Raw genomic sequence first — 55,506 nt, 5'->3', positions numbered from 1 at the left:
GAGGATCTGGGGGATTCTCGTTTGGCCCCCTCTCCCCTGGCGGGAGAGGGTTGGGGTGAGGGGGCGTGTGACCCACTCGGTCGCTTGCTGGATGCCTGGCCCTCCCATCGCGCGGCAGGTCGCTTACGGTCACCCCCTCTCAACCTCCCCCCTCAAGGGGGAGGAGCTGAGAGAGCAGGGCGGTCCTGTGAATTCTGCTCAAGCCCACTTTTGCACTGAGCGTCATCTCCCTACCCCAGAATTCGCGCCTCATTCCCCCGCAGCACCGTCCCACTCGCCGGGCTGTCGTTCAGGCTGCTCAGGAGCACGCGGCCCCGTGCCACCTCGCCCAGGTCGCGCTCCTCGCCGCCGAAGTTGAGGAGGACGGTCACGCGCTCGCCTCCCTGCGTGCGCTCGAAGGCGAAGACGTCCGCGTAGCCGGTGTCCAGCGAGCGGTAGTCGCCGCCGATCAGGACCGAATGCTCGCGGCGCAGTCGCGTCAGGGCCCGGAAGTAGTTCAGGTCGCTCGCGGGGTCGTCCTCCTGCGCCTGCACGTTCACCGTCTCGTGGTCGGCGGCGAGGGGGAGCCAGGGGGTCGCGCCCGCCGGGGCGAAGCCCGCGTTCGGGCCGGAATCCCACTGCATCGGCGTGCGCTCGGGGTCGCGGCTGGCGCTCGGCACGTCGGGCTGCTGGAGGCCCGCCGGGTCCACCATCTTCTCCAGAGGGACGGGCACGTTCTCCATGCCGATCTCGTCGCCGTAGTAGGCGGTCGGCGTGCCGCGCAGGGTCAGCAGCAGGGTCTGGGCGACCCGGTACTGCGCCGATCCCACCCGCGTCTTGAAGCGGTGCTGGTCGTGGTTGCCCAGGACCCAGTTCGGCCAGGTGTCCGCCATCCGGCACGCCGCGTCGTACAGGTCGGCGAAGGCGCGAATCTCGGCGGCGTCCCACCCCATCAGGATGAGGTGGAAGTTGAAGGGCAGATGCACCATCGGCGCGTCCCGCGTGCCCGCGAAGGGGAGCAGGCGGTCCACTGGGAGGTAGATCTCGCCCACCATCATGCGCTCGTGTTCTGGCGTCGAAAATTCATCCAGAACTTGCCGCAACTCGCGGATGTAGGCGTGCGTCTCGGGCTGGTCCTGCGTGTAGATGTGCAGGAGGCTGTTGTGCTCGACCTGACCGAGCTGCCACTCGGGGTTTTCCGGCTCGTCGAGGAAGCGCTCGTCCTCCGCGAGCAGCCAGATCACGTCCACCCGGAAGCCGTCCACCCCCCGCCGCATCCAGAAGCGCAGCACGTCCGCCATCGCCGCCCGCACCTCGGGGTTGCGCCAGTTGAGGTCGGGTTGAGAGGGCAGGAACTGGTGGAGGTAATACTGCCCGCTGGTCTCGTCGAGCGTCCACGCGCCGCCCCCGAAAAAGGACTTCCAGTTGTTCGGCGGGCCGCCGTCGGGTGCCGCGTCGCGCCAAACGTACCAGTCGCGCTTCGGGCTGTCCCGTCCGGTCAGGGCCTCCCGGAACCACTCATGGTCCGAGGACGTGTGGTTGGGCACGAAGTCGAGCATCACCCGCAGGCCCAGCCTCTTCGCCTCCGCCACGAGCGCGTCGAAGTCCCCCAGCGTGCCGAAGAGGGGGTCGATGTCCACGTAATCGGCCACGTCGTACCCGAAGTCGCGCATCGGGCTGGTGAAGATGGGGGAGAGCCACACCGCCTCCACCCCCAGCGAGGCCACGTACCCCAGCCGCGCCGTGATCCCGCGCAGGTCGCCCACGCCGTCGCCCGAGGCGTCCTGAAAGGAACGCGGGTAGATCTGGTAGATGATGCCGCTCTGCCACCACTGGAGCCTGCCCGAAAGAGGTTGCGTCACCCGCCGAGCGTAGCAGGAAAACGGGCGGGCTGAATCGATTTAGAGAGATGGGCGTCAGGGGCGAGTGAGGGTTGTAGCCTGATTTCATGGCCGAGCAGAAGCGTCATCGCCTCGACGAGACCGCACGAGACCTGGGACTCCCCTGCGAGTCATGGCATCAGGACTGGGGAATCGTGTACGCCGACCACACGCGCCTCCCCGAGTTCGGGGCGTATTACCAGGAACACTCCGCCGGGTTTGACAACGCCCAGTTGGACTCCGTTGGAAAATTCCTCCTGGCCTCCGTCAACGACGCCATCGTGGAAGGACATCCTCACGCCGCCCTCCTGCCCACGGTCTTTGATTTGCTCTGGGCCGACCGACACCATGACGTGACCCGGTGGCGGCCGGACTATTGGTCCGGTTTCCATCTGAACGAAGAAGCCATCGGGGCAGAAGAAGTCTTTCCCATTTCCCGTCCGCTGGAGCAATTGATAGAAAGAAGCCGAGGGCTGTAGGCGGTGCTGCTCCCCCTCAGTTCGCCGGGGTGTCGCTTCCCAGCCTCACCGTCACGTCCGCGCCGGGGACGCCCTCCACGTCGGAGAGCTGCCCGTGGCCCACGTCGCTCAGGACGGCGGCGGCGGCCCGGCCGGTGACCGTGGTGGGCACGTCGGCGCGTGGGCCGTCGGAAATCCGCACGTCCTGATAGCCCAACTCCTCCAGCCGGGCCTTGAGGCGGCGGGCGGAGCCGCCGGGGGCACCGACGTTGACGACGGCCACGGTGAGGCGGCGGGGATCGTTCGGGTCGCGGAAATGCTCGCGCACGATGGCTTGCAGGCCCGCGCGGTCGGGCAGCCAGGTTCCGCCGCCCCCGAAGTCGCCGGGAACGGTGTGCATGTTGATCTTCACGCCGCCCAGCGCCGAGCCGAGGAGGGCGCCGACCTCCGCCCGCGTGAGGTTGGACTTCGTGTTCGCGTCCAGCGCGGCGACCATGCCGGGCAGACGCCACCAGTGAACCGGATTTTTGACCTGCCCGGCCATCGCGCCCAGGTACGTCTGTTGCCGCGCCACCCGCCCGATGTCGCCGAGGCCGTCCTTGCGGAAGCGCAAGAAGCCCTCCGCCTGCTGGCCGCTGAGGTGCTGCCTCCCCGGGTGCAGGTCGATGTGGAGCCCTCCCGCCTTGTCGTCGTACTTCATGCGCTGGGGCACGTCGAGGGTCACGCCGCCCGCCGCGTCGGTGAGCGAGCGCACGGCGTGGAGCGAGAGCAGGGCGTACCCGTCCACCCGCACGCCCGTCAGGCTCTGCACCGCCTCCACTAGCATGTCGGGTCCGCCGTGGACGTTCGAACCGTTGATCTTGCCGAATCCCCAGCCGGGAATATTTATCCACGTGTCGCGCGGAATGGAGAGCAGGTTCGCCGTGCCGTCGGGGCGGAACTGCGCGAGCACGAGGGTGTCGGTCAGGCCGCTGTAGTCCTCGGGGGCCGCCGGGTAGGGCCACACCGGGCTGGGCGGGTAGTTCGGCGTGACCCCCGCGAGCAGCAGCGTGACCGGGCCCTCCGCCTTGCGGGGCATGGCCCCGTAACGGGCCAGGGCGGGGGCAGCGGGAGACAGCAGGGCGACGAGCCCCGCGAGGAGGAGCAGGAGGAGGAGGACGGGACGGCGGCGCACGGGGCGAGTCTAGCGGGCGGGGAGATGAGGGAACAATCAACTTTAGGTCTATGTTGACCGTCAGCTCGACCGGTCATCTTCACCTACGTGGAGAGCAACAGTTCGTAGGTCAACGAACATAGGAGGAACGCGCCGCTTCCATAAGTGTGGGGATACGTCATCCTGGCGCCGATCCGCGGAGTCCTGCACGGACCATTCCCACATCCGTGGAGCCACTTATCCCCTTTGCTCGCCCCGTGGTGAATGCTCGGACCATCCCCACACCCGTGGGGAACACCCCGACCACGCCGCGCTCATTGGTCACGTTCCCGGTCCATCCCCACACCCGTGGGGAACACAGCCGGACAGGTTGGCAAAGGCGATGTTCGGCCGGTCCATCCCCACACCCGTGGGGAACACCTGGAACTCGCCGACAGGTACGAGGGCCGGGTCGGTCCATCCCCACACCCGTGGGGAACACCCCCTGCACCCCGACGTGGCGCTGTTCGGGCGCGGTCCATCCCCACACCCGTGGGGAACACGTTTCCTGTAGAGATCGGTGTTATCAAAGGTTCGGTCCATCCCCACACCCGTGGGGAACACGAAACAATCCACCTGCCTGAGCGGGGCGGCCACGGTCCATCCCCACACCCGTGGGGAACACGCGCCGGGCGGGTGTCGGGCCTTCGGACTGCACGGTCCATCCCCACACCCGTGGGGAACACACCACACGCCTGGACCTTGGCTGCCCGTTCGGCGGTCCATCCCCACACCCGTGGGGAACACCGACTGATCGCCCCACCAGAGTCGAATCATGACGGTCCATCCCCACACCCGTGGGGAACACGTCCATGACGCGCCGGTCCACGTCGCACAGGGCGGTCCATCCCCACACCCGTGGGGAACACCGGCAAGCGGGGCAACCGTCAGGACGGTTACGCGGTCCATCCCCACACCCGTGGGGAACACCTGCACTACGGCTGGGCTTTCAGCTCGCACTACGGTCCATCCCCACACCCGTGGGGAACACGGACATGTCGCCACCAAACGGAACGAACGTGCGGTCCATCCCCACACCCGTGGGGAACACAGAGACAGGAACGCTAGTTATTCCGTGTTCTACGGTCCATCCCCACACCCGTGGGGAACACCATGTACGACGAGCGCAAACGGCTGATCGTGACGGTCCATCCCCACACCCGTGGGGAACACCGACTGATCGCCCCACCAGAGTCGAATCATGACGGTCCATCCCCACACCCGTGGGGAACACTGCGTTTGCGAGCCGCCACCTCAGTTCCAACGCGGTCCATCCCCACACCCGTGGGGAACACCCTGAAAGCCCGGATGCTGAAGGACTAGCCGCCGGTCCATCCCCACACCCGTGGGGAACACCAGCCCAGCAGCATGTCCCCAGCGAACCAGAGCGGTCCATCCCCACACCCGTGGGGAACACAGAGTGCCCGAGACGGCGGGCATGACTTGGGGCGGTCCATCCCCACACCCGTGGGGAACACCGCAGCCCCTCGTAGGTGGAGATGCCCGCCTCCGGTCCATCCCCACACCCGTGGGGAACACCAGCGGGCCTCCCGCTCCCCCGCCCCTGAAGCGGTCCATCCCCACACCCGTGGGGAACACGTGCGCCGCCGGGGCGGGGCCGCCGTCGCCCACGGTCCATCCCCACACCCGTGGGGAACACGGGTCGCAGTGCAGGTAGAGGCTGCCGGTGGGCGGTCCATCCCCACACCCGTGGGGAACACAAGTACGGCTCGAAGGCGTCGAAGAGGTCCCGCGGTCCATCCCCACACCCGTGGGGAACACGTGCCGGGAGACCCCTCTCCCGGCCCAGACACCGGTCCATCCCCACACCCGTGGGGAACACTACCTGGGGTTCACGAGCTGGACGGCCGAGAACGGTCCATCCCCACACCCGTGGGGAACACGGGCGATCAGGCACCATCTCGCTCCCCCCGCCCCGGTCCATCCCCACACCCGTGGGGAACACACCGGGCTCGTGCTCGTGCGCGCGCGCGTCACCGGTCCATCCCCACACCCGTGGGGAACACACGCACCCCGCGCCAACAGAGTGCGTCGGGAACGGTCCATCCCCACACCCGTGGGGAACACACTGCCCGTCGAGAAGTTCCCGAGGCTGAACGCGGTCCATCCCCACACCCGTGGGGAACACTGAGAACGGCGCTCACCGCGGGGCAGCAGAGGGGGTCCATCCCCACACCCGTGGGGAACACGCACCACCGGCACGGCCAGCAACAGCGGCTACGGTCCATCCCCACACCCGTGGGGAACACGCCGCAGATGACGTACGCAGACCCTGCGGGCGCGGTCCATCCCCACACCCGTGGGGAACACCGTTTGGACGCCAGGCAGAGCAGCGCGGGCGGCGGTCCATCCCCACACCCGTGGGGAACACGAGCCCGAGCAACACGAGAACAGTTCCCACATCGGTCCATCCCCACACCCGTGGGGAACACACCGAGGCCGCCGAAGCGTCCACACCGGTGGACGGTCCATCCCCACACCCGTGGGGAACACGCCGAACTACAGACACCCCCCACCACGGCAAACGGTCCATCCCCACACCCGTGGGGAACACCCCCTCACCCGAGGGGATGACCCCCAGAACACCGGTCCATCCCCACACCCGTGGGGAACACGCCTTCGACGAGAGATTCACCTCGGCAATGGCCGGTCCATCCCCACACCCGTGGGGAACACGGCAGGGTGGCCTGGAGGTTCTCGAAGCCACCCGGTCCATCCCCACACCCGTGGGGAACACAACACCGATGCACAGACGGGCATCGAGGACGGCGGTCCATCCCCACACCCGTGGGGAACACGTGGCCTCCCTGCGGGCGAGTTCGGCGAGCGCCGGTCCATCCCCACACCCGTGGGGAACACGTGCAGCGTGACCAGCGTCCCCTCATCCAGCGCGGTCCATCCCCACACCCGTGGGGAACACCGCCAGAAGTTGCGCGACATGGGGCCGGACGACGGTCCATCCCCACACCCGTGGGGAACACGACAGGGCCGCGAGCTGCGCGGCGTCCTGCCCCGGTCCATCCCCACACCCGTGGGGAACACGCCGGGCCACCGCCGATCATCGTCCTGAGGAGCGGTCCATCCCCACACCCGTGGGGAACACTGCAGCGCCCACGTAATCCATGCTCACACCCCCGGTCCATCCCCACACCCGTGGGGAACACGCCCCAGGTCAGGCGGTAGTCGATGGTCAGCTCGGTCCATCCCCACACCCGTGGGGAACACTCGCTCGTCCGGCGCGCCTCCACCGCCTGCCGCGGTCCATCCCCACACCCGTGGGGAACACCCGCTCACCCCGTCCCACTGCCGCACGTACACAGGTCCATCCCCACACCCGTGGGGAACACGGCGATGTCCACCGCCTCCTGGTCGATCTCGGCGGTCCATCCCCACACCCGTGGGGAACACGATGCCAGCGGCCTGGAGATCGTGCGCGACCTCGGTCCATCCCCACACCCGTGGGGAACACCCTTAGGGGCGCGAGAGGGTGGAGGAGGCGGGCGGTCCATCCCCACACCCGTGGGGAACACACGCACCCCGCGCCAACAGAGTGCGTCGGGAACGGTCCATCCCCACACCCGTGGGGAACACGAGCAGTTCGCCCATGAACAGGCTGTTCGTGAAGGTCCATCCCCACACCCGTGGGGAACACTTGCGCCCGCCCTGGATGCCGCGGTCGAGGACCGGTCCATCCCCACACCCGTGGGGAACACGGTGGTCGTCATGTGCGACCGGGCCCAGATCGCGGTCCATCCCCACACCCGTGGGGAACACTCCATGTCTGACCATCGGCGCCTCTGCGGCGCCGGTCCATCCCCACACCCGTGGGGAACACTCCCGGGTCGCCAGCACGGCCAGCACGTCCGCCGGTCCATCCCCACACCCGTGGGGAACACTAGATACCGTTCTCGGTCTGCGCGGTCTGCGCCGGTCCATCCCCACACCCGTGGGGAACACACCAAGGCTGCCCTCGCCGCACGCAAACCCACCGGTCCATCCCCACACCCGTGGGGAACACTGGGCCGGGAAGAGCCCCTTTCCTCCAGACGGCGGTCCATCCCCACACCCGTGGGGAACACGCGTTGTGGGCATTGTGCGGGTAGGCCAGCAGCGGTCCATCCCCACACCCGTGGGGAACACGGGTCGAGGGTGGGGTACCACCCCTGCGGGGCCGGTCCATCCCCACACCCGTGGGGAACACAACTCGACGCGGGAGAATAGGCCATGCCGACACGGTCCATCCCCACACCCGTGGGGAACACGTCCCGGTCACGTTGTCCACCAGGACCCAGCCCGGTCCATCCCCACACCCGTGGGGAACACAACAGCCGGAGGGGCGACAGGTAGACCCGGGTCGGTCCATCCCCACACCCGTGGGGAACACCGTGTCCTGATGCAAAACGGGGTGGCGCTGTCCGGTCCATCCCCACACCCGTGGGGAACACGCCTGGGTGTACGTCCAGCCGATGCGGCGCGACGGTCCATCCCCACACCCGTGGGGAACACGGCCCTCAAGGTGTTGCTGGCGAAGAGCAATCGGTCCATCCCCACACCCGTGGGGAACACATCCAGATGGTGCTGGAGGCCGGACAACAGGCCGGTCCATCCCCACACCCGTGGGGAACACCGGCACCAGGCGCGCGGCGCGTCCCAGATGGACGGTCCATCCCCACACCCGTGGGGAACACCAGTTCGGCACGCTGGCGGGCGCGCTGCTGGGCGGTCCATCCCCACACCCGTGGGGAACACCACTCCAGCAGGGCGCCCTTCGCGTTGTCCATCGGTCCATCCCCACACCCGTGGGGAACACGTCTCGACCGCTGCCCAGGCGGGGGACGAGCGCGGTCCATCCCCACACCCGTGGGGAACACCAACCCGGGCCGTCAGCCTGACCACCGCCCCGCGGTCCATCCCCACACCCGTGGGGAACACCGCTACCTCCCCGCCCGCGAGGTGGACCCCAACGGTCCATCCCCACACCCGTGGGGAACACGAGGCCCTCGCGGAGCAGGGTGAGGATCATGGCGGTCCATCCCCACACCCGTGGGGAACACCGGCGAAGGTTCAGGAGGGCGGGCTGGGCCTGAGGTCCATCCCCACACCCGTGGGGAACACCGAGTCCAGGCCCGTTGAAGAGGGCGGCGTGGCGGTCCATCCCCACACCCGTGGGGAACACGACGGTCAGGGAGTCCGAGGCGTCGAGGTTCGCGGTCCATCCCCACACCCGTGGGGAACACCCTGCCTGCGCGGCGCGGATCGCCTCAATGAGCGGTCCATCCCCACACCCGTGGGGAACACGCCGTCCTCTCCCACGTCGCTCCCGGTGAGGACGGTCCATCCCCACACCCGTGGGGAACACTCGGTTACGACCCACCGTAAGTTACGGTTCCCCGGTCCATCCCCACACCCGTGGGGAACACTTCATCATCCACGAGACCTCGGAGGCCGCCTGCGGTCCATCCCCACACCCGTGGGGAACACTTTGAGTTGGGGGTCAGGGCCATGAACATGGTCGGTCCATCCCCACACCCGTGGGGAACACCCATCGGGGGCCACTACGCCCGGATGAACGGCAGGTCCATCCCCACACCCGTGGGGAACACCGGTCCACCCGGACGAGGCAGTCACCCCACACCGGTCCATCCCCACACCCGTGGGGAACACACATTAAAGCCCCGATCCTGCAACGGCATGATCGGTCCATCCCCACACCCGTGGGGAACACATGATCTGGCGCCTCCCGTTCCGCTCGGCCACCGGTCCATCCCCACACCCGTGGGGAACACCAGGCGTGTAGTACACGGCGCCGTTGCCCGCGCGGTCCATCCCCACACCCGTGGGGAACACCGCCAGCGCGATGTTCGGGCTCAGGAGGGCCACGGTCCATCCCCACACCCGTGGGGAACACTTGATGCCCGAGCTGCGGTCCATCGCCCGCGACGGTCCATCCCCACACCCGTGGGGAACACTCTTCTCGCGGCAGCAGCAACTCGCCGCCCAACGGTCCATCCCCACACCCGTGGGGAACACATCCCGGAACAGGCAGAGGGTGGGAAGGCCGCCGGTCCATCCCCACACCCGTGGGGAACACCACCTCCCGCTGCCGCTCCAGCTCGCGCTTGACGGTCCATCCCCACACCCGTGGGGAACACAGATCAACGACTGGCGGAAGGAGTACCCGGAACGGTCCATCCCCACACCCGTGGGGAACACACTCTCAAAATACACCGTCTTCTCCGGCACGCCCCCCCACAAGCCCCTCAGCAAGGGTCCGATCCAGCTTACATTTTCATGCGGCGCGGGCACCATGCCCAATCCTTGATTCCCAAAGTTTAGACGCTGGCGGGCCGGGCGCTTCCTCAATTCGCCTGCCCCTCCATCTCCAGCCACCCCGGCAACTCGGCGGGACGGGCTTGCCCCCACAGGAAGGCGAACTCGCGGGCGTACCCCCGCGCGGCCTCCGGCGCGGTGGTGGCGACGGTGTACTCGTTCAGGCCGCGCGGGGTCCACGAGGAGTAGTGCAGGTTCTGGCTGCCCACCGTGAGCATCCGCCCGTCCACCAGCATGGTCTTGGCGTGCAGGCCGCCCCGGAACCAGCGGGCCTGGAGGCGGCCTTCCAGCCCACGCGCCCGCAGCTCGCGGCGCAGGGCGGCGAGGCCCACCCGGTTTTCCAGCCCCAGGAAGCCGTGCTCGTACAGCAGGGCGCGCAGGGTCACGCCCCGTTCGGCGGCGCGGACGAGGGCCCGCATCCACGGCAGGGCGTCACCTGGGGGACACAGCCGGGGGTTGAGCAGGGCGAGGTTGCACCGCACGTTCATGCTGAAGCTGACGTGCATGAGGTCCACGCTCTCCCGCGAGGCGTCCAGCAGCGCGACGAGGGCGTCGTCCGCCATCCCGAAGCCCTCGCGGCGGTAGAGGCTGAAGGCGCGCACGTCCCCGGCGCGGGTCAGCGGGAAACGGGCGGTGCCCTGCGGGTGGGTGGGCTCGCCCGGTCCCCCGCTCCGGCAGGAGGAGCGGACGCTCCGCGCCGTCACGCCCGGCGAGCACTCCAGCACGAGGCTGCGGGTCCACAGGTCGTCGAAGACGTTCAGGCCGTCGCGCGCCACCGGGCCGCGAAAGCGCAGGCCGAGGTCGCGCACGTCGCCGCCGTGGCCCCGCGTCGGCCCCGACGGCAGGTGGACCGGCCCCACGTTGAAGCCCGTCACAGTGAGGTCCGTCCCGTCCGTCACGAGCAGCTTGGCGTGGCTGTGAGGGAAAGTGCCCGCGTAGTTGGCGACCTCCACCCGCCAGCCCACCCGGTCGTCGCGCAGGGGCGCCCCCGCCGCGAGGAGGTCGCGCGTCGCCGCGTACACCTGCGAGCCCCACTCCAGGTTGGCCGCCTGCGGGAAGTTCCCCAGTGCCACCCGCACCGTCACCCCGCCCCGGTAGGCCGCCGGGTCCGCCCTCACCCGCCCGTACAGCCCGGCCACTCCGCGCGCCAGCACCGCGCCCGGCCCCTGCCGGGGGTCGTCCGCCCACTCCATCACCGCGTAGAGCACTTCCCTGCGCGCCCCCGCGATCTGCGCGGCGAGGCCGTCGAAGCCGCCGTGCGGGGTGGGCGGCTGCGCGCTGAAGGCCGGGTCGGGGTTCGGCGTGTGCAGGAAGCCCAGGAAGACGTTCCCGCACGAGAGGTCGGGCCGATTGCCCCGCGTGGTGACCCGCCACACGGCGAGTTCGAGGGAGTCCGTCGGTGCCGCGCAACTCAACCCGGAGGCGGCGGGCACGGCGAGGGGGTCGGCGCGCGCCGGGCGCGTCTGGACGAAGGTCACCGCGCGCTCGCCCAGGCCCCACACCCCCAGCAGCGCGAGCCCGAGGGCCGCGAGCGTGAGCTTGACCTGCCGCTCGTCCGCCGCGTCGTGCCGCGAGCTGTCCGCCGCCGCGTCGATCCCGGCCGCGACGGCGCTGTCCCCCACGACCTGCGAGGTGACCACGAAGACGGCGAGCACCCCCAGGAGCGCCCAGCCGCCCCCCGCGAGCACGTCGGGCACGCCCACCCAGCCCAGCAGCGCCCCGCCGAGCGCCCCCACCCCCCCGAAGCCGACGAGGCCCCCCAGGGCGGGCCGCCACGCCAGCCCCGCCCGCAGGGTGAGCAGCCCGAGCACCGCCCCCGAGATCAATCCGTAGAGCGCGCACAGCACGAGGGCGAGCAGGGCGAGCTGCGAGCCGCCCAGCGCGTCCCCGACCACCCCGCCCCGGTACACCCCCGCCAGCCCCATCAGCCCGCCGACCGGCACGACGAGCAGCCCCGCCGTCGCCCCCGCCGCCACGCCCGCCCGCGCCCGTGCCTGCCCCCGCGTGAGGCCCAGCCGGGCGAGCGGCAGCGCCCGCGCCGACAGCGCCCCCGCCAGCCCGAAACTCAGCACCACGCTCCCCAGCGCGGCGAGGGTGCCGACCACCGCCCGCACGTACGGCTGCCCCGGCGGCACGACCGCCAGCACCACGCTCACGGCCCCGCGCGCCAGCACGAGGGCGAGGAGGAAGCCCGCCACGGCCGAGAACGCCAGCCGCCCCAGGTGGGCGGGCGGGGAGTGGCGGGGCAACAGGCGCATGTGGGGTCTCAGGAGGGGAGGCGGGCCGGAGTCCTCAGCGCCGCGCCTCCACCCCCAGCCGCGCCGCCCCCAGGCTGGCGTAGCTTACCTCGTCCGCCGGGGGGTGGGTCAGCCCGGCGCGGGCGTCGCGCAGCAGCCGCTCCAGTGTCAGGGCAGGCGTCAGGGCCGCGCCCCCCGCCACCCGCACGGCGAGGTCGGTCGCACTGACGGCGGCGTTGGTCGCGTGCGCCTTCGCGGCGGCCAGGCCGGGCACCGCGTCCGCGCCGGGCTGACGGTCCCAGGCCCGGGCCGCCTCCAGCAGGAGGGCGCGGGCGGCCGAGAGGTCGGTGGCGATGCGTCCCACGTTCTCCTGCACCCGGGGCAGGGTGGCGATGGGGGCGCCCAGGGCGGTGGGCACCCTCTGGCGCGCGTAGTCCGTCAGGGCGTGCAGCGCCGCGAAGCCCACCCCCAGGTACGTCGCCGCAATGGCCGTCCAGAACCACGCGCTGGAGGCCGGGTGCGCCGGGCCGGGCGGGGCGAGGTGCTCGCCGGACACGGGCACCCCGTCGAACACCACATCGTGGCTCCCGGTGCCCCGCAGCGCGAGCGAGCCTTCCCAGGTGGCCTCGATCCGCACGCCGGGCGCGTCCATCGGCACGAGGACCCGGGCGACCGTCCCCTCCGGCGTGGCGGCGCTCACGACCGCGAGGCCCAGCGCCCGGGCCCCCGTCGCCCAGGTCTTGCGGCCCGTGAGGAGCCAGCCGCCCGGGCCGTCGGGGGTGACGGCGGTGCGCGGCAGGCCCCCGCGCGAGGGGCTGCCGAGTTCGGGCTCGCTCGCCAGGGCGTTCACGAGCTGGCCCTCCAGGCTCGCCCGCGCGAGGGCCGCCAGCATGGGCTCGGGCAACGTGCCCCCCTGAAAGGCCGAGCCCACCACGTGCGTGTGCATCGCCAGCACGAGCGCGAGCGCCGCGTTCGCCTCCCCGAGCCGCGTCTGCGCCGCCGCGTATTCCTCCAGGCCCGCGCCCAGCCCGCCGCGTTCCCGGGGCAAGGACAGCCGGGTATACCCGCTTCCCCGCAGGGCCGAGGCCGCCCCCGGGGTCACGTCCTGCGCGGCCTCGCACTCCGGGGCGTGCTCGCGGATGGCCCGCACGGCCCGGTCGGTCACGTCCGGCAGGGTGGGAGAGAGGGTCCCGGTCACCCGCGCAGGGTAGCGCCCCGCTCCCTCCCCCGCCTATGGGACCGGGGACAGTTCGGGCCGCCCGCCCCCGCCACATTTCGCACAAAACAGAATATAATCTCCATACTATGTCCAAGGACTCGCGCGACTCCGCCCGCAGCGTCATCCAGGCCCGCTTTCAGGACGCCGTGGACCGTGATGTCAGCGGTCTGGCGGCCCGGTACTGCCAGGAGCAGGACCTCCAGACGCCGGAGGGCTTCCCGGCCGAGCGGCTGTGCATCGGCAGCCACCCGGCGGTGACCCGGCTGGTGTGGCAGGACTTCTCCCCGAGCTGGGAGGAGGTCGTCTACGTCTACGACGGCACGGGCGCCGAGCAGGCCCGCTACCTGAACGCGAAGCTGAGCCTCACCGTCCTCCTCGCCGCCGCCGGGGACGAGCCCACGCCCGAGGTGCAGGCCGCCCTGGGGCGGGCCGAACACGCCCTGTACGCCCTGTGGCTCGCCTGGGCGGGCTACCAGGCCACCACGACGGACGCCCTCGCCTTCGCCGTCACCGAGTTCGAGGACGCGCTGTAACCGCGCCGGCCTCCCCCGGCCCGCCCTACCTTCCGGCCAGCCCGTCGCGGACGTAGCGCCGGTAGATGGTGAGCATGGCGGCCTCCAGCCCCGCTGCGCCCAACCCCCCGAGCGCGACGAGCAGGGCGGCCCCGGACCCCCGGTCGGCGGCGGCGGGCAGGGCCTGGATGACCCACAGCCCGGCGATCAGCGGCCAGAAGCACATGCCGACCGCCGAGACGATCCCCAGGACGAGCGCCACCCCCGCGCCCACGACGTAGAGCGGACACCCCGGCACCTCCAGCAGCGTCCAGTCGGGCGCGGGGTCCTCCTCCGTGGGCCCGGCGGGGAAAGCGACCGGCCACCGCCCGCCCCGGAGGGCCGCCCCATAGCGGCGCAGGAACCACGCGGCCCACAGCAGGGGCCAGAGCACCACGAACAGCCCGCGGGTGACGCCGACCACCAGGAGCAGGAACTTGCGCTGTCCGGTGGGCAGCGAGGCCAGATCGCGCTCCAGGGGCGAGCGGCCCCCCGCCGGAGCCTGAGACGACTGCGCGTTCATCGTGTCCTCCGCTTCGGCCCTGCCCTCCGTGTGGGTTGCGTCCGCGTGGCAGGGCTCCCGGGTCCTCCCAGTGTTCCACAGCGGGCCGCTCCCCGCCAGAGCTTCCCCCACCTTCCGGGGCCGGTGCCCGTACCCCCCCGGTAACGCCGTCCTCTTGCCCCCGCAGGGTAGGCTTGTCCGGCATCCACCCCCCCCGCCCCCACCCCCGAGGAGGTTTGCCCCCATGACCCAGCCCACCCTGCCCGAGACGTTCCGTGCCCTGCGCGCCGTGAGGGACGACGCGGGCTTCCGCGCCGAGTTCCAGACGCTCACGCCCGCCGACCTCCCCGCCGGGGACACGGTGGTGCGGGTCACGCACTCCAGCCTCAACTACAAAGACGGCCTCGCCGTCGCGGGCAGACCCGGCGTCCTGAAGACCTACCCGATGACCCCCGGCATCGACCTCGCCGGGACGGTGGTGAGCGACGAGACGGGCGCCTACCGGCCCGGCGACGCGGTGGTCCTGACGGGCCGGGGTATCGGCGAGCGGCAGGACGGCGGCTATGCCGAGTACGCGCGGGTCCGCTCGGAATGGCTCGTCCCCCTCCCCGACGGCACCACCCCCGGGTGGGCCATGAGCGTCGGCACGGCGGGCTTCACGGCGATGCTGGCGGTGTTGAGCCTGGAGGAACACGGGGTCACGGCGGGGGGCGGTGAGGTCCTCGTGACCGGCGCGGCGGGGGGCGTCGGCAGCACGGCGGTCGCCCTCCTCGCGGCGGCGGGCCACACGGTCACGGCGAGCACCGGGCGGCGCGAGGAGGAAGCCTACCTGCGCTCCCTTGGCGCGGCGAACGTGATCGGCCGCGACGAATTGCCCGCCCCGAAGCGTCCCCTCGAAAAGGAACGCTGGGCGGGCGTGGTGGACAGCGTGGGCGGGGACACGCTGGCGGGCGCGATCGCCAGCACCCGGGCGCACGGCTCGGTCGCGGCGTGCGGGCTGGCGGGGGGGAGTTCGCTGCCGACCACCGTCTTCCCCTTCATCCTGCGCGGGGTGAACCTCCTCGGCATCGACTCGGTGAACTGCCCGCAGGAGCGCCGCCGGGCCGCCTGGACCCGCCTCGCCCGCGACCTGCCCGCCGAGCGGCTCGCGGAGGTGACCCAGGTGCGGCCCCTGGGCGACGTGCCCGCCCTCGCGGAGGAGATTCTGGCGGGCCGGGTGCGCGGGCGCACGGTCGTGGACGTGCGGGGCTGAGCGGGCACCGGAACCTTTGGGAACTCCCGTGCAGACGCGCCCCCCCCCGCCTTCCTAGACTGAGGGACCTATGACCCTCCAGCCGCGCCATGCCCTGCTCGCCAGCGCCGCCCTCGCCCTCACCGCCTGCGGGTCGGCCGGCCTGCCCGCCGCCCCCGACGACCAGCCCCCCGCCACGACGATCCGGGGCACCGTGAGCACCTGGACCGGCCCCGGCACGGTGACCCTCCCCGGCCCCTCGGGCGCCGCGCTCGCCCAGGCGGACGTGGCGGCCGAGGGCACCTTTACCCTGACGCTGCCGGCCGCCCCGGCGCTGGAGGGCCTGACCCGGAGCGTCCCGGCGGCGATCTCCGAGGTGGGCTGCACCGGCACGGTCACGAGCGGCGACCCTTCGGCGCGGGGCTACGCCTTCGGCACCCTGACCGCGCGGGACACGGCGGGGACGCGGGAGGTCCTCGCCGCCGACCTCAGCGTCGCCTACGTGCCCCCCAAGGCGACCCTGCTCGCCCGCGCGTGGCTCTACGCCGACCGGGCCACCCGCCTCACCGGCACCCTGAACTGTGGCGCCCTGATCGGCGCGGCGTCCGCCCCCGTCACGGTGGACGTTTCGGCGCGGGCGGGCTGGAACGTCGTCGGTATCGTCGTGAACGCGAGCTACGGCCTCGGCGGCGTCAGCGCGAGCGGCCGCATGGCCCTCACCACCGACGCGGCGACGACCTGGCTCTCGTCCGGCGAACTCGTCGCCAAGCTGCCCGGGCGCTGACCCACCGTCCGGGGCCCACCCTCTGGGGGTGGGAGTCCACCGATTACGCCGCCAGCGTAACCGCGCTATCCTGCTCCCGATGACCGCCGCCCCCGCCCCCTCCACCGACCAGCGCGCCCTCCAGATTCTGAAAAGCGTCTGGGGCTACGACGCCTTCCGGGGCGTGCAGGCCGACATCGTGCGGACGGTGACGGAGGGGGGCAACGCTCTGGTCCTGATGCCCACGGGCGGCGGCAAGAGCCTGTGCTACCAGGTGCCCTCGCTGCTGCGGCCCGGCGTCGGTCTGGTCGTCTCTCCCCTGATCGCGCTGATGAAAGATCAGGTGGACGCGCTGCGGCAGGTCGGGGTGCGGGCGGCCTTCCTGAACTCCACCCTTCAGGCGGAGGGGGTGCGGGAGGTGGAGGCGGCGCTGGTCGCCGGGGACCTCGACCTGCTGTACGTGGCGCCCGAGCGGCTGCTGCTCGACCGCACCCTCGACCTGCTCGCCCGCTCGCCCGTGGCGCTGTTCGCCATCGACGAGGCGCACTGCGTCTCCCAGTGGGGGCACGACTTCCGGCCCGAGTACGGGCAACTGGGCGTGCTGCCGCAGCGGTTTCCCCATCTTCCCCGGGTGGCCCTCACCGCCACCGCCGACGAGCGGACCCGGGCCGACATCCTGCGGGTGCTCGGCCTGGAGGGCGCTCCCCAGTTCGTCTCCTCCTTCGACCGCCCCAACATCCAGTACCGGGTGGCGAACAAGGAAGGCCCCAAGACACAGCTCCTCGACTTCATCCGCGCCGAGCACGAGGGCGACGCGGGCATCGTGTACTGCCTCTCGCGCAAGTCGGTGGAGGAGACGGCGAAGTGGCTCCAGGCGCAGGGCATTGACGCGCTGCCTTACCACGCGGGCCTTTCCCCGCGGGAGCGCAACCTCGCGCAAGACCGCTTCCTGAACGAGGAGGGGCTGATCGTGGTCGCCACCGTCGCCTTCGGCATGGGGATCGACAAGCCGAACGTGCGCTTCGTGGCCCACCTCGACCTGCCCAAGAGCATGGAGGGCTACTACCAGGAGACGGGCCGCGCCGGGCGCGACGGGCTGCCGAGCACCGCCTGGATGGTCTACGGCCTGACCGACGTGGTGAACGTCAGGCGGATGCTCGATCAGAGCCTCGCGCCGCCCGAGGTCAAGCGGGTGGAGGCCGCCAAGCTCGACGCCCTGCTGACCTATTGCGAGGCCGCGACCTGCCGCCGCCAGGTGCTCCTGTCGTACTTCGGGGAGACGCTGGAGGCCCCGTGCGGCAACTGCGACGTGTGCCTCAACCCGCCCCGCGTGCGCGACGCCACCCGCGAGGCGCAGATGGCCCTCTCGGCGGCGGTGCGGACCGGGAACCGCTTCGGCTCGGCGCATTTGACGGACGTGCTGCTGGGCCGCGACACCGAGAAGGTCCGCGCGATGGGCCACCACACCCTGCCCACCTTCGGCGTGGGGCGCGAACACGACGAGAAGACGTGGCGCGGCCTGTTGCGGCAGCTCGTCAGCCTCGGCTACCTCACGGCGGGCGAGCACCACGGGTTGAGTACGACGCCGAAGTCCCGGGCACTTTTGAGGGGTGAGGCGACTCTCCAGCTCCGCGAGGAGACGCTGGTTCCCAAGCCCGCCCGGCGCGAACGCGACCGCTCCGCCCGCAAGGGAGGCGCCCCGGTAGACGCCCAGGACCGCCCCCTCTTCGAGGCCCTGCGCGAGTGGCGGCTCACCAGGGCGCGCGAGCAGGGCGTGCCCCCCTACGTCATCTTCGCCGACTCGACCCTGAAGACCATCGCCGAACTGCGCCCGGGCAGCCTGAATACCCTGGGCAGCGTGAGCGGTGTCGGTGCCCGTAAGCTGGAAGCCTACGGGGCGGAGGTGTTGGAGGTGGTGCGGGGGCAGTCGGGGGGCCGTCAGCCCTCAGCGGTCAGCCGCCAGCAGACGGGCGCCGAGCGGGGGACGGTGGACAATTCGGCGGTCCTCGGCGTCCTGCGGGGGAGCCTTCAGGTCAGCCCCTCGCCCAGAACGTCCCGCCCGGAGCGGGAGGTCCGCCCCACCGCGCTCTTCTCTCCGTCCGTCACGAACGACACACGCCCGGCAGCCCGTCCCCAGCCCGAACCTCGACCGGCTCCGCTCCTAGCCCCCACTCCACAAGCCACAAGCGACACGCCACCCGCCTCCCCCAACCCCGAGGTCGCCGAGACCCTGCGCGAGCTGCGCCGCGAACTCAGCCGCGAGACGGGCCACAGCGCCTTCGTGATCTTCCCGAATGCGACCCTGGAGGCCATCGCCGCGAGGCAACCCCGCACCGTGGAGGACCTGCGCGGTCTGCCCGGCCTGGGCGAGAAGCGCATCGAGGCGTACGGCGAGCGCATCGTGGACGCGGTGCTCACGGCGCTGGACGGGTAGGGGCCAGGTCCGAACGGGGGGCGCTTGACGGCCGCGATGGTTGTAAGTACCCTGATTACAGGTTGGTGACGAGATGACGACGGTGGGCGCTCCCACGGGCAAACTCAGCACGCGCACGGCGATGGCCGTCCACCTCCTCACGCTGGTGGGGGCGAATCCCGACGTGGCGCCTTCGAGCGAGTGGCTGGCGGGCAGCCTGGGGGTTCACCCGGTCGTGGTGCGGCAGGTTACGTCCCGCCTGCGTGCTGCCGGGCTGGTCGAGACGCGCCGGGGCAAGGCGGGGCTGCGGCTGACCCGCCCCACCTCCGACATCACGCTGCTCGACGTGTACCGCGCCGCCGAGGACGGGGACGCCCTGCTCGGCCTGCACGCCCGCCCCAACCCGTCCTGCCCGGTCGGCTCGGGCATCCAGGCCGCCCTGGAGGACGTGTTCGAGGACGTCCAGGCCGCCTTCGAGCGGTCCCTCGCCGCCCGCACGGTCGCGGACGTGACGGCCCGGGTGCTCTCCCGCGCCGGGTGAGCGTCGTTCTCTCGTCCCCAACCTGTAAGCCCTTCGTCTACACGTCTCTCTTGGAGGTCCACCCATGAATATCCTGCTGATCGGCGGCACCGGCATGGTCGGTTCCCGCATCCTGGCCGAGGCGCAGTCGCGCGGCCACCACGTCACCTCCGCCTCCCGACACGGGGAGACGCGCCTGGACGCGAACGACACCCAGGCCCTGCGCGCGGCCCTCGCGGGTCAGGACGCCCTCGTCGTCGCGCTGGGGCCCAGCCGCACCGACCCGGAGGCGCCGAAACTCGTGGACACGTACCGGAGCATCCTGGGCGCGGTGCGGGGCACGGGCGTCCGCGTCCTGTTCGTCGGTGGGGCGGGCAGCCTCTTCGCCGCGCCCGGCGTCCGGCTGGTGGACACGCCCGGCTTTCCCGACGCCTACAAGCCCGAGGCGCTGCAAGCTGCCGACGCTCTCGACCTCCTGCGCGGGGTGGACGACGTGAACTGGACGTACTTCAGCCCCGCCATCGTCATCGCGCCCGGCGAGCGGACGGGGCGCTACCGCCTGGGCCTCGACGAACCTGTCTTCAACGACGCCGGAGAAAGCCACATCAGCGCCGAGGACTACGCCGTCGCCCTGCTCGACGAACTCGAAACGCCCCGCCACGAGCGGCAACGGTTCACCGCCGGGTCCTGATCCTTCCTCAGTCCGACGACACCTCCGGCTGCGGCTGAGGCGCGCCCTCGCCCGCCTTCCGGACCCCGGTCCTGGGCAGCGTCAGGCTCAGCACGAGTCCGACGGCGACCAGCCCCAGCGCGAGGAGGTACGCCCGCCCCAGCCCCTCGGCGAGCGCCACACCCCCGGACTTGATCGCGGCGGGGCCGATCAGCAGGGCCATCACCGCCACGCCCAGCGCGCCGCCCATCTGCCGGGCGAAGAGCACCCCGCTCGTCACGGCGCCCAGTTCGCCCCGGGTGGCCCGTTCCTGCGCGGAGAGGAGCAGGCTGAGCATCGCGAAGCCCATCCCCACCCCGACCACGAAGCCCAGCGCGGACGTGACCCACAGCGGCGAGTGGACCGCGAAGGTCAGCGCCGCGAACATCACCGTCAATACCGCGAAGCCCAGTTGCGAGAGCCGGGCGAGGGGCACGCGCGTGAGCAGCCGCGCGCTGAGCATCGCGCTCAGGGTCCACCCGACGAGCATGGGCGTGAGGATCGCCCCCGCCCCGGTCGCCCCGCCCCCACCGACCCCCTGCGCGTACAGCGGCAGGTAGGCGATGACGCCGAAGTAGGCCCCACCCCCGAGCGCGTTGCCCGCGAAGGCCACCCGCGGCACCCGCTCCCGCAGCGACCGCATCGGCAGGAGGGGATCGGGGTGACGCCGCTCCAGCCCCACGGCGGCGACCAGGATCAGCAGGCCCAGCCCGACCATCGCCCACAGCCGCCCCTCCAGGCCCCAGACGAGCAGCCCGCTCCCCAGCGTGAAGAGCGCCGCTCCCGTCCAGTCGAGCCGGGCGGGGCGCGGCGTGGCCGTCTCGCGCAGATGCCGCCACGCGATCAGGAGGGCCGCGACCCCGAAGGGCAGCGAGGCGTAGAAGGTCCAGCGCCACGAGAGCGTGTCGGTCAGCCACCCGCCGAGCAGCGGCCCGACGAGCCCCGAGACGCCCCATACGCCGCTGATGAAGGCCTGCACCCGCCCGCGCTCGGCGAGCGAGTACGTCTCCCCGATGATGGTTAGGGTGAGGGGCAGCACCGCCCCCGCCCCGAGTCCCTGAAGCGCCCGCGCCGCCACCAGCCACTCCATGTTCTGCGCGAGGCCGCACAGGGCGCTTCCGAGCAGGAAGATCACCACGCCCGCGAGGTACAGCCGCCGCCTCCCCACCACGTCCGACGCGCGGCCCCACAGCGGGCTGCTCACCGTGCTCGTCAGGAGGTAGACCGCGAAGGGCAGGGCGTACATCCGCTGCCCGCCGAGGTCGGCGATCACGCTGGGCATCGCCGCCGCGACCACGCTCGCCTCCAGCGCGGCGAGGAAGACGCCGAGGACGAGGCCGGTCGTGGCGAGCTGCCGCGCCCGCCGCTGGGCTGGAGAAAGGACCGGGGGAGTCGGAGCCGTCATGGCAGGCAGGCTAACGTGCGGCCCGGGGGCTCCCGTGTCGGCGGTCTTAAGCTGCCGGTCGGGAAGGGCCTGCCGTTCGCCTGGCAGGGACGGGGCGGCCCGTGGAAGGGCTCCCCTTTCGCCCGCGGGCCCCGTGCTAGCCTTTTTCCTCATGAGCCGCGTCGCCCTCAAGTCCGCCCGCGAGATCGAAGCCATGCGCCGCGCGGGGGCGCTCGTGGCCGAGACCTTCCGCCTCCTCGACCCCTTCGTCAAGCCCGGCGTCACCCTCGCCGAACTCGACCGTATCGCCGAAGAACATATCCGCCAGGCCGGTGCCGTCCCCGCCTACCTGGGCTATGGCCCGCGCACCAACCCCTTTCCCGCCACGATCTGCGCCTCCGTCAACGAGGTCATCTGCCATGGCATCCCCGGCAGCCGGGAACTCAGGGAAGGCGACATCATCGGCGTGGACATCGGCGTCCTGCTCGGCGGCGTGTACGGTGACGCCTGCTACACGTACACGGTGGGCAAGGTCTCGCCCGAGGTGCAGGGGCTGGTCGAGACCACCCGCCAGTGCCTCTCGGCGGCGCTGGAGGTCGTCCGGCCCGGCAACCGCACGGGTGACATCGGCCACGCGATCCAAACGCTGGCCGAGTCGCGCGGCTACGGGGTGGTCAAGGAGTACACCGGACACGGCATCGGCAGGCGGCTGCACGAGGAACCCACCATCTACCACTGGGGGGCGAGGTACACCGGCCTCAAGCTCCAGCCCGGCATGGTCTTCACCGTCGAGCCCATGATCAACCTCGGCACGCCCGACACCCGCCTGCTCCCCGACGGCTGGACGGTCATCACCGCCGACAAGTTGCCCAGCGCTCAGTTCGAGCACACGGTCGTGGTGACGCAGAAAGGGCACGAGATTCTGACGCTGTGAGGTCGGCTGTTTGACGGATGTCGCGGGGAAGCCCGGACGGTAGCTTGCCTCCGTGGAAAATTTTGGCCGCTACCTGAACGTCATCGACGTGGAGGCGACCTGCTGGGAGGGTGCGCCGCCGCCCGGTCAGGTGAACGAGATCATCGAGGTCGGGCTGTGCGTCGTGGACACGGTGACCCGGCAGCGGGTCGGGCGCCACCGCCTCCTCGTCCGGCCCGAACGTTCGGAGGTCAGCGAGTTCTGCACACGGCTCACCGGATGGACCCCCGAGGATGTGCGGGACGGGCTCTCTTTCGCCGAAGCCTGCCGCGTCCTCGAAGGGGAACACTAGGCGGGCTCGCGTCCCTGGACCAGTTGGGGCGACTACGACCGCAAGCAGTTCGAGCGCCAGTGCCGCGCCTCGGGCGTCCCGTACCCCTTCAGCGCCCGCCATACCAACGTGAAGACCGAGTTCTCCCGCACGAACGGCCTTCCCAAACGGCTCGGAATGGCCGAGGCCCTCGAATACGCGGACCTGCCCCTCGAAGGCCGCCACCACCAGGGAGAAGATGACGCCTGGAATATCGGCGCGCTCGTCCTGGGCCTACTGGAGCGCGGGGCCTGGCCGGGGTGAGGCGTAGACATCGACCAGCTCCACCCCGGCGTGCGGCGCGAAGAGCAGGACGTTCTCGCGGATGGCGTCGAGTTGCCGCCAAATCGTTGCTTCGGGAACGCCTGCCGGAGCGTAGGTCACGTACAGGGCGCGGCGGGTCCCCGGGGAAACGGGCGTCCGCGCGTCCTGCCCGGAGAGGATGGTGCAGACCACCCCCCTGCCGTCGCCCATCATCATGTCCCCCGGTTTGAGGGACCGGACCTTCCCGCTCATCTGGGTGAACGCCTTGCCGCCCCGCGTGGCGTCGATGGTCACGGGCGCCTCCAGCCGGTCCGCGTCGTGGCTGGCGGTCAGGACGAGCGTTTCCAGCTCGGCGACGAAGCTCGCGTCCACGAGGGGGCTGACGGTGGGCAGCGCCTTCCCCCTGTGGACCACCGACTCCAGTTGAAGCTGGACGTGGTAGGTCTGGTCGAACTTCCGGTAGTAGTCCCGGTAGGCTTTCAAAACCTCCAACTCCAGCAATTCCGCCCGCGAGAGGCCCCCGAACTGTTCACGCAGCCGCGCCTCGACCTCCCTCTTGCGCCGGTCGAGGGCAGGCGCGGGGGCGGAATTGTCCACCCCGCCGATCAGCAGGACGCCGACGTGCGCCCCGGGAAAGGTGGTGTGCCAGCGGTCAGTGACCTCAATCTCCAGCATCCTTGACTCCCTCCCTCACCTGCGCGCGAAGACCAGGGTGGCGCAGAGGACGCAGCCCAGCCCCAGCCCGTGCCAGGCGGTCAGCGGTTCATTCAAAATCAGGGCCGAGCAGGCCACGGCACTCACGGGCAGCCAGCCGGTGAAGACCGCCGCCGTGCCCGCCCCCACCCGCCGCACGCCCGCGAACCACAGCAGGTACGCCAGGACGGTCGCACCCAGGGCGTAGTACACGAGGGCCGACACTTCCGTGAGGCTCAGGGTGGAGAAGTCGAACGCCACCGCCTGCGGAACGGCCAGGGGAAGGAACATCCCCAGGGCGAGCAGGGTGACGAGGGTGGTCGCCGTGAGCGGGCTCAGCCGGGCCACCGAGAGCCTGCTCAGGACGTTCCAGAGGGCTTCCCCCACCACCGCGCCGAGGACGAGCAGGTTCCCGAGCACCGGACGGCTGCCCACACCGCCCGACGCGCCCGGCACCGTCAGCACGAGGACGCCCAGGACGGTGAGGAGCACGCCGAGCACCCCACGCGGACCCAGCCGCTCACGCAGCACGAGCCACGCGAGCAGCGCGGTCACGGCGGGCGTGGCGCTCGTCAGGATGCCCGCCGAGGCGGCGGAGGTGAGGGGCAGGCCGTAGAACAGGAACACCCGGAACAGCACGACGCCGCACAGGGCTTGCAGCGCGAGCGGACGCCAGGCTTCACGCGGCACCCGCAGCCCGCCCTCCAGCCGCCACGTCAGCCCGAGCAGCACCGCCGAGGCGAGCAGCAGGATCAGGGCGTTGGCGAGGAAGGCGGGCAGGGCCGCCGCCACCACCTTGCTGAAGACGACGGAACTGCCCGCGAGCAGCATGGCGAAGGTGAGTTGCAGCCGGGCGAGGACGGGCGGATTCACCGCAAAGGGGGTGGAGCGCAGCACGGGGAAACGCTAGGTCGGCGCCTCCTGCCGGGTCTAGAACGTTCTTGACGCCCCCCGGCGGTACCCGTCGGGCGTGACGCCGAAGGTGCGCCGGAAGTGCCTGCCGAGGTGGCTCTGGTCGGCGAAACCCGTGTGGAGAGCGGCCTGCGCGGGCGTCTCACCCTCCCGCAACAGACGACGGGCGTGCCGCAACCGCACCTGGAGCTGGTAGGCGTGCGGCGGCAGCCCGTAGGCCCGGCGAAAGGCGCGCAGCAGGGTGAAGGCGTTCAGCCCCGCGAGCCGCGCGAGTTCGTCCAGGGTGACGTTGCGCGCGTACTCGTCCTCCAGCACGGCCCGGACGCGGCCCAGCGCGGTGTGTTCCCGCCCGGGGTTGGGAGGGTTCGGAGAACGCTGGGCATGGCGGGTGATCAGGCTCCCCAGCGCGCCGTGCAGCAGCGATTCCCGCGCCAGGCTGGAGGCGGGCTCCTCGAAGGCCCGGTGCGCGGTGACGAGGGCGTGGGCGAGGGGCGCATCGTCGATCACGACGGGCAGCCGGGGCAGGAATGGGCGGCGCTCGCCGAGTTCGGCCAGGACGCCCTCAAGGAGCGCCGCGTCCGGGTGCAGGTTGCGGTAGGTCCAGCCGTCCTCGCCCGCCGCGTGCCCGGTGTGCACCTCGTCCGGGTGGATCACGCCGATCATTCCCGGGTGCAGGGTGTGCATTCCGCCCCGACACGCGAAGGCCATCGCCCCGTGCCCCAGCAGGCCGATGCTGTACGTCTCGTGCGTGTGCCGGGAGAAGGCGTGGGTGGTGAAGGTGCCGTGCAGCAGGTCGAGCCCGCCGCACTCCGGTGCCCGCCAGCTCCGCACGGGAACCGACTTCAGACTTGCCCACCCCACATGGGGACAGCATGGCACGGGCGGGATCAGTCGGGGGAAATGCCCTGATCTCGTCGAGACCGGCACGCCACACCCCCGTCCCCTTCCCCTACAATTCCCCCTGTATGTCTATGCAGAGGGCCCGCCCATAACCGGGGTCGTTTTCAAAGGCAAGCGCACGCGCGAGCTTTCCGCCGACGCCGCCGTCAGCGTCGTGGACGTGTTCAAGAGCTTTCGCGGGCCGTCGGGCGGCGAGACGCGCGTGCTGGACGACATCGACCTCGACATCCGAAGGGGCGAGTTCTTCAGCCTGCTCGGTCCCTCGGGCTGCGGCAAGACCACGCTGTTGCGCATCCTGGCGGGCTTCGAGGACGCCGACGCGGGGGCCGTCCTGATCGGCGGGCGGGACATGACGGGCGTGCCGCCGCACCGCCGTCCGGTCAACACCGTGTTTCAGAGCTATGCGCTCTTCCCGCATATGACCGTGTTCGACAACGTGGCCTTCGGACTGCGGCAAAAGCGTGTCCCTCCCGCCCAGGTACGCGAGCGGGTGGGCCGCGCGCTGGAGACCGTCCGCATCGCTGAATTCGCCCCCCGCCGCCCCGACCAGCTTTCCGGCGGGCAGCGGCAACGGGTGGCCCTCGCCCGCGCCATCGTGAACGAGCCGGAGGTTCTTCTGCTTGACGAGCCGCTCTCGGCCCTCGACCTCAAGCTGCGCAAGGAACTTCAGGTCGAACTCTCCAACCTTCAGGAAACGCTGGGCATCACCTTCGTCTTCGTCACCCACGACCAGGAGGAGGCGCTGGTGATGAGCGACCGCATCGCCGTCATGAACCGGGGCCGCATTGAGCAACTGGGCCGCGCCGAGGAGTTGTACGAGCGCCCCCGCACCGCCTTCGTGGCGAACTTCCTGGGCCAGAGCAACCTCATCCCCGGCACGGTGCGCGAGGCTGGACCGGGCGGCGCCGTCGTCCAGACGCCCCACGGCCCCCTGCGGACGCGTTACGGCGCGGGTATCCCCGTCGGGCGCGAGGTCACCCTCAGCATCCGCCCCGAGAAGCTGCGGATGGAGCGCGACGATGAAACCGAGGGCAACGAAATACGCGCCCGCGTGGACGACATCGTGTACACCGGGGCCGAGAATCAGTACCTGCTGGAGGCCAACGGCCAGCGCCTCGTCGTCTTCCAGCTCAACGCCGACATCGGCGCGGACGAGGACTTCGACTATGAGGAAGAGGTCGCGCTGTACTTGCCGCCGGAGAACCTGGTGATCCTGGAGGAAGGGTGAGGGCGCGGGTGGCGCATGGCGGGTGGCCTGTAGAAGGAAAGCCTTGCGCCCTTACATGTCCTCCTCGCTCCGCTCCACAAGCCACAAGCGACACGCCATACGCGCCCGAAGGGCCCCCATGCTGACCCTCCGCCGCTTCCTCGCCACCCTCGGGCCCGGCACGCTCTGGCTCGTCGCCTTTCTCGTCGTGCCGCTGCTCGTCATGCTGGGGTACTCGCTGCTGACCCGCACGGACCTCGCGCAGGTGGGGCCGCCGTGGACGCTGGAGAATTGGGGTCGCGTCTTCGGGTACGACGCCCTCTTTCAGGAGTGGGTGACGGACAACCTGCGGGTGCTGGGCCGTAGCCTGTGGATCGCGGGGGCAAGCACCCTGCTCTGCGTCCTGATGGGCTACCCCCTCGCCTTCTACATCGCCCGGCAGGACGCGCGACGCAAGAATCTGTTGCTGCTCTTGCTGATCATCCCCTTCTGGACGAACTTCCTGATCCGGGTCTATGCCTGGATTCTGATTCTGCGGCCCTTCGACCTCGTGCCGAGTCTCACCGCCACCTTTCTGGGGATGGTCTACGCCTTCCTGCCCTTCTTCGTGCTGCCCGTGTACGCCAGCGCCGAGAAGGTGGACTGGCGACTCCTGGAGGCGGCGCAGGACCTCGGGGCAAGCCCGGTACGCGCCTTTTTCGCCGCCGTGTTCCCGCAGACGCTCCCCGGCCTCGTCGCGGGGCTGCTGCTGACCTTCATCCCCGCGCTGGGCACCTTTGTCGTCAGCGACATTCTCGGCGGGGCGAAGACGGCCCTGATCGGCAACCTCATCCAGAACCAGTTCGGGCAGGCGGGCGACTGGCCCTACGGCTCGGCGCTGAGCTTCCTGCTGATGGGCGTGGTGCTCCTCGGGCTGTGGCTCTACGCGCGGACGGCGGGTCAGAAGGGGTTGGAGGAGTTGGTGTGACTCAGCGAGTGGACCTGCAACGCGCAGAAGACACGGAACAGCGGGCGGGAGGCGTATCGGCCCCGACGCCCCGCAGGCGCACTCACCCCCTCCTTTCCGCCTGGGCCTGGATGGTCTTCGCCTTCCTCTACCTGCCCATCCTCGTCCTGATCGTCTTTTCCTTCAACGACTCTCGCTTCGGGGCGACGTGGGAGGGCTTTACCCTGCGGTGGTACGGGGTGCTCGCCGCCCGGTCGGACGTGCGGGAGGCGCTGGGGAACACGCTCCTCGTCGCCCTGAGCAGCACGGTCATCAGCACGGTCCTGGGCACCCTCGTCGGCCTGGGGCTGTGGCGCTACTCCTTCCGCTTCCGCACAGGGCTCACCTTCCTGCTCGTGCTGCCCATCGTGATCCCCGACGTGGTGATGGGCGTCAGCCTGCTGATGTTCTACGCGCTCGTCCGCAGCGGCCTCGAACTCACCGGCTGGACCTTCGACAACGGCTTCTGGACGGTGATGCTCGCGCACGTCACCTTCCAGATCAGCTACGTCGCCCTGACCGTCCGCTCGCGCCTCGCCGGGTACGGCCCGGAGCTGGAGGAGGCGGCGCGCGACCTGGGGGCGAACGGCGTGCAGTCCTTCCTGCGGGTGATTCTGCCCCTCGCGCTGCCGGGGGTACTGGCCGGGGCCCTCCTCGCCTTCACCCTCAGCCTGGACGACTTCGTGGTCACCTACTTCACGAGCGGCTCGGGCTTCCGCACCCTGCCCGTCGTGATCTACACGTCGGTGCGGCGCGGCGTGACGCCCGACATCAACGCGCTGAGTACCCTGCTCGTGCTGTTCACGGTGGTCGCCATCCTCGTCGGGAACGCGATTCTGAGGCCGCGCCGGGGGCGAGCATGAAGAGGGCGCTCCTCCTCATTGCTGCTCTCCTCTGTCTGACGGCCTGTCGCCGCGTCGAACCGGAGGACACGGGCGCCACTTCCACCCCGACCGCCCGGAACGACGGCCGTACCCTGCGCATCTTCATGTGGTCGGACTACATCGACCCCGAGGTGGTGGAGGACTTCGAGCGGCACGAGGGCGTGCGGGTGGTCATCGACACCTTCGAGAGCAACGAGGCCATGCTCGCCAAGCTGCAAGGGGGCGGGGCCGCCTACGACCTCGCCACGCCGAGCAACTACGTGGTGCAGACGATGGTGCGGGCTGGATTGCTTCAACCTATGCGGAAGGAGTTGCTGGGGAACTTCGGCAACATCGCCGCCGGGTTCCTCAACCCCAACTTCGACCCCGGCAACACGTACACCGTGCCCTACCAGTACGCGGCGACCGGCCTCGCCTTCAACGCGAAACGCTACACGCCCCCGCAGGAAAGCTGGAGCCTGATCTTCGGCCCCACGGACACGGTGCGTTTCGCCCTCCTCGACGACCCCCGCGAGGTGATCGGGGCGGCCCTCAAGTCCCTGGGCTACTCGGTCAACAGCTCCGAAGTCGAGGAACTGCGCGCCGCCCGCGACCTCCTGCGCCGCACCGTCGCCAAACGCGGCTTCGAGTCCTTCAGCGGCGGCCCCGAGATACGCAACAAGCTGCTCGCGGGGAGCATCGATCTCGGCCAGATTTACGTGGGTGACCTGTTGCAAGGCGCCGCCGAGGACCCCAACCTCAAGGTCTTTCTGCCGCGCGAGGGCACCACGATCAGCACCGACACCCTCGTCCTGTTGCGGAGCAGCCCCAATCCGGCCCTCGCCCGCCGCTTCGTGGATTTCGTCCTCGACCCCGAGGTCAGCGCGGCGATCAGCAACTACACCTACTACGGCAACCCGAACGCGAAGGCTCAGCCCCTGCTCGACCCCTTCTTGCGGTCGCAACGGGCGTTCAACCCCACCGCCGAGGACTTCTCCTCGGGCCGGGTGGAGTTCATCAACGAACTGCCGCGCGGCACCACGACCCGGCTCTACGACCGCATCTGGACGGAACTCAAGGCGCGGTAGTCAGCCCTCCCCGACCCTGTGCCCCGCCGCCCGCAGCGCCGAGACGGCCTCGGCCAGCCGCTCTCGCTTGACCAGCACATAGTCGGTGTCGAAGGTGGACAGGGTGAAGATGCCCACGCCCGCGTCCCTCAAGGGGTTCAGCACCGCCGCGAGAATCCCGGTGAGGTGGAAGGGGAAGGGGCCGTGGAGCCGCAAGGCCACCCAACCGGCCTCCACGCGCAGGCCAGCGGGGGGCGGGCTCGGCACGTTCCCCGCCGCCGTCACCACGCTGATCTCGCCCGGCGCCCCCACCACCGCCCAGAGGTCCCCGGAGGTGGCCCAGCCCGGCAGGGGAGACCCGGGAGGAAGCTGTGACACCACGACTTCCCCGTCCAGAATCGAGAGCATGAGCTGCGCTGGGTCGGTCATGGGTCTATCCTGCTCCTTCCTGTCTGGAACGGCGCTGGGTGACCTCCCGTTGCTGTCCCCGGCAACAGCCCAGCCCCCCACCCGCCGATGCCCCCGACGGGGGGACCCCCCTAACTGACGGGCTGGGAATTGATGGGCCCTTAAAATGAGAGTACATTTAGAACCATTAATAGTCTGACCCTGGAGGCAACCCAACCCGTGGAAACCCTGCGCGTGTCCGGTAAATCCCGGCCCAATGCGGTCGCCGGGGCGGTGGCGGCCCTGCTGCGTTCGCAGGGCCGGGTGGAACTCCAGGCCATCGGACCCGCCGCCGTGAATCAGGCGGTCAAGGCGCTGGCGATTGCGCGCGGCTACCTCGTCGGCGACGGCCTCGACCTCACCGCGCAGCCCGCCTTCGTCAAGCTCGACCTGGCCGAGGAGGAGCGGACCGCCGTGACCTTCACCGTCTTGGCCCTGCGGCGACAGGACACGGCGGGCTGAGGCCTCCCCAGCTCAATCCCCTTGATCTCACCCTCACGAAACTTGAGTGGCGGACGCTAAGATGCGGGTCAGGAGGAAGACCAGCTATGATCTTCGGCCCGTACACACTACTGATCATCGTCATTTTCGTCGCCTCGCTGCTGATCCAGGGGTACCTCAGCCGGACCTACGGCCAGTGGGGGCGCGTGCGCAACACGCACAACATGACCGGCGCGCAGGTGGCCCGCCTGATGCTCGACGAGAACGGCCTTTCACACGTGCCCGTCAACGTGGTCCCCGGCAACCTGACCGATCACTACGACCCCATGCGCAAGACGGTGAACCTCTCGGAGGCCAATTACCACGTCCCCAGCGTCTCGGCCCTGGCGGTCGCCGCCCACGAGGTCGGGCACGCCGTTCAGGACAAGGTGCGGATGCCCGCCCTGGTGCTGCGCGGGCGCCTCGCCGTGCCGCTGAGCCTGGGCATGAACCTCGCGCCGCTGCTGCTGCTCGCGGGCGTCTTCTTGCAACTCACCGGCCTGCTGTGGCTCGGGGTGATCCTCTTCGCGGGGGCGCTGCTCTTCCACCTGGTCACCCTGCCCGTCGAGTTTGACGCCAGCCGCCGGGCGCTCGCCTACCTGAACGGGCGCGGCATCGTCGCCGGGCGCGAGAGCCAGGGCGCGAAGGCCGTGCTGACCGCCGCCGCCCTGACCTACGTCGCGGGCTTCGCGATGGCGCTCGCGCAGCTCCTGAACGTGCTGGGGATCGCGCGCAGCCAGAGCGACTGAGGGCTTTCAGCCGTCAGCGATCAGCGCTCAGCAAGAACAGACGCCTCGGCATGGAACTGGGGCGTCTGTTCTCGTGTTGGTGACCGGGCACGGTACGCCGAGTTCCCCTGGCAGGCTCTCGTCCCCCCACGGTCGAGTGGGGACTTGACTCTCCCGTCGCTGGAACGCTTAGCGTGCCTGAAGATGCGAGGTCGCCTAATCATCTCCCGCTTCGCCGTCCTGACCGGCCTGTCCCCGAAAACCCTGCGGTACTACGACGAGATCGGCCTGTTGTGCCCCGAGTCCGTCGACGAATCCACGGGCTACCGGTCCTACGGCGTCGCCCAGATCGAGCGAGCCGTCCGGATCCGCCGTTGGCGTGAACTGGGGCTGCCCATCGACGACATCCGGCTGATCCTCGACCGTCCCGACCATGCGAGGGAGGTGTTGCTTCGTCACGAACAACGGCTGAGCGCCGAAATCGACGACCGACAGCGGTCGCTGCTGCACCTGCGCACCCTGCTTCAGGAGGCCCCTATGGACTACCGCGTCGAGCACCTGCCCGCCCGCCAGACCCTGAGCATCCGCACACGTCTCCAGCCACCCCATTACGAGGTCATTCCCGAAGCGCTGCGTGAACTGACGATGTACATGAAGGCCCGGGGCTACCAGAGTGACGCCCCGAGCTTCTTCGTGCATGACAACGACGACCGTGGCGAAGGCAGTCTCGTCGAGGTCTGTCTGCCCGTTGCGGGGAGAGCGGAGCCTCACGGGCGCATTGAGGTCAGGACATTCGGGGGGGGCAGGGCCTTCGTCGGGCGTTTCGTGGGACCCTACGACCAGACGGGGGCCGCGTACTCCGCCGTGGTGGAGGAAGCCCTCCGGCGGGGGCTGAGCATCACCGGTGTGACCGCCGAGTTCTACGTGAAGAGCGTTCCGGATACCCCGAATCCAGAGGCTTACGAGACGGACATCGCCTTCTTTCTGGAAGAGGGTGAAGTGAGGTCCTGATGGCCCCCGGCAGCTCCCGACGTGACGAAGCGGGGCTAGACGCTGAAGCCGAACATCCGCATCTGGCGCTTGCCGTCCTCCGTCATCTTGTCCGGACCCCACGGCGGCGTCCAGACGAACTCGACGTTGACCTCGCTCACCCCGTCGAGGCGGCCGACGGCCATCTCGGCGTCGGCGCGGATCAGGTCCTGCACCGGGCAGCCCACGCTCGTGAGGGTCATGGTGATCTCCACGACGCCGCCCTCGCCGATGTCCACCCCGTAGATCAGCCCGAGGTCCACGACGTTGACGGGAATTTCGGGGTCCTTGACGACCTTGAGGGCTTCGAGAACCTGCGCCTCGCTGGGCAGGCCCTCCGGGGTCGCGTCCGGTGCGGTGACGTTGGTGTTCGCCGTGTCGCTCTTCGTGTCGTCCATCAGCCCTTCCCTCCTTCGGTGGGCAGACCGTTCTCCGCCCAGGCCAGCGTGCCGCCGCCCAGATTCACCACGTCGGTGTACCCGTGGTCGAGCAGGTACTGCCCGGCGCGGGCGCTGCGGGCCCCGCTGCGGCAGATCATCACCAGGGGGCGGTCTTTCGGCAGTTCCCCGGAGCGGGCCTCGAACTCGCTGAGGGGCATGAGCCGAGCGCCCTCGGCGTGGACCTCCTCGTACTCGTGCCCCTCGCGCACGTCCACGAGGAGCGCCCCCTCCTGCACCATCTTCTGCCCCTCTTCGGGTGTGACTTCCCTCATGGGGCCAGGATAGCCCAGGGCCGCGCCCCCAATGGTGCGGGCAACGGCGGGGTAGACTCGCCCCATGCCCCTCCCCGGCGGCGTGACCGTCCTCGACCTGCGGCCCGAGGACCTGCGGCAGCGTGAGCCCCTGGAGCGTTTGACCCCCCTCCCGGTGCGCGCCGTCTCCCTGGACGCCATCGAGGACGGCACGCACGGGCTGAGCCCCGACCTCGGCCCCCTCGTCGTGGTCTGCGAGCGGGGCGCGCGTTCGGGGCTGGCCGCGCGCTACCTTCAGGCGGACGGCCTGGAGGCGAGCGCCTACCCCGGCGGCGTCCCGGCCCTGGTCCGCGAGGGTGAAGAAAAAGCCAGGGCGGCGGGCACGAACCCGCCTCTACCCTGACGCCGTGGACGTTTCCCCCGAACAGTTCGAGCGGATGGCGAAGGCCACCCTCGCCGCCTACGCCACCCGCCTCGGGCCCAGCCTCGACCTCACGATGGAGACCGGGCCCGAGGGGGTGCGCTTCGTGCTGCGGCGGCAGACCACCCCCTCGGCCGAGACGTATGGGGCCGCCGCCGTCGTCGCCAAACCCGCCGTGGACGCCGACGGGGTTGAGCCCTTCCAGCAGGTGCTCGACCACCTGCTCGACCTGAACGAGAGGGGCGCGTTGCCCCCGCTGCCGGACGGCGACGAACCCCCCACGGTCTGCGAGTACCGGGCGGGGGAGGGGTTGCGGGCGCTGTCCTAGTCGCCACGGCGACCGGTCGGAGCGGCGGGCGGTGCTTCCCGGAGCGGGTGGTAACTCCCCGGTAACGGCTCGCTCCTACGCTCGCCCCATGCCCCCCGACGAAGGAACGGCCCGGCCCACCCTGCTCGTGACCACCGACACCAGCGCGCTCGGTGACCACGCCCTCGCCCACGCACAGGCGCTCGCCGGCGGACTGGGGGCGGAGCTGTGCGCGCTGCTCGTGCTGCCCGATCCCCTCCCCGCCGTGGCGGACGGGATCGCCTACCTGCCGCCCGTGAGCCCGGAGGACCTGCTCGCGGAGCGGCGGGAGGCCGAGGAGGGGCTCGCCGCCCGCGTGCCCGGCGCCCGGGTGCGGGTGGAGCGGGCCGCCGGACGCCCCGTGCCGGGCGTCATCCTGGCGGTGGCGCGCGAGGAGAACATCCGCCTGATCGTGATGAGCACCCACGGGCGCAGCGGCCTGAGCCGCGCCCTCCTCGGCAGCGTGGCGGAGGGGGTGGCGCACCACTCGCCCGTGCCGGTGCTGCTCGTGCGGGCGAACCACCCGGTCACGCCCTGGGTCGGAGCGTCCCAGGCCGAGCGGGTGGGCTGAGGTTCCGCCGTTCCAGGGCTGGCGCGAGGTCCGGGGTGATCCGTTCCCGTGAGGACCGACCCCTTTGCAAGCCGCTCCACGGTTCAGCCCGCTTCGCCGAGAGGGGAGCCGGAAAGTTCATGCGGGAGTGGGGAACTCCTGTCCCCGCCTCGGGGGTGGACCCGTGGAGCCGAAAGGCAGAGTCCAACCGGGCCGGGCGAGCCTCGTCCCTTCGCCGCAGCCCCGCCCCCGTTGCCTGCCTCACGCTCGCCCCCGCGACGGTCGGCTAGACTGGCGCGTTATGCCCGACGTTGCCCGGCGCCGCGCGCGCGTGAAACCCGAAGTCATGAGTCCCGTGGGAGGCTGGCCCCAGCTCCGCGCCGCCGTGGAGGCGGGGGCCGACGCGGTTTTTTTCGGCGTGGAGGCCTTCCACGCGCGGGCGAAGGTGGGCTTCACCAATGAGGAACTGCCCGACATCATGCGGGCGCTGCACGAGCGTGGGGTGATGGGCTTCGTCACCTTCAACGTGCTCGTCTTCGACCGCGAGCTGCGTGAGGCCGAGTCACAGCTCATCCACCTCGCCGAGTCGGGGGTGGACGCGATCATCGTGCAGGATCTGGGAGTGGCGCGGCTGGCGCACGAGATCTGCCCCGACCTCCCCATCCACGGCTCCACGCAGATGAGCATCACCTCCGCCGAGGGGGCCGAACTCGCCCGCCGCTTCGGGGCGAGCCGGGTGGTCCTCGGGCGCGAACTCTCCCTGCGGGACATCGGGCGCATCGCCTCCCAGACGGACCTCGAACTCGAAACCTTCGTCCACGGCGCCCTGTGCGTCAGCTACTCGGGGCAGTGCTTCTCCTCCGAGGCGTGGGGCGGGAGAAGCGCGAACCGCGGCCAGTGTGCCCAGGCCTGCCGCCTCCCCTACGAGATGCTGGTGGACGGCGTTCACCGCGACCTCGGCGACGCGCGCTACCTGCTCTCGCCCGGCGACCTCTACGCCCTCCATCAGGTGCCCGACCTCATCGGGGCGGGCGTGAGCTGCCTGAAGATCGAGGGCCGCTACAAGGACGCCGACTTCGTGGCCCTGACCACCTCCGCCTACCGCAAGGCCGTGGACGAGGCGTGGGCGGGGTTGCCCCTGAGCGTGAGCCCTCAGGAGGAGCGCGATCTGGAGCAGGTGTACTCGCGCGGCCTGGGCCCCCACTTCCTGGGCGGGACGAACCACCAGACCGTCGTGCGGGGCCGGGCGCCCAGGCACCGGGGCGTGCGGGTGGGCACCGTGCGGGGCGTGACCGAGCGCGGCGTCCTCGTCGAGCTGTCCGGAGAGGTCAGGCCCGGCGACGGCCTCGTCTTCGACCCCGCCAACTGGCGCACGCCCGAGGGCCGCGAGGAGGGCGGCTTCCTGTACGGCCTGTGGCAGCGCGGGCGGCAGGTCGAGACGGTCCGGGCGGGGGAGAGTGCCGAACTCCGCTTCGGGCGCGGCGCGGTGGACCCGGCGCGGGTGCGGGTGGGTGACCCGGTGTGGCGCACGCACGACCCCTCCCTCTCCGCCCGTGTGAGGCCCCTCCTCGAAGCGCAGGACCCGGTGTACACCCGTCCCGTCACCGCCCACTTCCGGGGCCATGTGGGGGAGGTGCCCGCCCTCACCCTCACGGACGAGCAGGGGCGCCATGTCACGGCGACCCTCGACACGCCCCTCCCGCCCGCCCGCAACCGCGCGCTGGACGAGGCGACCCTGGCCGAGCAACTCGGCAGGCTGGGCGGCACGGGCTATCACCTCGCGGGCCTGAGCGCCGACCTCGCCGGGGCCGGGTTCCTCCCCGTCTCGGGGCTCAACGCGCTGCGGCGGGAGGCGGTCGAGGGGCTCACCGCCCTGCGCGGACAGGCTCCCGGGCGGCGGATTCAAACACGGCTGGCCGAGGCATTACGGGAGACCGCAGCTCCTCAACCCAACGCTCACGACCTGCCCCCCCGCCTCCACGTCCTCGTCCGCACCCCCGGGCAACTCGACGCCGCGATCGAGGAACGCCCCGACTCCATCACCCTCGACTACCTGGAGCTGTACGGCCTGAAGCCCAGCGTGGAGCGGGTGCGGGAGGCGGGCATTCCCGTGCGCGTCGCCAGCCCGCGCATCCTCAAGCCGACCGAGCAAAACCTCCAGCGGTTCCTGCTGTCGCTGAACGCGGAGGTGCTGGTGCGCTCGGGTGGGCTGCTGGAGGGCTTGCAGGGCACGCCGGAGCTGCCGCTCCTCACGGGCGACTTCAGCCTCAACGCGGCCAACGTCCTCACCACCCGCGCGCTGCTGGGGCTCGGGCTGGAGCGCGTCACGCCCACGCACGATCTCAACGCCGCCCAGATCACCGACCTCGCCGGGCTGGTGGGCCCCGGGCGGCTGGAGGTCATCGCCTACCAGCACCTCCCCGTCTTCCACACCGAGCACTGCGTCTTCTGCCGCTTCCTGTCGGGGGGCACCGACCACACCAACTGCGGCCACCCCTGCGAGTCGCACCGGGTCGCCCTGCGCGACGAGCGCGGCTTCGAGCACCCCGTCATGGCCGACGTGGGCTGCCGCAACACCGTGTTCGAGGGCCGTCCGCAGGTGGCGGGCGCCCACCTGACGGGCTGGCTGGTGGCGGGCCTGCGCGACTTCCGCCTCGAATTCGTCCATGAGACGCCGGATCAGGTGCGCGAGGTGATTCGCCTGCACCGCGCTTTCCTGGCGGGCGACCTTGGCACGTCCGCGCTGGAAGCCCGCCTGCGCGCCCTCTCCGGCCAGGGGACGACCGAGGGGAGCCTGTTCGTGCCGCAGGGCTTCGACCGCCTGCCCGCCCTGCCCGTCGTGTGAGGGCACGGCCGGGTTAGGCCACGCTTCATGAAGCCCCGCCTGCCAAGATGTTCACTTCCGTCAGGAAAGCGGGCCCCGTACGATGACCCATGCGCGCGGCGGAACCCGTGAAAACTGAACGGCATGACGTGGCAGGAGGACAACACCACACCAACACGGGGGTGCGCCCGGTGCACACCTACCGCGAGCACCAGCATGGCCTGTTCGTCGCGCGGGACTTCGTGGCGCACCCCCGCATCCGCGCGTGGCAGGCCCACCTCCTGCCCAAGATCGGCGTGCAGGTCTGCCGCTACGACTTCCACGGCGCCCGCGAGCACGACTACTACATCGACGTCGCCACCATTACGCGGGAGGGCGACCTCTGGACCGTCCGCGACCACTACCTCGACGTCATCGTCCACGACGGCATGGCCGCCGAGATCGTGGACACCGACGAACTCCTCGCCGCGCACGAGGCGGGCTACATCGGCGCGGACGAGCTGTGCCGCGCGGTGGCGACCGCCCACCGGGTCGTTTCCGGCCTCGTGCGCGCCCGTTACAGCGTGCCCGAGTGGTTGGCCGGGCAGGGGGTGCGGGTGGAGTGGGCGAGTGCGCCCGAGACGGTGGCAGTTTGACGGGTGGCTCCCCATAACGCCCAGGCCCGCCTCGAAGCCGCCCTGCCCGCCGCCTTGGGTCGGGTCATCGCCACCCCCGGCGTCTACGCGGTGCTGTGGTGCGGCTCGGCGGCGCGGGGAGAGGCGGACGCCCACAGTGACCTCGACCTCCACGCGCTCGTGACCAGGAACCACCGTTGGCGGAGCAGCTTCGTGGTGAACGGCGTGCCCGTTGAGGTCTTCCACAATCCGCCGCGAACGATTCGGGCGTTGTTCGCGCAGGGAGAAGCGGCCACCGTCGCCATGTTCGCCGGGGGCCGCGTGCTCGTGCCGCACCCCGATCTGGACGCCCTCGTTGCCGAGGCTCGCGCGTTGTGTGCGGCGGGCCCGGTTCCCCGTTCCCTCACGCCCGCCGAGCGGCACCTGCTGTTGGATGAGGTCATCGAGGCGCGGGCTGCCGTGAAGGAATCCATGCACCCTTACCTCGTGGCGAACGCCGCCGGGAGGCTGGTGCGGGCCCTGTACGCGGCGCGGGGCTGGTGGGAGGTCAAATCCCGCCACTGTCTGCGCGACCTGATGGCGCGTGAGGCCGAGGCCGCCCAACCCCTTCACGCCGCGCTCAACGCTTCCCAGCCGGACGGGCGGCAGGCGGCCCTGGAGGCGCTGGCCCTGTGTGTGCTCGACTCGTTGGAGTATGGAGAAAGCTCTACAGAACCCCAGGCCGTGCCCTGACGCTCAGGTCAGCGGCACCTCCGCCTGCGTCCCCGGCGCCAGTTCCAGGAGCCGCCGCAGCGGCGCGTCCCCGTGCTTGAGGAGGAAGGTCAGGAAATTCATCTCCCGCTCCTGCGGCGTGCCCAGCGGCAGGAGGTGACGTTTCAACCGCGTGAGCTGCCGCGTCCGGTCGTCCTCCTGCCGGGCGAGGGCGCGGGCGGCGAGGGTCTGGAGGTGACGAACCCTGGCCGTCGTCCGCAACCGGGTGCGTTCGGCGGCCCCGGCGAGGGTGGGGTCTAGCGCCCCGAGTTCTTCCGTCAGCGCGCGCAACTCGGCGTCCAGGGCGGCGAGGCGCTCCTGGGAGGCGGCCCCCGCCCCCCGTTCACGCGCCAGCGCCCGGCCCAGCACCCCCTCCGGGTCGGCCTGCACCTCGGCGGCGCTCGCCCCCAGGCGGGCGAGGAGACGCGCCACGTTGGGCTCCAGCCACGTCACGCTCAGGCGCGGCCACAGCAGCGGTTGCCCGAGCCCGTGGAGGCCGTACACCCCGGCGAGCTGCGCCCCGTACGCGATCTCGCCCGGCCCGACCACGAAGGCGAGCGTGGGGAGCAGCGCGTCCTGCACGACCGGACGCAGGCCCGCCGCCGGGGTCAACCTCGCAGGGTCGCCACGCAGGACGGCCAGCAGCTCCTCCCGCGTGTACGTCCGGGTGTCGGTGGAAAACCTCTTGCCGTCAAAGCGCAGGAGCCGCCGCTGCCCGTCCCCCTCCTCCAGAAAGAGGTTTGTCGCCCCCGCCGGGCGGCGCAGTTGGGGCTCGAAACCCGCCATGAGCAACCGCTCCGCCGCGTCCTCGATCCGGGCGGGGCCGTCCAGCGGGCGCTCCAGTTCGCGGGCGAGCGTCGGGGCCATGAGCGCGGCGAGGGCCGGGTGCAGGGGGTCGAGCACGAGCAGCCCGGTGGGGGCGAGCAGCCCGTGGATCAGCCGGGCGAACACGTCGGCGTAACTCCCCCCACCCGCAAGGGCCCGCTCCACCCTGGCGCGCACCGCCGCCCGGTATTCGGGGGCCGTGTCGAAGGCGTCCAGCAGCCCGAGCACCTGCGCCGTCCACTCCCCCCGCCACGGCACCCGGCCGACCGACACGCCCTGCGGCACGTCCAGCGTCAGGTGGTGGAGGGCCTCGCTGTGGTCGAGGAGGGTGGTGGAAGCCACCTCCGCCGCGTCGTGGTCCTGGCTGGCGACCCAGTAGACGGCGACGACGGGGGCGTCCTCGCGGCTCAGGTGCTGGGCGAGCAGGGCGGCGTCGGCGCCCTTGTGGACGCTGTACGCCGGACCCGTCAGGAGCCCCGCCTGCTGCCCGGTGACGACCACCCGCGAGGCCGGGTGAGCGAGCCGGGCGAGAGTCGCCTCCACCCCCCCGTCCAGCGTGCCCAGGTCGCGGTGGTAGGCCCGCAGGGCGCTCGCCAGGGCCGCGCGGTCCACGTCCCGCCGCTCCTCCCGCGCCGCGCCCTCCAGGTCGCCTGCCCGCAGCCGGAAAAAGCCGGGCAGGTCGCCCGCCCGGTACGCCGCCGCGATACTCCTCGTCACCTTCAAGGTCCCACCGTCTTCCGCATCGGGCCCAGCCTAGAACGTTTGCGCGCCGGGGTGGCGTGCCGACCTCACGGACAGGCTGCCCGTTCGTTGGGAAACAGTCGCCCACGCACCGCCAGGCTTGAGGAGACGACCCGGGGCGGGCACGACGGCACCAGAAGACGCGCCGTTTCTGCCCGCCCTACCGCAGCGGCTCCCGCGAGGCGTGGATCAGCCCCGCCCGGTCGGTGAGGATGATCCGGCGGTAGCCCAGGTCGAGCAGCCCGCGTGCCCGGAAGTCGCCGAGGAGCTTGGTGATCGTCTCGCGGGTGCTGCCGACCACATGGGCGAGGTCCTGGTGCGAGACCCGCTCGCGCAGGGCGAGGACCCCGCCCTCCGGCCAGGTGCCCTCCCGCTCGGCGAGGGCGAGGAGGGCGAGGGCGAGGCGCTGCGAGACCTCCATGAAGACGAGGCCCGCGAGACGCTCCTGCACCCCGCGGGTCTGGCGGGTGATCTGCTCGGTGAGGGCCACCCCGACCGCCGGGTGGGCGCGGGTGAGGCGGGCGAGCGTCTCGCGGCCCAGCATCAGCGACTCGGTGTCGTCCATCGCCTCGGCGTACATGCCGTACCGTTCGCCCGGGAGCAGCGCCGACGCGCCCAGCAGCGAGCCGGGACCGTGCACGTCGAGCGTGACCTCGCGCGCCGCCGCTCCGAGGCGGTAGAGCCGCACGCTCCCGCGCGTGAGGAGATGCAGCGTCTCCGCCGGGTCCTCGGGATGAAAGAGCAGCCCCCCGCGCGCCCAGCGACCTACCCGCGCCGCCGCCATCACCTGCGCGAGCGTCTCCTGGGGCAACGCTCCGAATGCACCGGACATCATGAGTTTCAGTGTGCCACATAGGCCCCGGGAAACCGCCCCCCGGCGGGGCGCCGCCCGGCGTCCAGGCCCCGGCACCCCCCGTGTTACAATTCGCGCCACGCATGACCCGACCTCACCCCACCGCTCCCTCCCCCGCGGCGGAGCCCTCCCGGGCCGGGCGCCTCACCCTCTTCGACCTCCCGCTGGACACGGTGACCCTCGACGCGGCGCTCGACCTCCTCGGCGAGTGGATGTTCCGCGCCCCCCGCTCGCCCCACACCGTCGTCACGCTCAACCCGGAGTACGTGGTGCAGGCCCGGGGGCGACCCGACCTCGTGGCGGCGGTGCAGGGGGCCGATCTGGTCACCGCCGACGGTGTGGGCATCGTCTGGGCGGCGCGGCAACTGCACGGGCGGGAGGTGCCCCGCGCCCCCGGCTACGACCTCGTGAGGGGGCTGATGGCGCGGCATGGGGGGGAGTTGCGCGTCTTCTTCCTGGGGGCCAAGCCGGGCGTCGCCGAACAGGCCGCGCAAAACGCCGCGCGCGAGTACGGCATCGGGGTCGCGGGCGTCCACCACGGGTACTTCGACCTCCCCGAGGACCAGCGGGTCGCGGAACTCGTCGGGGCCTCGGGCGCGCACCTCGTCCTGACCGGGATGGGGGGCGGCAGGCAGGAGACCTTCAACGGGTACTGGCGGCAGGTCCTCGGCGCCCCCGTCATCCTCGGCTGCGGCGGCGTCATCGACGTGTTCGCCGGGACCGCCGACCTCGCCCCCACCTGGACCCGGAAGCTGGGCGTGGAATTCATCTGGCGGGTGGGCCTCGACCGCAAACGCTGGAACCGCGCCCCCCGCCTCGCCCAGTTCGTGCAGATGGTGCGGGCGGAGCGAAGGAAGCGGTAGCCCCGTCCGGCCGTGCCCATCGCCGCCCTCTCCGACGTGCACGGCAACCTCCCCGCCCTGGAGGCCGTCCTCGCCGAGGTGGAGAGGTTGGGGGTGGAGCGGGTCCTGATCGGCGGGGACGTGGCGTACGGACCCTTCGTGCGGGAGACGCTGGACCGGCTGCTCGCCCTGGGGGACCGCGCCGTCTGGATTCGCGGCAACGCCGACCGGGAGCTGGTGGAGGTCTTCGACGGGGGGACTGCGGGGGCGTCTCTCCCAGACGATCAGCGGCGGGCGCTGGCGTGGGAGGTCGGAAGGATCGACCGTGCCCACCGTGACTTCCTCGCCGCCCTGCCCCACCGCCGCAGGGTGGAGGTCGAGGAGCTGGGCCCCGTGCTCTTCTGCCACGGCTCGCCCCGGAGCGACGAGGAGATCGTCACCACCCTGACCTCCGGGGAGCGGCTGGCGCGCCTCCTGGCCGGGGTGGAGGAGCGGGTCGTCGTCTGCGGACATACCCACGTCCCGTTCGACCGCGTGGTGGGGGGCGTGCGGGTGGTGAACGCGGGCAGCGTGGGCATGGGGTACGGGCCGCCCGGCGCGTCGTGGGCCCTGCTCGGACCGGGGGTGGAGCTGCGGCACACGGACTACGACCGGGAGCGCGCGGCGGCCCTGTTCCGCCGAAGCGGCCACCCCCTGAGCGAGACCTTTGCCGGGAACGTGGAGCGGCCCGCGTCGGCCCAGAAGGCGAGCACGTTCTTCGAGGAGCTGGCATTGCGGCGGGAGCGGGACGGGGCCTCCCCCCCCTAACCCACCTCGCCCAGTGCTCCGTCCAGCGCCCCCAGCAGCTCGTCCACCTCGGCGTCCGAGATCGTCAGGGGCGGGCCGAGGAGGAGGTGGTCGCCGCGCGTGCCGTCCAGCGCGCCGCTGCCGGGGTAGGTGATCAGGCCGCGCCGCAGGGCCGCCGCCGCCACCCGCGCCGCGATGCCCGGAGTGTCGAACGCCCGCCCGGTCGCCGGGTCGCCCAGCACCAGCCCGAGGAGGAGGCCGTGGCCGCGTGCCTCCAGCACCGTTCCGTGCCGCGCCTGCACCTCCCGCAGGCCCGCCAGCAGCCGCTCGCCCTGCCGCTGCGCCCGCTCCGCCAACTCCTCCCGCTCCACGATGTCGAGCACGGCGAGGCCCGCCGCCACGCTGACCGGGTGGCCCGCGTAGGTGAAGCCGTGCTTGAAGGCGCCCGAGCCGTTCATCACCGTGTCGTACACGTGCCCGCTCGCGGCGAGCCCGGCGAGGGGGGCGTACCCGGCGGCCAGCCCCTTGCCGAGAACCACGAGGTCGGGCGTGACCTCCCCGCCCAGCCGCACCGCCAGGGGAGCGCCGCAGCGGCCCATCCCGCTCATCACCTCGTCGGCGACGAAGAGGACCCCGTACTCGCGGCAGATCTGGGCGATGCGCGCGTGGTAGCCGGGGTTCGGGGCCAGCGCCGCGTCCGACGCCCCCACCACGGGCTCGGCGATGAAGGCCGCGACACTTGAAGGCCCCGCCTCCTCCAGCACCGCCCGCAGCCGTTCGGCGTCGGCCTCGCCGCCCAGCGTGGGGTCGGGCCGGGGCAGCTTGGGCCACGCCGATTCCTTTATCAGGGGGGCGTACAGGGCCCGCCGCGCGCCCATCCCGCTCGCCGCGAGCGCGCCCAGCGAGGCGCCGTGGTAACTCGGCACGCGCGTCACCACCCTGTACCGGCCCGGCTCGCCGCGCTCGACGTGGTACTGCCGCGCGAGCTTGATGGCGCTCTCGTTCGCCTCCGACCCGCCCGACACGGCCCAGAGGCGGTATCCCGGCAGCCCCAGAAACTCCATCAGCCGCGTGGCGTACTCCTCCAGCACGGGCGAGGTGAACTGCGACCCGTGGACGAAGGGCAATTCCCGCGCCTGCCGCGCCATCGCCTCGCCGACCTCCGGGCGACCGTGGCCGACGTTGGCGACGAGCGCTCCCGAGGAGCCGTCGAGGTAGCGCCTGCCCTCCGCGTCGAAGAGATAGACGCCCTCGCCGCGCACGGCGGTCGGGGAGGGCTGGCGGGAGCGGTAGAAGACGCTGCTGGGGTGGGTCATGGGGCCTTTCGGGGAAGCGGGAGAGCGGTCAGCCGTCAGCTTTCAGCGGTCAGGGAGAAGAGGGGCGGAAGGGCCAGCCAGTCATGCAGGGGTGGGGAGCCCTCGACCTCCATTGCGCGCAGGATCAGGCGGCAGGCGGCGCGGTGCGGATCGAGATCGGGGAAGGGGAGACGTTCGGCGTACCCGGCGCGGAAGTCTTGCGCTCCTTCGGGGGTCAGCAGCGACTCCCACAGGCACAGGTCGAGTTCGGGCGGGGCGAGGGCCGACGCCTCGACGTCCACGAGGGCGAAGGGCTGTCCCTCCCGCCACACGAACTGCGAGCCCGCCCAGTCGAGGAGCATGGGGACGGCGCGGGTGGGGGAGGGGGCGGCAGTGAGGGCGGCCTCGGCCCCCGGCCAGTGGGGGGCCCAGGCGTCCGGGTCGAAGTGGGCGGCGACCTCGCGCACGACGCTCAGGGCGCGCGGGTAGAACTCGGTCAGGGGGAAGCGGGTCCGTCCCGGCACGTCTCCGAAAGCACCGAGGGCATGAGCGTGCACCCGCGCGACCCGCCGCCCCAGCTCTGCCGCGTCCGCCTCCGGCAGCTCACGGGACGGGCCGCCCTCCACGAACTCCACGACGAGGGCCGAACTGCCCCGGAAGTCCACCTGCCCCAGCACCTCCGGCACGGCCCACACCCCGACCTCCCGCCAGCAGCCGTAGGTGGCCGAGACCGCCCTCAGGTCTCGCGGGTCCGTCCCGAAGAGTCCCGTCAGTCCCAGCATGAACGGGCTCACGTCGGGCGTCGTCCACCACGGGCGCCGCACGATCACCGGCCCCCCTGCCAACTCCACCCGCCACACGTGCGAGGCGCGGCTGGAGTCCCCGGCGTTGAGTTCGGTGACGGAGAGCGCCCGGGTCAGGTCCCTTGCTGACGGCTGAGAGCTGACCGCTGACCGCTCCCTCACCATGTGTCCCCCCCGCTCGGCGGCGGCCACAGCCCGAGCGCCTGCCGGATGGTCACGACCTGCCCGAGGTGGTAGAGGCCGTGCCCCGCGAAGGTGGCGAGCATCGCGGCCCAGGGGTGACCCTCATGGGTCAAGCCGGAGGTGAAGGCCGGGTCACGCGCCAGCACCCGCAACCGCCCCTGCCCCGCGAGGAGCTGGGCCCGCTCCTCCTCCCACGGTCCCGGCGCGGGCCAGCCGCCCGCCGCGTGCTCGGGTCGGACCGGGGCGCCTCCCCCCGCCTCCTCCAGCAGGAAGTCCTGCCAGAAGGCCACGTGCGCGACGATCTGCGCCACCGAATGAGGCAACCCCGGCGGCACGTGCCCCGCGTCCTCCGCCCCCAGCCCCTCCAGCGCCCGCTCCCACGAGACGTTCGCCGGACCGCCGGGAAATAGGTTCCCGACCGCCTTCCCGAAGGCTGACGGCTGAGAGCTGACCGCTGACGGCTCCCCTACCACGTGTCCCCACCCCCCGGAGGCGGCCACGCCCCGAGTGCCTGCCGCACGGTGATCACCTGCCCGAAGTGGTGTGCGGTGTGCAGCGCGAAATCCGCCAGCAGCTCCCCGATGGTCTCCTCGTGGTTGACCGGGTTGGCGAGGTCGGGCCGGGCGGTGTGCGTGTCCACCCGGGCGAGCAGCTCGTAGAACTCGGCCCGCACGCGCGGCCAGTCGCCTTCCGTCACGGCGGGCCAGGTGTCGGCGGCGTGCTTGGGATATGGCATCGCCCGCCCCTCCTCGATCACGTCCAGCATCCAGCGGTTCCACCAGTTCACGTGCGCCACGAGTTCGGCCACGCTGTGGGTCAGCCCGTCGGGCCGCCGGGTGGCCGTCGCCGCGTCCAGCCCGCTCAAGGACGCCTCCACGCCGACAAAAGCCTGCCCGCCCCGGAAGAGCTTGGGCAGCAGTCGGGCGAAGGCGAGCTGGGCGCGATCAAAGCGGTCGGTGGGGGGGTCGGTCGTCATGGGCGTAGTTTTGCAGAAGAGGAGGCTCTGTTAGGTTGCAGGAATGACGGCAGATGAATTTCCCCGAATCAGGACGGCGGGCGAACTGGGTGTCTCGCTGCGGACGCTGGCGGACGTGAACGAGGTGCTGGGCGCGGCGTTCGGTGCAGACGGCCTGATCCTGACCGAAGCCGACCTGTCCCCCGAGTTCTTCCGCCTGCGAAGTGGGCTGGCGGGCGAGGCGTTCCAGAAGTTTACGAACTACCGCATTCGGGTCGCGCTGGTCCTGCCGGATTTCGGCGCACACGGCGAACGCTTCGCCGAATTGGCCTATGAACACAGGGCTCATAACGCGATTCGCTTCGTCCACACCGAGGAGGAGGCCCGGGCGTGGTTGCAGACCTCCTCCCGCCGCTAAGTCAATACTTCTGCGCCACCGTCTTCGTCTGAAGGAACCAGAACAGGTAGTCGGGTCCGCCCACCTTCGCGTTCGTGCCGCTCATCCCGTAGCCGCCGAAAGCGTGGGTGCCGGAGAGAGCCCCCGTACACTTGCGGTTGATGTAGAGGTTCCCGACGTGCATCAGCCGCCGCGCCCCCTCGATCTTGGCGGGGTCCCGGCTGTAGAAGGCGGCGGTCAGCCCGTACTCCGAGTCGTTGGCGAGGTCGATGGCGTGCCGCCAGTCGCGCGCCCGGGTGAAGGTCAGTACCGGCCCGAAAATCTCCTCCTGGAAGAGGGGGTCCTTCGGGTCCACGTCCGCGAAGATGGTCGGCTGGACGTATCCGCCCTCGCGCTCCCCGCTGCCCGCCCGCTCCCCACCCAGGACGAGCCGCGCCGTCTTCTTCCCGTTCTCGATGTAGCCCATGATCCGCCGCGCGCTCCCCTCGTGGATGACGGGACCCAGGGGGGCGTTCTCCTCCGGCGACCCGACCCTGATCTCGCGGGCGAGGGAGACGACCTTCTCCAGCAGCGCGTCGTACACGTCCTCCTCGGCGATCACGCGGCTGCACGCGGAGCATTTCTGCCCGGCGTACCCGAAGGCGGCCTGCACGATCCCGGTGGCGGCGGCGTCGAGGTCGGCGTCGGCACACACCACCGTCGGGTCCTTGCCGCCCATCTCGGCCATGACGCGCTTGAGCCACCGCTGGCCCGGCTGCACCCGCGCCGCGCGCTCCATGATCCGGCAGCCGATCTCCTTGGAGCCCGTGAAGGCGATCATCCGCACGTCCCGGTGGTCCACCAGCGGATCGCCCAGCACCTCGTCCGTCCCGGTGATGAACTGGATCACGCCCTGCGGCAGCCCCGCCTCGAACAGCAGCTCCACGAGGAGGAGGCTCGACAGAGGCGTCTCGGAGGCGGGTTTCCAGACGACGGTATTGCCCGCCGCGATGGCCCCCAGCGCCATGCCGAGCGGAATCGCCGCCGGGAAGTTCCACGGGCTGATCACCGCGACGACGCCGATGGGCTCGTAGACGGTGGTGACGTGCTCGTCGGGCATGGGGTAGACGGGCTTGCCCTGCGCCCACTTCAGCGTCTCGCGGGCGAAGACCTCGAAGTGGTCCACGCACTCGGCGACCTCGCCGTCGGCCTCGGCCCAGTTCTTACCGTTCTCCAGGCCCATCACGGCGTTGAACTCCATCCGCCGCCCCCGCAGCAGTTCGCCCGCCCGCTTGAAGATCGTCGCCCGCTGCATGGGGTCGGAAAAACGCCAGGTCTCGAAGGCCGTCTTCGCGCAGGCCACCGCCCGCTCCAGTTGCTCGGGTGTCGCCTTCGGGAAACGCCACACGACCTCGCGCGTGTCGGCGGGGTTGCGGACCTCGAACGTCTCCCCGCCCTCCACCCGCTCGCCCCCCAGGGACATGGGGAAGGTCCGGCCCACGTACCGCTCACGCACCCGGCGGTAGGCCTCCCGCTGCGCCTGCGCCACGTCCTCGCGGCTGAACGGGAAGTACGGTTCGTGCTCGAAGGGGAGAAAGCCCTCCATCAGCGTGCTCGTCATCGGCCCTGCCTCCTTGTGGTCGAGGTGAGGCTAACACGGCGCGCGAGGAGGGGTAAAGTCGCTGTCAGACGGCAAAAAATGACGCTCCCCGGAGGAGGTTGAAGGGCGGAGAGACGCCGCCGACTTTACAGGTGCAAAGCCTCAACCGGAGCGAACGCCTCGGTTCCCCCTGATCATGTGCGCCCCACACAGTCCCCGGGGACCAACTCCCATAAACTACCAATTGGTAGGTAAAGGAGGTGAGGCTCTGAGGGCCGTCTGGTGGCCTGTGGGAACGGTTAGGGTTGAAGCCTATGCCGCGCCCGCGCAAGGAAGACGCCCGAGACACGCGCGAACTGGTGCTTGCAGCGGCCAGCGCGCTGCTGCACGAATACGGCTACCTCGGGGTTTCGATGGACGCGGTGGCCGACCGGGTGGGGGTTCGCAAGGCGAGCCTGTACCACCACTTTCCGGGGGGCAAGGAACAGATCGTTCTCGACATCGCCGGGCGGGCCATCGAGCGCGACGCCGCCGGGTTTGCGGAGGTGATCCGGAACCACCCGACCGCCCGCGCCCGGCTGAGCGCCATCGCTACCTACGTCTTTTCCGGCCCGGTGCAGACGGGGCGGATGGTGCGCGACGCCCTGCGGTTCCTGTCCCAGGAGCACCAGAACCGCGTCTTCGACCACTTCTTCCGCCTGAACCACCTCTACATTCGCCAGGTGATGGAAGACGGCGTGGCCTCGGGCGAATTGCGGCCCCACGACGCCGGGCGCAGCGCCTGGGCCTTCCTCGACCTGATCTCCGAGATGGGCTCGGGAGGGGAAACGCCGCGGGACGCCGACCTGGCGACCTGGATCGTGGCCCTCCTGATCGACGGCCTCGGCGCCTGATCCTCCTTCCGAAAACCTACCCGACGAGCGTTCCATCGAAGCCCTTGTTCCCAGGAGGTTCATGGTGACGACCTCAGCCCGTTCCCGATCCGCCCCCCGGTTCCGCTGGTGGCACGCCCTGGGCATCTTTGCCGCCGCCAACGCCGTGAGTGTCCTTCCCGCTGGCGTGGGGGGTGACGAGGCGTTTTACAACGACTTCGAGCGGCCCGCCGTCGCCCCGCCCGACTGGCTGTTCCCGCCGATGTGGCTCTTTCTCAACGTCACGTCGCTGATGGCCCTGGCACGGATCGCCAACGATCCGGAGCAGACCGGGGACCACCGCCGGGTTTACGCGCTCGAAGGCGGCGGCTGGGTGCTGTTCGCGGCCTTCAACACCCTGTATTTCGGGTTGAGGAGCCCGGTGCTGGGGGCCGCGGACACGGCGGCGGGCCTCACCGTGGGGGTCGGAAGCCTCGTCTACAGCCTGAGGGTGGACCGCCGGGCGGGTCTGCTGATCCTGCCGCGGGTCCTGTGGCTGCTGCTCGCCACCTCCGTCTCGGCCTGGGTGGCCCGGCACAACCGCGACGAGTTCCTGAGCCGCCGCGACTAACCCTGCCCCCGGGCCCACAGCGCCGCGCCGATCAGCCCCGCGTCCGCCCCCAGCTCGGCGTGGACGACCTCGGGGCGGTAGCGGGCGGGGAAGTGGGCGAGGGCTTCCTGCACGCGGGCGAGATACCCGGGGCGCAGGCCCACGCTGCCGCCCAGAGCTACCCGAGTCACCCCCAGCAGCGCGGCCACGTCGGCGATCTTCCAGGCGATGCGGGCGGCGGAGTGAGTGTAGGCGGTGTCGGCCACGGCGTCCCCGGCCTCGGCGGCGTCACACAGGGCGCGGGCATCCGGGTGGCCGAGCAAGCGGGCCCGCTCGTTCAGCGCCGTGCCGCTCGTCTCGAACTCCAGCGGGCCGAGGGGACCCAGCGCCGGGACTTCCATTCCGGGTGACCACGCGGCAGGTACGGAGACGAAGCCCAGCTCGGCGTCCAGCCCGTTTGCGGCGAGGTGCAGCCGCCCGCCCAGCACGAGGCCCGCCCCCACTCCCGTGCTGACGGTGATGAACATGAACTCGCCCGCCCCGCGGCCCGCCCCGGCGGCGAACTCGCCCCAGGCGGCGGCGCGGGCGTCGTTCAGGACCGCGCAGGGGAGACCGAGGCCAGTTCCCAACCGTTCGGCGAGGGGAATGTCGGTCCAGCTGGGGAAGGTGTGGGCGGCGGTGGCGGTCACCCGTCCCCCGGCGGTTGCCCCCGCGCAGGCCACACCGAGGGCCGAGGCTTGCGGGACGAGGGGCGCGGCGAGGCCGAGCGCGGCGGCGATCACGGCGTCCGGGAAGGCGGGCTTCGGCGTATGGGTCTCGTGCCGTCCGGTGACCCGCCCGTCCTCGATCAGCGCGGCGCGGATGGACGTGCCCCCGATGTCGAGGGCGAGGAGGGGTGGGGCGGCACCGTCTTGCAGGGAGGTCACGCGACCATTCTCCCCGTTCGCGCGCCCGCACAGGAGGGGAGGCGGGGTGCGCGCGGGCCACTTGATAGGCTGGGCCCACGCCCTGGGCGGATCGTCCCGGCGCCGTTTTTCGCCCTCCCGAGAGAAGAGGTTTCAATGGAGCGTTCATCCTGGGTCAGTCTCCTGATCCAACTGGCCGTCGCCTCCCCGGTGTGGATCGTCCTTGTGGTGGGGATCGTCCTCGCCGCGGGGCGCCGAGACGAGGCCCCCGCCCGCTACGGCCTGATGCTGGCCGCCCTCGTGCTGTTCCTGGTGCTCGGCGTCGCGGGGACCCTGGTGAGCGCGCTTCTCCCGTTCGTGGCGGTCCGGCAGGCGCTGACCGCCACCCAGATGGGTGTGGTCTACGCCGTCACCGGGGTGGCGAGCACCCTCCTGCACGCGGCCGCCTGGGTGCTCCTCCTGATCGCGGTGTTCCGGCGTCCCACTGCACCGCGTCCCGGCCCCGAGAACGTGGTGTCACCGCAGTCCCGCAACGGGGTTTAGCCCTCCCGCACCGCCCAATCCTGCTCCTCGGCGGCGCGCACGGAGAGCGGGAACACGCCCGTGAACAGCCGGGGCCAGGCCAGGTGCGCCTCCCCGACCTCCAGGCTCAGCCCCGTCCCCGCGAAGTGCCGCTCCCACAGCGCCCGGACGCGCGGCGTGACGATCTCCCGCAGGTGTGCCTCCGCCGCGTCTCTCTGTTCGCCCAGGTCGAAGGGGCTGGGGTTGTCCAGCCGGGCACGGATCTCGGTCCGCGCGAACGCCTGATACAGCGCGTCGTCCACCATCCGGGAGAAGAGGGCCTCCGTGTGCGCCGCCCGGTCCCCCACCAGGGGGGCGAGTTTGCCGAAGGCGACCGCACTCCCCAGCGTGTTGCCCGCCGTGTTCCACGCGCCGTAGCCCGCCAGCCGGGCGAGGGGGAGGTCCTGGATCAGCGTCCACAGCCGCCGCTCCGCCCCGTTGGGGTAGGCAATGTCGGCGAGGCTTACCGCCCGGCCCGCCGCCAGATCGTCCCGCAGCCCGTCCACGAAGGCGGGGAGGTGGCGGTGCGGCGTGTCCACGCCCGTGAAGTCGGGCTGGAAGCTCGCCTGCCGCGTGCCCGGCGTGTTCACCGCGAGGATGAAGTCGGCCTCAGCCGGGCTGTCCGCTGGAACGCACCCCGCCGCCCGCAGGTGCGCCCGCACGAGTTCCCCGGCCGGGCGGTCCTCGTAGAGCAGTTCCGCGCCTGCACCCAGGGTCCCGCTGTAGCGCACCCAGGCCCGCGCCCTCTCCGGCCTCAGCGCCCGGGCCACCAGCGCACACGGCACCTCGTCCGCGCCGGGGTACACGTCCAGACGGTCCCAGACGCCCAGTTCATCCGCCCGCGCCTCCAGCATCCGGCGGTCGAGGGCGGCCAGGCCGTAGGGGGTGGTGTCGTCCAGCGTGAGGCACAGGTGGGTCAGCGTGCCCTGAGCGAGCAGGTCGAGCGCGGCGAGGTGCAGCGCCCGGTTCCGCTCGCGGGTGCCCACCCAGTCGGCGAGCACGTCCGCCGGGACGGCTGAACGCGCCGCCTCCAGGGCCGCCCGTTCCCCCTCCCCGTGCCGCGCGTGGCGGTCGAAGGCGCCACTGTACGCCCGCAATTCGCGCCCCCACTCGCCGTAGTAGGGCTTTTCCTCGTGCGGGTCGTTGTCGTGCGCCACCCGCACGATCACCCCGAAGGCGGAGACGCGCAGGCCCGGATTGAGCCGCCTCGCCTCCCGCAACGCCCCCAGCCGCTCCAGTGCGAGGTCCAGCGGGTCCGACACCCGCCGTGCCGGGATCATGCCGCCGAGGCACAGCGTCTCCAGGCAGACGACGAGGACGTCGGCGTGCCCGGCCTCGTCCAGCAGCCACTCGCGCAGCCGGTCCGTGTCCCCCGGCGTGAAGAAGTGCGGCAGGGCCTCCGTGGGCGGCACACGGACTTCGGCCCCCGTCATGCGGGCCAGCCCCGCGGGGAGGTCGAGCGTCGGGGGGCGTGTATCGGGAGGAATCAGCAGCAGGCGGGGGGAGGCGCTCATCCCCTCCAGGCTAGAGCAGCGGTCCGGCGGGAGGACCGAACGAAGCCACCCCCCGCGCCTGAAACACCGACGCTCAGGCCGGGTGCAGCCCCGCGAACTCCAGCCCGGTCGTCTCCTCCCAGCCGTGGGCGACGTTGAGGCTCTGGATGGCGTGCCCCGCCGTGCCCTTGACGAGGTTGTCGATGGCGCTCATCAGCACCACGCGGCCCGAGTCCACGTCCATCTCGAAGCCCAGGTCGCAGTAGTTGGTGCCGTCGAGGAGCATGGGGTCGGGGTAGCGGTGGATGCCCCTGGCGACCTTTACGATGCGGATGAAGGGCTCTGCGCCGTACACCTCGCGGTAGGCGCTCCACACGTCCCGGTCCGAGTAGCCGTCGGGAATCCACGCCTGGACCGTCGAGAGGATGCCCCGCACCCGCGGCGTGCTGATCGCCGTGAGGTGGATGGGGAAGTTGCCGGGAAGCTCCTGCTGCACCTCGGCGGTGTGGCGGTGCCCGACCGGCTTGTACACCCGCAGGCTCCCCGCCCGCTCGGGGTGGTGGCTGGCCTCCGTGGCGCTCGCCCCCGCCGCGCTCGACCCAACGAGCCCGGTGGCGATGATGTCTCTGGGCAGCAGCACCCCCAGCTTGAGCAGCGGATACAGCGCCAGGATCACCCCGGTGGCGAAGCACCCCGCGCAGGCGATGCGGGTCGCGCCGCGCAGCTCCTCGCGGTGCAGCTCCGGGTTGCCGTAGACCCACTCGCCCAGTTTCTCCGGCGTCGGGTGGTCCTCCCCGTAGGTCGCCCGGTACACCTCCGGGTCCTTGAGGCGGAAGTCGGCGGAGAGGTCCACGACCACCCGCCCCTTGCCCTCGAACTCCCCGATGCGCCCCGCCGCGCTCCCGTGTGGCAGGGCGAGCACGATGATGTCGGCCTCCTCCAACTCGGCCGCCTTGCGGAACTTCAAATTCGTGCGGCCCCGCAGGTTGGGGTGGACGAGCGAGACGGGCTGCCCCGCGCTGCGCTCGCTCGTCACCTGCGTGACCTTGAGGTGCGGGTGCCCCAGCGCGAGCCGCAGGAACTCGCCGCCCGCGTACCCGCTGCCGCCCACGATGGCGACGGAACGTTGCTCGGAACCGGTCATGCGGCCCAGTACAGCACAGGTGGCAGGAAAAGAAGTTAGTCAGTTGCCGTCTGCTAGGAAGGGCGTGTCACTGCCTCCTGCACACCCCGCCGCCCACCCTCGCCCCTTCTCCACCCGAACACCCGACCTGGGCGCGGGCTTCTCGCCCCCCGTGCCCGGCGGTCCCGCCGCCCGCCGCCAACGCCCGGCCCATGACGAAGGAGGGCCTCATGTTGAACATCCTCGAACCCCGCGCCACGCCCGTCGCCGGAGCACGTCCCGCGTCCGTCCCGCTGGCCCTCGTCACGCTGCCGTGGGCCGCCGTGGGCGCGCTGCTGCTCGGCTGGTGGACCGCCCCGCACCTGCTGGAGCGTTTCATCTTCGTGCCCCTGCTCCTCAGCGTGGTCCTGTTCGGCCTGCCCCACGGGGCCCTCGACCACCTCGTCCCCGGGCGGCTGGGCTGGGCGTGGGGCAGGCGGCCCCGCTGGGTCGTGCTGTACTGCGTCCTGTACGCCGCCCTGGCCGGTCTGTACCTGCTCGCGTGGAGGTTCGCCCCCCTGCCCGCCCTGTGGGTCTTCCTGCTGGTCTCGGCGCTGCACTGGGGGCAGGGCGACCTGCACTTCCTGGAGGCGGGGCTGGGGCGGCGGCGCCCGGCGCGCTGGAGTGCCCCGCTGGCGCTCCTGGCCCGGGGCAGCCTCCCGATCCTGGTGCCGCTGCTGGCGTTCACGGGGGACTTCGAGCGGCTGGCGCGCGGGGCGGCCCTGGCCTTCGGGGGGCAGGTCGAAGTGGCCGCGCTCCTCCCGCCCGACGTGCGGACGCTCCTCACCCTCGGGCTGGCCGGACTGCTGGCCCTCTACGCCCTCGACACGCTGCGGGCCGCCTCGCCCGGGCGCCGTGCCCTGGAACTGGCGGAGGCGGCGCTGCTCCTCCTCCTGTTCCTGACCGTGCCCGCGCCGCTGAGCATCGGGGTGTATTTCACCCTGTGGCACGCGTGGCGTCACCTCGGGCGGCTGCTCGCGCTGGGAACGGGGCAGGCGCGACACCCCTCCCGCCGTGGGGCCCCGCGTCTGGCCGCAGACCTGCTACCCATCACGCTCGCCGCGCTCGGGATGCTGGGGGGGCTGTACCTGTGGGCGGCGCCGCGGGTGGCGTCGGTCGAGACCTTCACCGCGCTCTACCTCGCCCTGATCGCCGCCCTCACCCTCCCGCACGCCCTGGTCGTCGCCTTGATGGACGTGCCCCCACGGACCCGGGAGACCGCCCACGCGGGGTGAGGCGCCGCGAAACGGAGATGAACGCGATGAGTCCCGCACCAAAGGAAAGGGTACCAGGGTCAAGCACTGCCTGCCTCGGCCGTGCGTGGCCTCATCCCTGGAAAAACCGAGATCAGGAGTCTGCCGTCGCCGCCAACCCCGTACCGAGAATCATGGCCTCCACCTCCGCCCGCGTCTCCTCGCGCAGCCGACGTGCCTCTTTGCGCAGCCGTCCCGCCTCTGCCCTTGCCTCTGCCACCCGCGCCACCAGCTCCCGCTGAACATCGAGCGGTGGGAGGGGGAGAGGATAAGTGGCGATCATCCCAGCATTCAGGTTGGGTTGGTTGTTGCCGCTTGCAAGTGCGCGCAGGTGTTCGTACTCGCTCATCAAGTAGACCCATAAGTAATCAGGCTCGATGCGGGAGTCAAAGTTGGTCAGTACGGCACATGCCTGATTTGTTGCGGCTTCGATTCCGAGCTTCGCAGTGCGGCCCCGTGTGGCACCCTGACCGTACATTGCAACGATCAGACTTCCTTGAGGGTAGACCCGAGCACTGCTGCTCTGAAGTCCTGCTTCGGTCAAAGTCTCCTCAGTTCCTTCAATAACCGCATCCCTGACCTCGGTGGTCTTGACCCAGGGTATCGGCCCGCCGAAATAATCTTTCCGATACCGCGGCGGAGTTCCACCGCTGCTGATCGTACACACTTGACTGATAAGGACCTCGGGAAAGCTCGCTTGCGTAGGAGGGAGCTGGGCGCGAATCCCCGCCTCAAAACCCCACTGACCAAGAAGTGACCAAGGCAACACGAAAACTTTAGGCCGAACTGTGGAGGTCCGAATCCTGCCCAGGATTTGACGAACAGCCTCAAGCGCCTCCCGCTCCAACATTAGACCTCCTGCGAAAGTGGGTGGTTAAGCTGGCAGGGTGGGACACGAGCGACTGGACCGGGCACTAAAGATGAACCGTCAGCAGTTCAAGCGGCGGACCGGGGTGTACCCCGAGACCT

General features: G+C 71.2%; 55 protein-coding genes and 1 CRISPR repeat array (1 of these 56 only partly in view). Of the genes, 31 read left to right on the top strand and 24 right to left on the bottom strand.

Translation table 11 applies throughout. The annotated features are described in order from the left end of the window. Positions 1 to 2 carry a 2-nt sliver of a serine/threonine-protein kinase gene (locus tag IC605_RS21205; RefSeq protein WP_216328698.1) on the top strand. It extends 751 nt beyond the left edge of the window, so just 2 of its 753 coding nucleotides fall inside the window; the start codon falls outside the window, past its left edge; the stop codon is cut by the window's left edge — 2 of its three bases fall inside, at positions 1 to 2. A 228-nt stretch (positions 3 to 230) separates the two neighbouring features. Here the strand turns inward: IC605_RS21205 and IC605_RS21200 are convergent, their stop codons facing one another. Then, positions 231 to 1,841, bottom strand: coding sequence for an alpha-amylase family glycosyl hydrolase (locus IC605_RS21200; RefSeq protein ID WP_216328696.1), 1,611 nt, complete (start codon positions 1,839 to 1,841; stop codon positions 231 to 233). Between the two features lie 86 nt (positions 1,842 to 1,927). Here IC605_RS21200 and IC605_RS21195 point away from each other — a divergent pair, with 86 nt between their 5' ends. Continuing rightward, on the top strand, positions 1,928 to 2,338 hold the full coding sequence (locus tag IC605_RS21195) for a hypothetical protein (RefSeq protein ID WP_216328694.1): 411 nt from the start codon (positions 1,928 to 1,930) through the stop codon (positions 2,336 to 2,338). Positions 2,339 to 2,354: 16 nt separating this feature from the next. On the opposite strand, the gene IC605_RS21190 is transcribed toward IC605_RS21195, so the two are convergent. From IC605_RS21190 to IC605_RS21180, 3 genes are all read right to left on the bottom strand, one after another. Next, positions 2,355 to 3,491: an LCP family protein gene (locus IC605_RS21190; RefSeq protein ID WP_216328692.1), complete on the bottom strand. Its 1,137-nt coding sequence runs from the start codon at positions 3,489 to 3,491 to the stop codon at positions 2,355 to 2,357. A gap of 248 nt (positions 3,492 to 3,739) precedes the next feature. Then, positions 3,740 to 9,743: direct repeats of the CRISPR family, unit length 29 nt; unit sequence CGGTCCATCCCCACACCCGTGGGGAACAC. 146 nt (positions 9,744 to 9,889) lie between these two features. Next, positions 9,890 to 12,118: a phospholipase D-like domain-containing protein gene (locus IC605_RS21185; RefSeq protein ID WP_216328690.1), complete on the bottom strand. Its 2,229-nt coding sequence runs from the start codon at positions 12,116 to 12,118 to the stop codon at positions 9,890 to 9,892. Positions 12,119 to 12,152: 34 nt separating this feature from the next. Continuing rightward, positions 12,153 to 13,295, bottom strand: coding sequence for an acyl-CoA dehydrogenase family protein (locus IC605_RS21180; RefSeq protein ID WP_216328688.1), 1,143 nt, complete (start codon positions 13,293 to 13,295; stop codon positions 12,153 to 12,155). A 107-nt stretch (positions 13,296 to 13,402) separates the two neighbouring features. Between IC605_RS21180 and IC605_RS21175 the strand changes: the two genes are divergently transcribed. Next, a complete protein-coding gene (locus IC605_RS21175; RefSeq protein WP_216328687.1) occupies positions 13,403 to 13,849 on the top strand; it encodes a hypothetical protein in 447 nt (148 codons plus the stop codon). A gap of 25 nt (positions 13,850 to 13,874) precedes the next feature. On the opposite strand, the gene IC605_RS21170 is transcribed toward IC605_RS21175, so the two are convergent. After that, entirely contained in the window at positions 13,875 to 14,390 is a 516-nt protein-coding gene (locus IC605_RS21170) for a hypothetical protein (RefSeq protein ID WP_216328685.1), read from the bottom strand. A gap of 223 nt (positions 14,391 to 14,613) precedes the next feature. Here IC605_RS21170 and IC605_RS21165 point away from each other — a divergent pair, with 223 nt between their 5' ends. The 5 genes from IC605_RS21165 (at position 14,614) to IC605_RS21145 (ending at position 19,987) form a co-directional block, all read left to right on the top strand. Next, positions 14,614 to 15,621: an MDR family oxidoreductase gene (locus tag IC605_RS21165; protein ID WP_216328683.1), complete on the top strand. Its 1,008-nt coding sequence runs from the start codon at positions 14,614 to 14,616 to the stop codon at positions 15,619 to 15,621. Between the two features lie 70 nt (positions 15,622 to 15,691). Beyond that, positions 15,692 to 16,384, top strand: a complete 693-nt coding sequence (locus IC605_RS21160) for a hypothetical protein (RefSeq protein WP_216328681.1) — start codon at positions 15,692 to 15,694, stop codon at positions 16,382 to 16,384. Between the two features lie 79 nt (positions 16,385 to 16,463). Then, positions 16,464 to 18,797, top strand: a complete 2,334-nt coding sequence (gene recQ / locus IC605_RS21155; protein ID WP_216328680.1) for a DNA helicase RecQ — start codon at positions 16,464 to 16,466, stop codon at positions 18,795 to 18,797. Positions 18,798 to 18,870: 73 nt separating this feature from the next. Continuing rightward, positions 18,871 to 19,317 (top strand): Rrf2 family transcriptional regulator, encoded by a 447-nt coding sequence (locus IC605_RS21150; protein WP_216328678.1) that lies wholly within the window; start codon positions 18,871 to 18,873, stop codon positions 19,315 to 19,317. Positions 19,318 to 19,381: 64 nt separating this feature from the next. Beyond that, positions 19,382 to 19,987 (top strand): NAD(P)-dependent oxidoreductase, encoded by a 606-nt coding sequence (locus IC605_RS21145; RefSeq protein WP_216328676.1) that lies wholly within the window; start codon positions 19,382 to 19,384, stop codon positions 19,985 to 19,987. A gap of 7 nt (positions 19,988 to 19,994) precedes the next feature. Here the strand turns inward: IC605_RS21145 and IC605_RS21140 are convergent, their stop codons facing one another. Continuing rightward, a complete protein-coding gene (locus IC605_RS21140; protein WP_216328673.1) occupies positions 19,995 to 21,410 on the bottom strand; it encodes an MDR family MFS transporter in 1,416 nt (471 codons plus the stop codon). Positions 21,411 to 21,561: 151 nt separating this feature from the next. Between IC605_RS21140 and map the strand changes: the two genes are divergently transcribed. The 3 genes from map (at position 21,562) to IC605_RS24870 (ending at position 22,936) form a co-directional block, all read left to right on the top strand. Beyond that, entirely contained in the window at positions 21,562 to 22,323 is a 762-nt protein-coding gene (map, locus tag IC605_RS21135) for a type I methionyl aminopeptidase (RefSeq protein WP_216328671.1), read from the top strand. Between the two features lie 52 nt (positions 22,324 to 22,375). Continuing rightward, positions 22,376 to 22,654 (top strand): exonuclease domain-containing protein, encoded by a 279-nt coding sequence (locus tag IC605_RS24875; RefSeq protein ID WP_343216683.1) that lies wholly within the window; start codon positions 22,376 to 22,378, stop codon positions 22,652 to 22,654. 108 nt (positions 22,655 to 22,762) lie between these two features. After that, on the top strand, positions 22,763 to 22,936 hold the full coding sequence (locus IC605_RS24870) for a 3'-5' exonuclease family protein (RefSeq protein ID WP_246581134.1): 174 nt from the start codon (positions 22,763 to 22,765) through the stop codon (positions 22,934 to 22,936). Here IC605_RS24870 and IC605_RS21125 read toward each other — a convergent pair. The 3 genes from IC605_RS21125 to IC605_RS21115 are packed head-to-tail and all read right to left on the bottom strand — an operon-like array spanning position 22,907 to position 25,372. Then, positions 22,907 to 23,611, bottom strand: a complete 705-nt coding sequence (locus IC605_RS21125; RefSeq protein WP_216328669.1) for a phenylalanine--tRNA ligase beta subunit-related protein — start codon at positions 23,609 to 23,611, stop codon at positions 22,907 to 22,909. The genes IC605_RS24870 and IC605_RS21125 overlap by 30 nt on opposite strands. A 15-nt stretch (positions 23,612 to 23,626) precedes the next feature. Further along, entirely contained in the window at positions 23,627 to 24,526 is a 900-nt protein-coding gene (locus IC605_RS21120; protein ID WP_216328667.1) for a DMT family transporter, read from the bottom strand. 33 nt (positions 24,527 to 24,559) lie between these two features. Then, complete coding sequence (locus IC605_RS21115; RefSeq protein ID WP_216328664.1) at positions 24,560 to 25,372, bottom strand: AraC family transcriptional regulator; 813 nt, start codon at positions 25,370 to 25,372, stop codon at positions 24,560 to 24,562. A gap of 229 nt (positions 25,373 to 25,601) precedes the next feature. Between IC605_RS21115 and IC605_RS21110 the strand changes: the two genes are divergently transcribed. The 4 genes from IC605_RS21110 to IC605_RS21095 all read left to right on the top strand — a co-directional run bounded on the left by IC605_RS21110 (position 25,602) and on the right by IC605_RS21095 (position 29,584). Further along, positions 25,602 to 26,669, top strand: coding sequence for an ABC transporter ATP-binding protein (locus IC605_RS21110; RefSeq protein WP_343216682.1), 1,068 nt, complete (start codon positions 25,602 to 25,604; stop codon positions 26,667 to 26,669). A gap of 118 nt (positions 26,670 to 26,787) precedes the next feature. After that, on the top strand, positions 26,788 to 27,615 hold the full coding sequence (locus IC605_RS21105) for an ABC transporter permease (RefSeq protein ID WP_216328662.1): 828 nt from the start codon (positions 26,788 to 26,790) through the stop codon (positions 27,613 to 27,615). A 110-nt stretch (positions 27,616 to 27,725) separates the two neighbouring features. Beyond that, on the top strand, positions 27,726 to 28,496 hold the full coding sequence (locus IC605_RS21100) for an ABC transporter permease (protein ID WP_216328660.1): 771 nt from the start codon (positions 27,726 to 27,728) through the stop codon (positions 28,494 to 28,496). Next, on the top strand, positions 28,493 to 29,584 hold the full coding sequence (locus IC605_RS21095; protein WP_216328658.1) for a polyamine ABC transporter substrate-binding protein: 1,092 nt from the start codon (positions 28,493 to 28,495) through the stop codon (positions 29,582 to 29,584). Before IC605_RS21100 ends, IC605_RS21095 begins: the two co-directional genes overlap by 4 nt. Here IC605_RS21095 and IC605_RS21090 read toward each other — a convergent pair whose 3' ends face one another. Continuing rightward, positions 29,585 to 29,992 (bottom strand): ACT domain-containing protein, encoded by a 408-nt coding sequence (locus IC605_RS21090; protein ID WP_216328655.1) that lies wholly within the window; start codon positions 29,990 to 29,992, stop codon positions 29,585 to 29,587. 198 nt (positions 29,993 to 30,190) lie between these two features. Here IC605_RS21090 and IC605_RS21085 point away from each other — a divergent pair, with 198 nt between their 5' ends. From IC605_RS21085 to IC605_RS21075, 3 genes are all read left to right on the top strand, one after another. Continuing rightward, positions 30,191 to 30,472 (top strand): stage V sporulation protein S, encoded by a 282-nt coding sequence (locus tag IC605_RS21085; RefSeq protein WP_216328653.1) that lies wholly within the window; start codon positions 30,191 to 30,193, stop codon positions 30,470 to 30,472. A gap of 86 nt (positions 30,473 to 30,558) precedes the next feature. Continuing rightward, entirely contained in the window at positions 30,559 to 31,239 is a 681-nt protein-coding gene (locus IC605_RS21080; RefSeq protein WP_216328651.1) for a zinc metallopeptidase, read from the top strand. A gap of 183 nt (positions 31,240 to 31,422) precedes the next feature. Next, on the top strand, positions 31,423 to 32,229 hold the full coding sequence (locus tag IC605_RS21075; RefSeq protein ID WP_216328649.1) for a MerR family transcriptional regulator: 807 nt from the start codon (positions 31,423 to 31,425) through the stop codon (positions 32,227 to 32,229). A gap of 35 nt (positions 32,230 to 32,264) precedes the next feature. On the opposite strand, the gene IC605_RS21070 is transcribed toward IC605_RS21075, so the two are convergent. Further along, positions 32,265 to 32,645, bottom strand: coding sequence for a metal-sulfur cluster assembly factor (locus tag IC605_RS21070; protein WP_246581133.1), 381 nt, complete (start codon positions 32,643 to 32,645; stop codon positions 32,265 to 32,267). Continuing rightward, entirely contained in the window at positions 32,645 to 32,959 is a 315-nt protein-coding gene (locus IC605_RS24865; RefSeq protein ID WP_246581132.1) for a rhodanese-like domain-containing protein, read from the bottom strand. Before IC605_RS24865 ends, IC605_RS21070 begins: the two co-directional genes overlap by 1 nt. 64 nt (positions 32,960 to 33,023) lie before the next feature. Here IC605_RS24865 and IC605_RS21060 point away from each other — a divergent pair, with 64 nt between their 5' ends. The 6 genes from IC605_RS21060 to IC605_RS21035 all read left to right on the top strand — a co-directional run bounded on the left by IC605_RS21060 (position 33,024) and on the right by IC605_RS21035 (position 38,425). Continuing rightward, positions 33,024 to 33,341, top strand: a complete 318-nt coding sequence (locus tag IC605_RS21060; RefSeq protein WP_216328646.1) for a rhodanese-like domain-containing protein — start codon at positions 33,024 to 33,026, stop codon at positions 33,339 to 33,341. Between the two features lie 4 nt (positions 33,342 to 33,345). Continuing rightward, a complete protein-coding gene (locus IC605_RS21055; protein ID WP_216328644.1) occupies positions 33,346 to 33,687 on the top strand; it encodes a hypothetical protein in 342 nt (113 codons plus the stop codon). A gap of 88 nt (positions 33,688 to 33,775) precedes the next feature. After that, positions 33,776 to 34,276 carry a universal stress protein gene (locus IC605_RS21050; protein ID WP_216328642.1) on the top strand — a complete coding sequence of 167 codons (501 nt, stop codon included), beginning with the start codon at positions 33,776 to 33,778 and terminating at the stop codon, positions 34,274 to 34,276. Between the two features lie 280 nt (positions 34,277 to 34,556). Further along, on the top strand, positions 34,557 to 37,100 hold the full coding sequence (locus tag IC605_RS21045; protein WP_425514235.1) for a U32 family peptidase: 2,544 nt from the start codon (positions 34,557 to 34,559) through the stop codon (positions 37,098 to 37,100). Positions 37,101 to 37,189: 89 nt separating this feature from the next. Continuing rightward, complete coding sequence (locus tag IC605_RS21040) at positions 37,190 to 37,714, top strand: DUF402 domain-containing protein (RefSeq protein WP_216328640.1); 525 nt, start codon at positions 37,190 to 37,192, stop codon at positions 37,712 to 37,714. Positions 37,715 to 37,717: 3 nt separating this feature from the next. Next, positions 37,718 to 38,425: a hypothetical protein gene (locus tag IC605_RS21035; RefSeq protein ID WP_216328638.1), complete on the top strand. Its 708-nt coding sequence runs from the start codon at positions 37,718 to 37,720 to the stop codon at positions 38,423 to 38,425. 3 nt (positions 38,426 to 38,428) lie between these two features. On the opposite strand, the gene bshC is transcribed toward IC605_RS21035, so the two are convergent. Continuing rightward, complete coding sequence (gene bshC / locus IC605_RS21030) at positions 38,429 to 39,985, bottom strand: bacillithiol biosynthesis cysteine-adding enzyme BshC (RefSeq protein ID WP_216328636.1); 1,557 nt, start codon at positions 39,983 to 39,985, stop codon at positions 38,429 to 38,431. A gap of 184 nt (positions 39,986 to 40,169) precedes the next feature. Beyond that, the gene (locus IC605_RS21025) at positions 40,170 to 40,844 is read right to left on the bottom strand and encodes a Crp/Fnr family transcriptional regulator (RefSeq protein ID WP_216328633.1); all 675 of its coding nucleotides are present in this window, start codon (positions 40,842 to 40,844) and stop codon (positions 40,170 to 40,172) included. A gap of 101 nt (positions 40,845 to 40,945) precedes the next feature. Between IC605_RS21025 and IC605_RS21020 the strand changes: the two genes are divergently transcribed. Continuing rightward, the gene (locus IC605_RS21020; protein WP_216328631.1) at positions 40,946 to 41,725 is read left to right on the top strand and encodes a WecB/TagA/CpsF family glycosyltransferase; all 780 of its coding nucleotides are present in this window, start codon (positions 40,946 to 40,948) and stop codon (positions 41,723 to 41,725) included. A gap of 12 nt (positions 41,726 to 41,737) precedes the next feature. After that, positions 41,738 to 42,511: a metallophosphoesterase family protein gene (locus IC605_RS21015; RefSeq protein WP_216328629.1), complete on the top strand. Its 774-nt coding sequence runs from the start codon at positions 41,738 to 41,740 to the stop codon at positions 42,509 to 42,511. Here the strand turns inward: IC605_RS21015 and IC605_RS21010 are convergent. The 4 genes from IC605_RS21010 to IC605_RS20995 are packed head-to-tail and all read right to left on the bottom strand — an operon-like array spanning position 42,508 to position 45,747. After that, a complete protein-coding gene (locus IC605_RS21010; RefSeq protein WP_216328627.1) occupies positions 42,508 to 43,806 on the bottom strand; it encodes an aminotransferase family protein in 1,299 nt (432 codons plus the stop codon). The two genes, IC605_RS21015 and IC605_RS21010, sit on opposite strands and share 4 nt — an antisense overlap. Before the next feature lie 35 nt (positions 43,807 to 43,841). After that, positions 43,842 to 44,753, bottom strand: a complete 912-nt coding sequence (locus IC605_RS21005) for a hypothetical protein (protein ID WP_216328625.1) — start codon at positions 44,751 to 44,753, stop codon at positions 43,842 to 43,844. After that, the gene (locus IC605_RS21000; protein ID WP_343216681.1) at positions 44,747 to 45,244 is read right to left on the bottom strand and encodes a DinB family protein; all 498 of its coding nucleotides are present in this window, start codon (positions 45,242 to 45,244) and stop codon (positions 44,747 to 44,749) included. Before IC605_RS21000 ends, IC605_RS21005 begins: the two co-directional genes overlap by 7 nt. Continuing rightward, positions 45,238 to 45,747 carry a DinB family protein gene (locus IC605_RS20995; RefSeq protein WP_216328620.1) on the bottom strand — a complete coding sequence of 170 codons (510 nt, stop codon included), beginning with the start codon at positions 45,745 to 45,747 and terminating at the stop codon, positions 45,238 to 45,240. Before IC605_RS20995 ends, IC605_RS21000 begins: the two co-directional genes overlap by 7 nt. Positions 45,748 to 45,790: 43 nt before the next feature. Between IC605_RS20995 and IC605_RS20990 the strand changes: the two genes are divergently transcribed. Further along, positions 45,791 to 46,144, top strand: a complete 354-nt coding sequence (locus IC605_RS20990) for a DUF4180 domain-containing protein (RefSeq protein ID WP_216328618.1) — start codon at positions 45,791 to 45,793, stop codon at positions 46,142 to 46,144. A 1-nt stretch (position 46,145) separates the two neighbouring features. Here the strand turns inward: IC605_RS20990 and IC605_RS20985 are convergent, their stop codons facing one another. Continuing rightward, positions 46,146 to 47,723, bottom strand: coding sequence for an L-glutamate gamma-semialdehyde dehydrogenase (locus tag IC605_RS20985; RefSeq protein ID WP_216328616.1), 1,578 nt, complete (start codon positions 47,721 to 47,723; stop codon positions 46,146 to 46,148). A 293-nt stretch (positions 47,724 to 48,016) separates the two neighbouring features. On the opposite strand from IC605_RS20985, the gene IC605_RS20980 reads away from it, so the two are divergent. Both IC605_RS20980 and IC605_RS20975 read left to right on the top strand, forming a co-directional pair. Continuing rightward, the gene (locus IC605_RS20980; protein WP_216328614.1) at positions 48,017 to 48,595 is read left to right on the top strand and encodes a TetR/AcrR family transcriptional regulator; all 579 of its coding nucleotides are present in this window, start codon (positions 48,017 to 48,019) and stop codon (positions 48,593 to 48,595) included. A gap of 61 nt (positions 48,596 to 48,656) precedes the next feature. Continuing rightward, positions 48,657 to 49,184 (top strand): TspO/MBR family protein, encoded by a 528-nt coding sequence (locus tag IC605_RS20975; RefSeq protein ID WP_216328612.1) that lies wholly within the window; start codon positions 48,657 to 48,659, stop codon positions 49,182 to 49,184. Here the strand turns inward: IC605_RS20975 and IC605_RS20970 are convergent. Next, complete coding sequence (locus IC605_RS20970) at positions 49,181 to 50,080, bottom strand: ROK family protein (RefSeq protein ID WP_216328742.1); 900 nt, start codon at positions 50,078 to 50,080, stop codon at positions 49,181 to 49,183. The two genes, IC605_RS20975 and IC605_RS20970, sit on opposite strands and share 4 nt — an antisense overlap. 144 nt (positions 50,081 to 50,224) lie before the next feature. Here IC605_RS20970 and IC605_RS20965 point away from each other — a divergent pair, with 144 nt between their 5' ends. Continuing rightward, positions 50,225 to 50,611, top strand: coding sequence for a hypothetical protein (locus IC605_RS20965; protein ID WP_216328610.1), 387 nt, complete (start codon positions 50,225 to 50,227; stop codon positions 50,609 to 50,611). Here the strand turns inward: IC605_RS20965 and IC605_RS20960 are convergent. From IC605_RS20960 to IC605_RS20950, 3 genes are all read right to left on the bottom strand, one after another. Continuing rightward, positions 50,608 to 52,143: a DUF4127 family protein gene (locus tag IC605_RS20960; protein ID WP_216328608.1), complete on the bottom strand. Its 1,536-nt coding sequence runs from the start codon at positions 52,141 to 52,143 to the stop codon at positions 50,608 to 50,610. The genes IC605_RS20965 and IC605_RS20960 overlap by 4 nt on opposite strands. A gap of 73 nt (positions 52,144 to 52,216) precedes the next feature. Beyond that, a complete protein-coding gene (argC, locus tag IC605_RS20955; RefSeq protein ID WP_216328606.1) occupies positions 52,217 to 53,266 on the bottom strand; it encodes an N-acetyl-gamma-glutamyl-phosphate reductase in 1,050 nt (349 codons plus the stop codon). 67 nt (positions 53,267 to 53,333) lie between these two features. Beyond that, positions 53,334 to 53,477: a hypothetical protein gene (locus IC605_RS20950; protein WP_216328604.1), complete on the bottom strand. Its 144-nt coding sequence runs from the start codon at positions 53,475 to 53,477 to the stop codon at positions 53,334 to 53,336. Between IC605_RS20950 and IC605_RS20945 the strand changes: the two genes are divergently transcribed. After that, positions 53,476 to 54,519, top strand: a complete 1,044-nt coding sequence (locus IC605_RS20945) for a Brp/Blh family beta-carotene 15,15'-dioxygenase (RefSeq protein WP_216328602.1) — start codon at positions 53,476 to 53,478, stop codon at positions 54,517 to 54,519. The genes IC605_RS20950 and IC605_RS20945 overlap by 2 nt on opposite strands. A 112-nt stretch (positions 54,520 to 54,631) precedes the next feature. Here the strand turns inward: IC605_RS20945 and IC605_RS20940 are convergent, their stop codons facing one another. After that, on the bottom strand, positions 54,632 to 55,387 hold the full coding sequence (locus IC605_RS20940; RefSeq protein WP_216328600.1) for a restriction endonuclease subunit S: 756 nt from the start codon (positions 55,385 to 55,387) through the stop codon (positions 54,632 to 54,634). Between the last annotated feature and the right edge of the window lie 119 nt (positions 55,388 to 55,506).

This window comes from Deinococcus aestuarii, assembly GCF_018863415.1.
Classification (GTDB): domain Bacteria; phylum Deinococcota; class Deinococci; order Deinococcales; family Deinococcaceae; genus Deinococcus; species Deinococcus aestuarii.
This window is presented reverse-complemented; position numbering and strand designations above follow the sequence as displayed.

Bases quoted from the DNA above. Each gene is read 5' to 3' on its own strand.
- IC605_RS21195 (WP_216328694.1), top strand. From the start codon at position 1,928: ATGGCCGAGCAGAAGCGTCATCGCCTCGACGAGACCGCACGAGACCTG.
- IC605_RS21185 (WP_216328690.1), bottom strand. From the start codon at position 12,118: ATGCGCCTGTTGCCCCGCCACTCCCCGCCCGCCCACCTGGGGCGGCTG.
- IC605_RS21175 (WP_216328687.1), top strand. From the start codon at position 13,403: ATGTCCAAGGACTCGCGCGACTCCGCCCGCAGCGTCATCCAGGCCCGC.
- IC605_RS21170 (WP_216328685.1), bottom strand. From the start codon at position 14,390: ATGAACGCGCAGTCGTCTCAGGCTCCGGCGGGGGGCCGCTCGCCCCTG.
- IC605_RS21165 (WP_216328683.1), top strand. From the start codon at position 14,614: ATGACCCAGCCCACCCTGCCCGAGACGTTCCGTGCCCTGCGCGCCGTG.
- IC605_RS21160 (WP_216328681.1), top strand. From the start codon at position 15,692: ATGACCCTCCAGCCGCGCCATGCCCTGCTCGCCAGCGCCGCCCTCGCC.
- recQ (WP_216328680.1), top strand. From the start codon at position 16,464: ATGACCGCCGCCCCCGCCCCCTCCACCGACCAGCGCGCCCTCCAGATT.
- IC605_RS21150 (WP_216328678.1), top strand. From the start codon at position 18,871: ATGACGACGGTGGGCGCTCCCACGGGCAAACTCAGCACGCGCACGGCG.
- IC605_RS21145 (WP_216328676.1), top strand. From the start codon at position 19,382: ATGAATATCCTGCTGATCGGCGGCACCGGCATGGTCGGTTCCCGCATC.
- IC605_RS21140 (WP_216328673.1), bottom strand. From the start codon at position 21,410: ATGACGGCTCCGACTCCCCCGGTCCTTTCTCCAGCCCAGCGGCGGGCG.
- map (WP_216328671.1), top strand. From the start codon at position 21,562: ATGAGCCGCGTCGCCCTCAAGTCCGCCCGCGAGATCGAAGCCATGCGC.
- IC605_RS21125 (WP_216328669.1), bottom strand. From the start codon at position 23,611: ATGCTGGAGATTGAGGTCACTGACCGCTGGCACACCACCTTTCCCGGG.
- IC605_RS21105 (WP_216328662.1), top strand. From the start codon at position 26,788: ATGCTGACCCTCCGCCGCTTCCTCGCCACCCTCGGGCCCGGCACGCTC.
- IC605_RS21100 (WP_216328660.1), top strand. From the start codon at position 27,726: ATGGTCTTCGCCTTCCTCTACCTGCCCATCCTCGTCCTGATCGTCTTT.
- IC605_RS21095 (WP_216328658.1), top strand. From the start codon at position 28,493: ATGAAGAGGGCGCTCCTCCTCATTGCTGCTCTCCTCTGTCTGACGGCC.
- IC605_RS21090 (WP_216328655.1), bottom strand. From the start codon at position 29,992: ATGACCGACCCAGCGCAGCTCATGCTCTCGATTCTGGACGGGGAAGTC.
- IC605_RS21080 (WP_216328651.1), top strand. From the start codon at position 30,559: ATGATCTTCGGCCCGTACACACTACTGATCATCGTCATTTTCGTCGCC.
- IC605_RS21075 (WP_216328649.1), top strand. From the start codon at position 31,423: ATGCGAGGTCGCCTAATCATCTCCCGCTTCGCCGTCCTGACCGGCCTG.
- IC605_RS21070 (WP_246581133.1), bottom strand. From the start codon at position 32,645: ATGGACGACACGAAGAGCGACACGGCGAACACCAACGTCACCGCACCG.
- IC605_RS24865 (WP_246581132.1), bottom strand. From the start codon at position 32,959: ATGAGGGAAGTCACACCCGAAGAGGGGCAGAAGATGGTGCAGGAGGGG.
- IC605_RS21060 (WP_216328646.1), top strand. From the start codon at position 33,024: ATGCCCCTCCCCGGCGGCGTGACCGTCCTCGACCTGCGGCCCGAGGAC.
- IC605_RS21050 (WP_216328642.1), top strand. From the start codon at position 33,776: ATGCCCCCCGACGAAGGAACGGCCCGGCCCACCCTGCTCGTGACCACC.
- IC605_RS21045 (WP_425514235.1), top strand. From the start codon at position 34,557: ATGCCCGACGTTGCCCGGCGCCGCGCGCGCGTGAAACCCGAAGTCATG.
- IC605_RS21040 (WP_216328640.1), top strand. From the start codon at position 37,190: ATGCGCGCGGCGGAACCCGTGAAAACTGAACGGCATGACGTGGCAGGA.
- IC605_RS21025 (WP_216328633.1), bottom strand. From the start codon at position 40,844: ATGATGTCCGGTGCATTCGGAGCGTTGCCCCAGGAGACGCTCGCGCAG.
- IC605_RS21020 (WP_216328631.1), top strand. From the start codon at position 40,946: ATGACCCGACCTCACCCCACCGCTCCCTCCCCCGCGGCGGAGCCCTCC.
- IC605_RS21010 (WP_216328627.1), bottom strand. From the start codon at position 43,806: ATGACCCACCCCAGCAGCGTCTTCTACCGCTCCCGCCAGCCCTCCCCG.
- IC605_RS21005 (WP_216328625.1), bottom strand. From the start codon at position 44,753: ATGGTGAGGGAGCGGTCAGCGGTCAGCTCTCAGCCGTCAGCAAGGGAC.
- IC605_RS20995 (WP_216328620.1), bottom strand. From the start codon at position 45,747: ATGACGACCGACCCCCCCACCGACCGCTTTGATCGCGCCCAGCTCGCC.
- IC605_RS20990 (WP_216328618.1), top strand. From the start codon at position 45,791: ATGACGGCAGATGAATTTCCCCGAATCAGGACGGCGGGCGAACTGGGT.
- IC605_RS20985 (WP_216328616.1), bottom strand. From the start codon at position 47,723: ATGACGAGCACGCTGATGGAGGGCTTTCTCCCCTTCGAGCACGAACCG.
- IC605_RS20980 (WP_216328614.1), top strand. From the start codon at position 48,017: ATGCCGCGCCCGCGCAAGGAAGACGCCCGAGACACGCGCGAACTGGTG.
- IC605_RS20975 (WP_216328612.1), top strand. From the start codon at position 48,657: ATGGTGACGACCTCAGCCCGTTCCCGATCCGCCCCCCGGTTCCGCTGG.
- IC605_RS20965 (WP_216328610.1), top strand. From the start codon at position 50,225: ATGGAGCGTTCATCCTGGGTCAGTCTCCTGATCCAACTGGCCGTCGCC.
- IC605_RS20960 (WP_216328608.1), bottom strand. From the start codon at position 52,143: ATGAGCGCCTCCCCCCGCCTGCTGCTGATTCCTCCCGATACACGCCCC.
- argC (WP_216328606.1), bottom strand. From the start codon at position 53,266: ATGACCGGTTCCGAGCAACGTTCCGTCGCCATCGTGGGCGGCAGCGGG.
- IC605_RS20945 (WP_216328602.1), top strand. From the start codon at position 53,476: ATGTTGAACATCCTCGAACCCCGCGCCACGCCCGTCGCCGGAGCACGT.
- IC605_RS20950 (WP_216328604.1), bottom strand. From the start codon at position 53,477: ATGAGGCCCTCCTTCGTCATGGGCCGGGCGTTGGCGGCGGGCGGCGGG.
- IC605_RS20940 (WP_216328600.1), bottom strand. From the start codon at position 55,387: ATGTTGGAGCGGGAGGCGCTTGAGGCTGTTCGTCAAATCCTGGGCAGG.